Genomic DNA, 55,972 nt, shown 5'->3' with positions numbered 1-55,972 from the left:
CCTTCCTCATTGGTCCAGATCACGACTTCGACCGGATGCTCGGTATCGATCGCGTGATCGTTGAGCGTGCGGATCACTTCGAGTCCGCCGAGTACGCCATAGATGCCGTCGAAGCGGCCGCCTGTCGGCTGCGAGTCCGCATGCGAGCCGGTCATCACGGGAAGCGCATCAGGATTGCGTCCCGCGCGGCGCATGAACACGTTGCCCATCTGATCCACGTTGACCGTGCAGCCCGCCTCCTTCGCCCAGCTCACGATGAGGTCGCGCCCTTCCTTGTCGAGATCGGTTAGCGCGAGACGGCAGACGCCACCTTTGGGCGTGGCGCCGATCTTCGCCATCGTCATCAGGCTGTCCCACAGCCGCTGACCGTTCACCTTGATCGATGTATCGAGTCCAGTCAATCCGATTGCATCCGTTACCGCGTCCATCGGCTCGCTCCTTCAATCGTATGTGAGTGACATGTGGTGCATCCGCGTAGCGTTCTGGGGCGCTCATGCACGCTTCCCCATATTTACGCACGTACCCGGTGCACGTTTTTTCTTTCTAAGGGATGATCCTGATGCTGTACTTCGCTGCGTCGCGAATCCTGTCCGACTGGACAGGTTGTAGCCGATTAAAATAAGCAAATCAATGTCTTTCGTGTGCTGCAATACAGAGCGAGAAGCGTGCCATTGCGATGCAGCATGGCGCTTCAGGACAGCACCATTCGCGATTAAGCAAACGATTTAGCGAGTGGCCGGAGCAAGGCAAACCAAGCGCGACGCGGCATTCAAGGCGCGCCAAGGCTAACGATGAAACACGACGAAGCGGCAACGGGCAATCCGGAAACCGACAATGCGCAAGCACCTTTGCGGCGGCGCAAGGCACATATCCGCGAGATGAACGAAGCGCAGCTTTTAGCGTGCGCCGAAGCGGTTTTTGCGGAACGCGGACTGGAGGGCGCAAGCACCGCGATGATCGCCGAGCGTGCGGGCTTGCCCAAAGCCAACTTGCATTACTACTTCCCTACTAAGCTGGCGCTGTATCGGCGAGTGCTCGAAGATCTGTTCGAAGACTGGCATCGCGCGGCGGATACGTTCGAATGCAGCGACGACCCGGTCGAAGCGATCGGCGGCTATGTGCGCGCGAAGATGGATCTGTCGAGGCGTCGGCCGTTAGGGTCGAAGGTGTGGGCGAGCGAGATCATCCACGGCGCGGAACACATGCAGGATATTCTCAAGGAACGCGTCAAGCCGTGGCTCGATTCGCGCGTGAAGGTGATCGAAAGCTGGATCGTGCGCGGACTGTTGGCGCCGACCGACCCCGAGACGCTGATGTTCATGATCTGGGCGACGACGCAGCATTACGCCGATTTTGATGCGCAAATCATCGCGCTCAAGGGCAAGCGCGCGCTGACGCAAAAAGCCTTCGATGCCGCCACGGAAGATGTCGTGCGGCTGGTCATTCGTGCTTGCGGCGCGGTGTCGCCATCCGATACCGCGCCCAAATAAAAATCGCCCGCCGCTTTGCAGCGGCAGGCGATTCTTTTTAAGCGATGTTTGCTCAGTGGCCGAAGTAAACCGAGTTCACCGGATTAGCCGGGCCACTCGGAGCAGCACGCAGCCCCGACGCCGACGAACCTGCGGTCGAAGGGCCGTAACCGGTCGCTGCGTTGCCTTGTTCAGCGCTCACCCGAGCTTCCGCAGCCTGAATGTTTTGCGGGTAGTTCGTGCGATCGCCCGACGGATCGTAACCAGCCTTTTCCAGTTGAACCAGTTCGGCGCGAACTTCGGCGCGCGTCACGGGGGCATTGTTCTGCGCGAAAGCGAAAGTCGGGGCGGCCAAGGCCGCAGCGATAACGAGAGCCGGAACAAATGACTTGATCATGATGAACCTCCAGTAGTTTTGTCTTGAATGCGCAAGAACCGGAAAGCTTTTATTAAGTTTCTGATTCGTTTTGCCTGAAGACAAGTCTAGGCGCCGGGTCTCTTGGGGAAAACCCCGAATTGCGCGAAACATTATTGTTTGCTTTACAATAATCGCGGCGTCGACAAGGGAGGTGTCTAAGCGGCTGTGACATGCTCCAACGCGGTCGTCAGCAGCTTTTCCAGCAAAGGCTGCACTTCAGCCGCGCGCGTTTCGTCATACGCGAAGGGCAGCGCTTCCTGCATGTACGTGATCTGTGTGAGTTCGAGCTGCATCGCGTGAACGCCTGCGGAAGGCTGCCCATAGCGGCGCGTAATATACCCGCCCTTAAAACGGCCGTTCGCTGTCGATGTATAACGCCCGTCCTTGCTCACGATATCCGCGAGTGCTTCCGCCACTCCCGCGACGGCAGTCGCGCCATCGGCGGTGCCGAAGTTGAAATCCGGCAGACGTCCATCGAAAAAGCGCGGGACCACCGAGCGAATCGAATGCGCTTCCCATAGCAGCACGCGACCGTGCTTCGAGCGCAAGTCTGCAAGCTCCTGCGTGAGGGCATCGTGATAAGGCTGCCAGAAAGCCGCGCGGCGCGAATCGATCTGCGCGTCGTCAGGTTCGCGGCCCGTCAGATACAGCGGCTCCTTTTCGAACGTATCGACGGGACACAGGCCTGTCGTATCGCGGCCCGGGTAAAGGTTCGCGTCATCGGGCGGACGGTTCAGATCGATCACATAACGCGCGTATTCGGGCAGCAGGATCGATGCGCCCATGCCCTTCGCGAACGCGTACAGCCGCTCCAGATGCCAGTCGCAATCGTCGACGCGCAGCGCCACCGGCGTCATGTCGGCGGCGATCGAATCGGGAATGCGCGTGCCTCGATGCGGGATCGATATCAGCAGCGGCGCGGTGCCGCGTTCAAGCGTGTAGATCGGCGATTCGTTCATTGTCGTGGTTTCTCAGGTTCTTGCCGTCACGTTATCGCAGAAGATCGTCGAGCGCTGCGCGGTAGTGCGCGAACGCTTCCTCCTCGTCCGCGTGTTGGCGTGCATCGACTACTTTACGCCCTGCCACATACACATCGCGAACCGGCGTCTCGCCATGCTCACCGAACACGACGCTCGACAGCCACGTATCGCGATCATGCCCCGCGATGCCCGCGTGATCCGCATCGAGTACGATCCAGTCCGCGCGCATGCCTGCCGCGAGCGCTCCGACTGCGCGGCCGCTTGCGCGTGCGCCGCCATCGAGCGATGCATCGAAGAGACGCTCGGCCGGACGGCTTTGCGTCGCCGATGCGAGCACGTTGCGCTCGCGCCGCGCAAGACGCTGGCCGTATTCGAGAAGCCGCAGCTCCGAGCGCCAGTCCACACCGATATGGCTGTCAGAGCCGAGACCGATGCGGCCGCCCGCATCGAGATACTCGCGCGCCGGAAAGATGCCGTCGCCGAGATTGGCTTCGGTGGTGAGACACAGGCCCGCCGTCGCGCCGCTCGCCGCGAGGCGCGCGCATTCGATTGCGTCGACGTGCGTCGCGTGCACGAGGCACCAGCGATCGTCGACGGAGAAGCGATTGAGCAGCCATTGCACTGGACGCTGACCATTCGCGGCAAGACAGGCATCGACTTCGGCGGTTTGCTCCGCGATATGGATGTGCACGGGCGCGCGGTCGAACAGCGCGTCGAGACCTTCGAGCAGCCTCGACAGCGATTCACCCGATACCGCGCGCAACGAATGCGGCGCGACGCCATAGCGCCTTAGACCGCTTTCAGGCCGCGCGCGACGCAGCGTTTCCAGCATGTCGAGCAGCTGCTCGGGCGTGTTGAGGAAGCGCCGTTGATCGTCGCGTGGCGCGCCCTGGTCGAAGCCGCTGTATTGATACAGCACCGGCAGCATCGTCATGCCGATGCCCGCGCGTTCCGCCGCATCGACCACGCATTGCGCGAGCTCCGCGCGATTCGCGTAGGGCGTGCCGTCACTCGTGTGATGCACGTAGTGGAACTCGCACACCGATGTGTAGCCGGCCTTGAGCATTTCGATGTAGAGCCAGCGTGCGATCGCTGCGAGCGACTCGGGACCGATCTTCGCGGCAAAACGATACATCAGGTCGCGCCAGCTCCAGAATGTATCGGTGGCGCTCGCACGATATTCGGTGAGGCCCGCCATCGCGCGCTGGAACGCATGCGAATGCAGGTTCGGCATCCCCGCGATCACGGGTCCGGCCGCGCGCGGCGTATTCGGCGGCATCGCGCTATCGGGCGTGACGGCGAGCAGCGTGCCTTCATCGTTCCATTCAAGCAGTACGTCGCGCTGCCAGCCATCGGGAAGTCGCGCGTGGTCGGCGAAGAGTGAAGTCATCGGGGATGGTCCGTTGTTGCGATGCCGATTTGCAGCCATGACGTGTGCTCTTTAGTGCATGACACGACACATGGCGCATTTACGCGTAGCGTATCGTCAGCATGCAGAGTGATGCGTTTGCCGACCGTCGTGACATCGAGTGGGCCTTGCACGCAGAAGATGAGCGTGATGCTGTCAGCGCACGTTAGTTCAGCCGAACCGCGATGCACCTGCACCGATGCCGTCGCGCGATCACGCCGCACCATTACGTTGAAGTCGCGCGTCGGGCCGTTGTCGAGCGTTGCATCGATCGCCGTTTCGCCTGCAAACGACGCCATCGCGAGCGGCCGATCCAGCGCATGCACGCGGCCGTTCGCTTCGCGCAGATGCATCCCGGCACCTTCGAGCAGAACCAGCGTGCGATCGATACCGGGAAACGTGGAGAACGCCCCGGATGCATCGACGTTCGCGATGCTCAAGCGCCATGTGAACGCATCGAGCGCAGCGCCGGTCGGTTCGGCATCGATCTCGCGTGTGACGCCGCCGCCGTTCTTCCAGGGTTTCGGCACTAGCGACGCGCCTCGGATCAGCTTCATCAGAAGTGCCCGGTAAACTGATAGCGGTCGCCCGGATGCCAGAGATTCGCCACCGACGCCACCGCATCGCGCGACCACGTGCGCCGATGCAGCAACAGGCAAGGCTCATGCTCCTTCATCGCAAGCGAACGGCGCGTTTCGTCGGAGGGAATCGCCGCTTCGATGCGGTACTCGACTCGCTGCAGCGGCGCTGCGACCATCAGGTATTGATTCGGCGTAGTCGTCGTGAAGTCCTGCCGCGCATATTCGGGCGCGAGTGCAGGATTCACATGACGCTCCTCGATCTGAACAGGCTGCTCGTTCTCGAAGTGAAGCAACCGCGAATGAAACACAAGGCTGCCCACCGCAAGCTGCATTTCATCGGCGAGAGTTTCATCGACGATCGCAGCGCCAAGATGCAGCACTTCGGCGCGATACGTATGCCCGCGTGCGCCGATTTCATCGGAAATACTGCGGATTTCGACGAGCGTCGACGCATATTTCGGCTGCGCGACGAACGTTCCCGCGCCCTGCACGCGCGTGAGAATCTGCTCGGCGGTCAGCTCGCGCAGTGCGCGGTTGACCGTCATGCGCGCAACCTTGAACTCGCGCGCCAATTCGTTTTCGGAGGGCACCTGATCGCCCTCCTTCCACTCGCCGATGTGGATGCGCGTCAGGATGTAATCCTTGATCTCCTGATAAGCGGGCGTGCTCATGCAGGCTGTTCCGACGCGAAACTGAACGGGCTGTGCTTCGCGACCTCGCCTTCCTGCACGAGCGTGGCGATGGCGGCAATATCGGGCGCGAAGTAGTGATCGATGTCGTAGTGCGCGACCTTCGCACGCAGCGTCTTCATCACTTCGATGAGCAACGGGCTCGTCTGGTGCGGCGCGCGCAAGTCCACGCCCTGCGCCGCCGCGAGCAGTTCGATCGCGAGGATGTTCGCGGTGTTGCTCGCGATGTCGCCGAGCTTGCGGGCCGCGAACGTCGCCATCGAAACGTGGTCTTCCTGGTTCGCGGAAGTCGGCAGCGAATCGACCGACGCCGGATGCGCGAGCGTCTTGTTCTCCGATGCCAGCGCGGCCGCCGTGACGTGCGCGATCATGAAGCCGGAGTTCACGCCGCCGTCGCGCACGAGGAACGCGGGCAAGCCGGAGAGCGTCGTGTCGATCAGCAACGCGATACGGCGTTCGGCCAGCGCGCCGATTTCAGCGGCGGCGAGCGCGAGATTGTCGGCGGCGAACGCGACAGGTTCAGCGTGGAAGTTGCCGCCCGAGAGGACTTCACCGGTATCGGGGAAAATCAGCGGATTGTCGGAGACCGCGTTCGATTCGATCAGCAGGACGTCGGCCGCGTGGCGCATCTGGTCGAGGCACGCGCCCATCACTTGCGGCTGGCAGCGCAGGCTGTACGGGTCCTGCACCTTGTCGCAATCGGCATGCGAAAGGTTGATGCCCGAGCCTTGCAGCAGCGTGCGATACGCAGCGGCCGCTTCGATCTGTCCGCGATGGCCGCGCAAATCGTGGATGCGCGCATCGAACGGCACGACCGAGCCCTCGGCCGCATCGACCGACAGCGAGCCCGACACGAGGCCGGTGCGGAACAGGTCTTCGATCGCGAACATGTTGTAGAGCGCGAGCGCCGTCGAGGCTTGCGTGCCGTTGAGCAACGCAAGACCTTCCTTCGCTTGCAGGCTCAGCGGCTTGAGGCCGGCGACGCTAAGGCCATCCAGCGCGCTCGCGCGCTCGCCGCGAATCATGACATCGCCGATGCCGAGTAGCACCGTCGACATATGCGCGAGCGGCGCCAGATCGCCCGATGCGCCGACCGAGCCCTTCACCGGAATCACAGGCAGGACGTCGGCATTGAAAAGCGTGATGAGAGCATCCATCACTTCGCGGCGGATGCCCGAATGGCCGCGGCCGAGGCTCGACAGCTTCAGCGCGATCAGCAATCGAACGACCGGTCGCGACATCGGCTCACCAACGCCCACCGCATGCGACAGCACGAGATTACGTTGCAGCAGTTCGAGCTGATCGGCGGGAATGTGCGTGCTCGCGAGCCGCCCGAAGCCGGTGTTGATGCCGTACGCCGGCTCGCCCTTGGCGGCGATATCGGCGACAGCTTTCGCGCTCGCGTCGATCGCGGCGAAGCTCGCCGGATCGAGTTCGAGCGAATCGGAACCGCGTGCGATACGGCGCAGTTGCGGCAACGTGAGAAATCCGGGCGTCAGCTTGATCATGGCTCATCCTGTCTATACAAGTTAGAGCCAAGTCTAAACGCGCCTTATCTTATAAACAAGGGGGAGCTAGGGATTTCACTGATGCCGAATGTCGGTTGTCTATACAGATTGGCGCTGTCAAAAGCGATGCTGCAGGCCGGCCGTCACGCCCGCCTGTGTGTCGGCGGCGCCCGTCAAATCGCGGGAAAGGCTCACGTTCTGGTCATTTCGTGCAAATGCGTACCCGCCGGACAAGTAAAGCGTCGTGCGCTTCGAAAGCGAATAGTTCGCGCGCAGTGATAGCAGCGTCGGGTCGCCATCGTTCGCGCCCTTGATGTCCTGGTGATAGACCGCCGCGTAAAGCGTGAAGTCCGGCGCGAAATCATACGAGCCGCCGAACCAGTACATGTCGCTGCGCAGCGTTTCGGCCAGCGTGTTGAACGTGCGCCGATAGTTGCGATAGCCCGCCATCACTTTCGCCGCGCCGAAATCGTAGCTCGCGCCCGCATGGATGCCCTGGATGTAATTCGTCGTATCGGCGGGCGTGACGCTGTCGTTCGCGCCGTTCTGCCGGTCGAACGTCGCGACGACCGCGAACGGACCGCTCGCGTAGCCGAGGCCGAAATCGTATTTCGAGCTCGTCTTCATGCTGTCCGGCACGTTGCCAAAGCCGTACATCGCGCCGATTTTGAAGCCGCTGAATTCGCCGTCGTAGCGCACCGCGTTGGCCGAGCGCGAAAAGAGTCCATCCTTGCGTCCGCCGGTGGCCGTCGAACCCGTGGCCCACGAATAGTTCGGCGCGTAGGCCATCGGATCGAACGGCAGCATGTAATCGTAGGTCGTCGTGAAAGTGCGGCCGAGAATCACCTGACCATATGTCTTGTGCTTGAGGCCAACCGTCGCGCGTCGGTCGAACAGCGCGTTCGGTCCGTCGTCCAGTTGCCCGTTCGCGACGTTGATGCCGCTTTCCAGCTGGAAGATAGCCTTCAGTCCACCGCCCAACTCCTCGACGCCCCGCATGCCGAAGCGCGATGTGTTCTTGCCGCCCGAGACGAGGCGTGCCGCGCCGCCATCGGCGCTCGCGTGATTCACGTACTCGACACCCGCATCGACGATGCCGTAAAGCGTCACGCTCGACTGCGCCTGCGCCGCGCCGCTAAAGCCGCCAGTCGCGATCGCCGCGATGGATGCCATCGAAATACTGTTGCGTTTCATGCGTCTTCCTCCGTTGTGATTTTAGTTTTCGATGCGCGAGCGCATGCCCGCGCGACGCACATGCGTCGCGCGGGACTTCGCTTCGTATCAGTGGAAAGAGTTAGCTGGCTTGCGCGAACGCCCAGCAATCGTTGGCCGGAAACTCGACCCAGTGATTGCCCGGATCGCGTGGCGTGTGACCGAATGCGCGAAAACGCAGGTCGCCGCAATGGAACAGATACTCCCAGCGATCGCCGAGATACATCGACGTGACGAGGCTTGCCTGAACGCGGTTCGCGCCGGGACCGTCCGCCACCCGCACGCGTTCGAGGCGAATCACGGCCTGCGCATCCTGGCCCGGCTGCAGCGCTTCCTTCGCGCGTGCTTCGAGCTGAAAGCCGTCGCCCTTGAGCATGACGCGTTCACCGTCGATCGACGTCACCTTCGCGTCGATGCGATTGTTGCTGCCCATGAACTCCGCCGTATAGAGCGAGCGCGGCGAGCCGTAGAGCTCCGCAGGCGTGCCTTCCTGTTCGATACGGCCATTGCGCAACAGCAGGATGCGGTCCGACATCGCCATCGCTTCGGTCTGGTCGTGCGTCACGCAAAGCGCCGACAAACCCAATGACACGATCAGTTCACGCAGCCACGCGCGCGCTTCTTCGCGCAGCTTGGCATCGAGATTGGAGAGCGGCTCATCGAGCAGGATCACCGGCGGGTTATAGACGAGCGCCCGCGCAATCGCCACGCGCTGCTGCTGCCCGCCCGACAATTGATACGGAAAGCGCGCCGCGAGATGACCAAGGCCGAGCTGATCGAGCGCGCTCTGCACGCGGCGCTTCTGTTCCGCCGACGACACCTTGCGCAGCTTCAAACCATACCCGACGTTTTCCGCCACGGTGCGATGCGGCCACAGCGCATACGACTGGAACACGAGCCCGAGCGAGCGCTGCTCGACGGGGCAATCGATGTGCTTCGCGCCATCGAAAAAGACTTGCTTGTCGAGGCTGATGCGGCCATCGGACGGCTGTTCGAGGCCGGCCACCGCGCGCAGCAGCGTCGTCTTGCCGCTGCCCGACGCGCCGAGCAGACACACCACCTCACCCGCTTTCAGTTCGAACGACACGCCCTTCAGAATCGGATTGGTGCCGTAGCTCAGGAACAGATTATCGACTGTGAGCTTATCCATGAAGTTTCACTCCGAAGCGCAATGCCACGGCGAGACCCACGCCGACCATCGCGATGTTGATGACAGAAAGCGCCGCGACCTGATCGACCGCGCCCGTCGCCCACAGCGAGACGAGCAACGCGCCGATCACTTCGGTGCCGGGGGAAAGCAGGTAGACCGCCGTCGAATACTCGCGCTCGAAGATCATGAAGATCAGGAGCCACGCAGCGAGCAGGCCGAAGCGCACGAGCGGCAGCGTTACGTCGAGGCTCACGCGGCCGCGCGTGCCGCCGACGCTGCGTCCTGCTTCCTCGAGCTCGGGTCCGACTTGCAGCAACGCGCTTTGAATCAAACGCATGCCGTAGGCGAGCCACACGACCGTGTACGCGACCCAGATGCTCCACATCGAGTTCTTGAGTTCCTTGATGCCGGGCACGAAGAGGAAGATCCACAGGAACGCGAGACCGGCGAGCACGCCCGGCACCGCGCGCGGCAGCAGCACGAGATAGTCGAGGAGACGCGTGCCCCAGTCGTTGCGACGGTGCCCCGCGAATGCCACGAGCGTGTAGAAGCCGACCGCGAGCGCCCCGCCAACTACGCCGATGCCGAGCGTGTTGTAGATGGCGCGCACGATGTTGCTCTGCTCGAAGAGATCGACGAAGTTCGAGACCGTCAGCACTTCGGAGAGCGCGACGCCCTCGCCCCAGTTCGTCACGAACGCGCGCAGCACGATGCCCGAAAGCGGCACGAACACGGTGCAGAAGAGCCACACCGCGACGATCGCGACCGCAACCCAGCGCCACGCGCCGAGCGGCAGCACCGTCTGACGGCCCGCCTTGCCCTTCACTGTGACGAACTTGTTTGCGCTCTTCAGCAAATGACGTTGCAACAAGACGAGCGGGAACGTGATCGCGATGATGCACACGGCAACCGCCGCCATCAGGTGATACGAAGGCACGCCGAGCTTGTTCGTCAGCTTGTACAGATACGTCGCGAGCACGAGGTGGCCTTCGGGATCGCCGAGCACGAGCGGCAGGCCGAACACTTCGAAGCCGAGGAAGAATACGAGCACGCCGGCGAAGAGCAGCGCGGGCATCGTCATCGGCAGGCTGACGTCGAGTGCGACGCGAAACGGCCGCGCCCCCGCGACGCGCGCCGCTTCCTCGACATCCGAGCCGAGATTGCGCAACGCCGCCGACGAATACAAATACACGTGCGGCACGTGCGTCAACCCGACGATGATCGTGATCGCGAAGATCGAATAGATCGACCACGGTGCGCTTTCAGCGCCGAACAGTTGCTTGAACCACACCGAATAGAACCCGACCGGACCCGCCGCGACGACGTAGCCGAACGCGAGCACCATCGGCGAAACGAAGATCGGCGTGAGCAGCATCGGTTCGAGCCAGCGGCGGCCCGGCAAGTCGGTGCGCACCATCAGGAACGCGAGAATGCCGCCGAGCGGGATCGAGATGAAGAGCATGCCGCCCGCGATGATGAACGAATTCATCACCGCCGACCAGAAGTCCGGATCTTCGAAAATAAACTTGAAGCCCGCGATGCCGAAGGTCTTGTTGGCATCGAAGAACGGCGCGTTCAAGAGGCTCTGAAAGACGATGAACGAAAGCGGCAGCAGCACCGCCACCGTCAACACCGCGATCACGATCCAGCGGAACGTGGCGCCCAGGCCGCGCCAGCCGCCTTCGGGCAGCTTCGGCACCTTGCCTTCGCCGTTGGTCGAGAGGACCGCGGCCGGCTCGTTTGTGCTTGTGGTAAGCATGAGTGTCCCCCTGCGTCTAGGCGACGCATCGAATGAGTTGCGGGAGTGCCCGCGGCTTGGCGCGGGCTAGAGGAGCTTTAAGGGCTTAGCGTTTGATCGCTTGCTGCCATTGCTTGAGAAATTCGAGGCGCTTCGACTGGTCGAGATAGACGAGCAAGCCGGTGCCGATCGGGATCGGCTTGAGCGAATCGCCGAGCTGCTTGGTGAGGCCCGCCATCGACGTTTCGCCTTCGACATCCGCGCGGATCGAGAAGAGATCAGCCTGGTTGGCAAGCAGCGTCTGGCCGCGCTTCGACAGCAGATAGTCCACCCACAGCTTCGCCGCATTCGGGTTCTTCGCCTTCTTCGAGATCGTCACGAGGCGGCTCACCACCAGCGTGTAATCCTTCGGATACACATAACCGATCGACGGGTCCTTCTTCGCCTTGGCGAACGCATACGAACCGAGAATGTTGTAGCCGATCAGGTTTTCGCCCGACGAGATGCGCTCCATCATCGCGCCCGTGCTCGATTGCAGCTTGGGGTTCGTCGCGCCCATTGCATTGACGAGTTGCCACGTCACTTGCGGATTCACGCGTGCATCCTGCGTCAGATAGTTGAAGCCGACGCCCGACTTTTCGATATCGTAGGTCGTGACCTTGCCCTTGAACTTCGCGGCTTGCGTCTGCAGCAGCTTGATGAAATCGGCGCGCGTTTGCGGCACGTCGCCCGCGGGCAGGAGGCGCTTGTTGTAGACGATCGCGAGCGGCTCGTAGGTCGTGCCGTACGCCTGCTTCTGATACTGCGACCATTGCGGCAGGTTCGCGGATTCCGGCGACTCGTAGTTCGCCATCAGGCCGTCGTTGACGAGCTTGACTTGCAGGTCCATCGCCGAGGACCACAGCACGTCGGCGCTCGTGCTGCTCGCCGCGTTCTCGCTGATGTAGCGGTTGTAAAGCTCGGTGCTGTTCATGTCGTTGTATTCGACCTTCACGCCATACAGCGACTCGAAGTCCTTGATGAGCGAGCGAACCTGTGCGGTATCCGTCACCGAATAGATCAGCACCTTGCCTTCTTTCTTCGCACCGTCGATGACCGACTGATACGCTCCGGGATAACCCGCAGGCACTTGCGCGCTGGCGGCCCCCGCAGCGGCGAAAGCAACGGCCGCGGCCACGATACGCAACGAGTGGTTCAATTTCTTCATGTCTTCCTCCAGAATCCGCTCTGTAGTTGTTCGATTGAGTGGACGCATGGTAAGTCGCAGGCACTTTCAGGCCGCTTTCATTTCATGTTCAAATTCCATCCGAAACCCCGTTCTTTCCTCATGGATTTCCCTTAGGTCAATCAGGTCATTTAGGTCAATGTCATGCGCGTGCTGCTAGTCGAAGACAATCCCACTCTCTCCAAATCGCTGACGGACGCGCTCACGCAAGCGCGCTTCGCGGTCGATTGCATGCATGACGGCGAAGCCGCCGATCACATCCTGCGCACGCAGGACTACGCGCTCGTGATCCTCGATCTCGGCCTGCCGAAGCTCGACGGCCTCGAGGTCCTGCGGCGTTTGCGTCAGCGTCGCAATCCGGTGCCGGTGCTTATTCTCACCGCGCATGGATCGGTCGAGGATCGCGTGAAAGGTCTCGACCTCGGCGCCGACGACTATCTCGCGAAGCCGTTCGAACTGACCGAGCTCGAAGCGCGCGCCCGCGCGCTGATCCGCCGCAGCCACGGCCATGAGCACACGCGCGTGGAGTGCGGACCGCTCGCTTACGACAGCGTCGATCGCGGCTTTCGGCTCGATGACGAACCGCTTGCGCTGACACCGCGCGAACGCGCCGTGCTCGAAGTGCTGATCCTGCGCAACGGCCGCGCGATCAACAAGGAGACACTGTCGGAGAAGATCTTCGGCATCGACGAATCGGTGAACGCTGATGCGATAGAAATCTACGTGCATCGGTTGAGGAAGAAGCTGGAGAAAAGCGCCGTCGCTATCGTCACGCTGCGTGGCCTCGGCTATCTGCTCGAAGTGAAAGCCTAGATGCCGACGCCCAACCTGCGGCGACAGGTCTCGCTGTGGCTCCTGCTGCCGCTCGTCGCGCTGCTCGCGCTCGATGCTTGGCTCACCTATCACCGCGCGATGAGCGCCGCGCACGTCGCGTTCGATCGCTCGCTCTCGTTCTCGCTCAAGTCGATCCGCGAAGGCACGCGTTTGCAGAACGGGCAGATCGAAGTTGACCTGCCGTATCTCGCGCTGGAGATGTTCGAATCTGACGTGGGCGGGAAGATCTATTACCTGATCCGAGAGGACGGCGGGCGGGCCGTCACGGGCTATGGCGATTTGCCGTTGCCGCCCAAGCGCGACACGCCCGAGCCTTACCAGACGCGCTTTTATGACGCGACCTATCGCGGCCAGGAGTTGCGCATGGCCGCGCTAAGGCTGCCGGTGCACGACGTGCCGACGGCGCAAACGCGCGTCGCGTGGATCATGATCGGCGAAACGATCGAGCCGCGCCAGGCGCTCGCGCGCGAAATACTGATCGGCTCGCTCACGCAGGAGGCGATGCTGATCGTGCTGGCACTCGCGATCGTGTGGCTCGGCGTCGGACGGGGCTTGAGGCCGCTGAACCGCTTGTCGGCGACCGTCGCGGCCCGCGCCGACGATGACCCAGCGCCGCTCGACGAAGCCGGCCTGCCGCGCGAAGTGAAGCCGCTCGTCGAGTCGATCAATCAGTACATCGCGCGCTTGCGAAGAATGCAGGAATCGCGGCGGCGCTTTTTCACCGATGCCGCGCATCAGTTGAAGACGCCGCTTGCCGTGATTCAGGCGGAGTCGGAACTCGCGTTGCGCGAAACGAAGGACGAGCGCACGAGCCTGCATCTGAAGCGTTTGAACGGCGCGGTGCGGCAGGCGGGCAAAGGCGTGCAGCAGTTGCTGTCGCTTTCCCGGCTCGATGCCGATAGCGGCCATCGGGTGAAGCTCGCCACGTTGCCGCTCGACAAGGTTGCGCGCAGCGTGACGCTCGACTGGTCGCCGGTCGCGCGGGCTCGCAATATCGATCTAGGCTTCGAGCAGGAAGGGTCGGTCAAGGTGGTCGGACAGCGCGACCTGCTGGGCGAACTGTGCGGCAATCTGATCGACAACGCGATCCGCTACGCGGGCGACGGGTCCGTCATAACGGTTCGCGTCGCAAAGACTTCCGAAGGCGCCCTGCTGCAGGTGATCGACGACGGTCCCGGCATCGCGCCGCAGGAACGCGATGCGGTGTTCGAGCGCTTCTATCGAAGCTCGGCGACGCAGAACGTCGAGGGCAGCGGACTCGGGCTTGCGATCGTGCGCGAGATCGCACGGGTGCATCATGCGCGCGTCACGCTCGACGATGCGCCCGGCGGTGGGTGTATCGTCAGCGTGGTGTTCGGGCCGTAGCGAAATCCACGAACGCCTGATTTGCCCGCGAGATGTATTGCTCGTCGAGCCAGCAAAGGTCGAAGCGGAAAAATTCAGCCGGTTCGAACGACAGCGGCACGAGCCGCTCGTCCTCTTCGACCATCGACCTCAAGAGCGTCGCTGCGCCGAGACCGTCCGCGACGGCTTGGTAGACCATCGGTACGGAATTGCTCTGCAAGACCGCGCGATACTTGACGCCCGCCTTCTGACAGCGATTGTCGAGCACGTTTCTTTGCAGGAAGCTGCCTTCGAACAGGACCATCGGCAAGCCGTCAAGGTCTGTGTCTTCAACGTGACGCTTGCGGGCCAGCGCATGCGAAGCAGCGACACAGAGCACCACCTCCTCCTCTCCGACGATCTTGCGCGCCCAGCCCTTCTCCACCCGCCGCGCTTCGATGATCGCGAGATCCACCTTGCCGTTCTCGAGCAAGGTCTTGATCTCGCCCGCGCTGCCTTCGATCGCCGTGACGTCGATGCCGGGATAACGTGCGTGAAATGCCTTCATCAGCGATGGAAAGTACCGCAGGCCGTACATCGGCGGCATGCCGACGCGCACGCTTCCCGCGCGTAGTTCGCGCGCGTCGGCCAGTTCCGTGCGTGCTGATTCGAGCTCCTGGAACATGCGCTTTGCGCGACGCATCAGGAGCGCGCCCTCGGGCGTCAGCGTGACAGGCCGGTTCCTGCTGCGTGCGAATAACGTCACGCCGAGTTCGGTTTCGAGTTTCTTGATGGCGACGCTCAGAGCCGGCTGTGCGACGTGCAGTTCATCGGCGGCGTGGGTAATGTTGCCTAAACGCGCGACCGCTTCGCAATAGCGCAATACGCGAATGTCCATATTCAGAAGCGATGCCGGAGATTCATCAAAAGTATTTTCCTCGTGGTTGCGCGTTCAATAGAATGCCTGAACCGATGAGCGGCGCTGCGTTAGCGAACTTGCGCCAGCCGAACAGTATGCAACCAAACGGGATGCTATGGAACTCGCTTTTGTCGGCCTGGGAAGGATGGGAAAGCCCATGGCCTTGAATCTGCTAAAGAGCGGCAAACGATTGACGGTGTCCTCAGCGGATACGAAAAGCTACGCCGAGTTCGAAAGCCATGGCGTGCGCACGACCACCCAGCCTCACGAATTGGCAAGCGCTGACGTCGTGTTCCTATCGTTGCCGAATGGCGAAGCAGTGAGCGATGTGTTGGTCGGTGAGGCCGGTATTGCGAACCTTATGAAGCCCGGACAGACCATCGTAGACACGAGCACAATCGGCTATGGCGTGACGCTGGAACTTGCCCACAAGCTGAGAGAACGCGGCATCCACTTTATCGACGCCCCTGTTTCAGGCATGGAAGCGCGCGCAATCGACGGAACGCTCGCCGTCATGTGCGGTGGCGATGCAACGGCTCTTGACTCAGTGAAGCCCTTTCTCGAAACGTTCGCGAGCACCATCGAGCACATGGGCGAAGTCGGTAGCGGACAGCTCGCCAAGCTGGTCAACCAGTTGCTATTCGACATGAACTGCGCGGCACTCGCCGAAATCCTTCCGATGGCCGCGAAGCTTGGCCTCGATCCCGAAAAGACCGGACGTATCGTCAATTCGGGCACGGGTCGAAGCTATGCCTCCGAGTTCTTCATTCCTCGCATCCTGCAAGATCATTTCTCCGATGGCTATCCGATGCGTCACGCGTACAAGGATCTCGTCAGCGCAGCCGAACTCGGCGCGCGCGCGGGCATTCCGATGCCGGTGCTTGCAGCGGCCACTGCAACGTTCCAGATGGCCTTGCTAAAGGGTTTCGGCGACGACGACAAAGGCGGCATGATCAAAGTATTCGAGGATCTCAACGGCGCGAGCTTTAGACGTGATGCAACGGAGACGCAATGAACTCGAAGGCACTAATCGAAGCATGGCGCGCTGGACGACAACTCGACCAGCCACCGACACGCTTAACGACGCTTGAAGAAGGATACGACGCGCAGGATGCGTTCATTGCACTGACAGGCGAAAAGCGCGTTGGCTGGAAGCTGGGCGTCGGCAGCCCTGCTGCGATGCGTGCCGCTGATGCGCATCGGCCTTTGATCGGCCAGTTGCTGGCGTCGCGTTGTTATGCCTTAAGCGAGACGGTGATTCTGCCGCAACTGCGTCCGGTGACGATCGAGTTTGAAATCGTATTCGTTCTGGGCGTCGATGTCGCGCCAGATGCTCAGATCGTCGATCCGATGAGCATAGTGAGCGCGACGCACGTCGGCTTCGAATTTGTGCTGTCGAGATTCAAAGATCGTAGGGCCGTCGGCCAGCCCGCTTTTGCGAGCGACAATGTCGGCTTCGAAGCGTTCGTGTTGGGTCCGCAAATCGATCCGCATTCGATCGCGGATATCGTTGCGAGTGTGGTCGTCAAAGCCGACGGCGCACCGCCCGCTCATGGACTCTACGGCGACGAAGCATCGGACCCGGTCGCTGCGCTCGCGCACCTTCTCGCTCACGCGCGCGAACGTGGCGTCACGTTGCGTCGCGGCGACTGGGTATCGACCGGCGCCGCGGCGAAACCTATAGACGCCGCATCGGCCGAGTTCGATGTTTCAGCGCATTATGTCGCTCAGACGTTCTCCGTGCATGTTGCTTCCAAGGAATCGCAATGAACATCGACACGACCAGCCTCATCCCCGCGACCCTCATCCCCGGCGATGGCATCGGCCCTGAAATCACCGCTGCGACCGTCAAGGCGCTCGAAGCACTCGGCGCACCGTTCGAATGGGACGTGCAGCAAGCGGGCATGACCGCGCTCGAACAAAGCGGCGACCCTTTGCCGGAAGCGACATTGGCAAGCATCCGCCGCACTAAGTTGGCGCTCAAAGGACCGCTGACCACACCGAGCGGCGGCGGCTTTCGTTCCGTCAACGTCAGACTGCGCGAAGCGTTCAAGCTGTATGCCAACGTACGCCCGGCGCTGACGATCGTTCCGGGACGCTACGAAGACATCGATATCGTGCTCGTGCGCGAGAACATCGAAGGCCTGTACGTGGCGCACGAGCACTACATCCCGATCGGCGACGATCCGCATGCGGTCGCCATCTCGACGGGTATGAATACACGCGAAGGTTGCCGACGCATCGCCAGGTTCGCGTTCGAATACGCGGTGAAGCATGGCCGCAGGAAGATCACGGTCGTGCACAAGGCCAACATCTTGAAGGCGCTCACAGGCCTCTTCCTCGATACGGCCCGCGACGTCGCGCGCGAATACGAGGGACGCGTGGCGATGGACGATCGCATCGTCGATGCCTGCGCGATGCAGCTCGTCCTCAACCCGTGGCAGTTCGACATGCTGCTCTGTACCAACCTCTTCGGCGACATTCTTTCGGACGAACTGGCGGGACTCGTCGGCGGGCTCGGTCTTGCGCCGGGATCGAACATTGGTGAGGAAGCGGCGATCTTCGAAGCCGTGCATGGATCCGCGCCGGACATCGCGGGAAAAGGCGTGGCGAACCCTGTATCGCAACTGCTGGCGGCGGGTCTGATGCTGGAACACGTCGGCCGCGACGATCTCGCGGCGCGCCTCAAGACCGCCATCGCGCAGACGCTCAACGAAGACGCCGTGCGAACCCGCGACCTCGGCGGCGATGCCTCTACCGAGCGATTCGCCGATGCGTTGATCGAACGCCTGAGCTAAAGACATTCCTCCTATCGGACCAGCCATCATGAAAAAAGAAGACCCCTCCCCGCCTAAGCAAGACGGCATCAAGGCAGGCTTGACGAGCTACGGAGACGAAGGATTCTCGTTGTTCCTGCGCAAAGCCTTCATCAAGGGCGCGGGCTATACCGACGACGCGCTCGATCGTCCGGTGATCGGCATCGCGAACACGGGCAGCGCGTACAACCCGTGTCACGGCAACGCGCCCGCGCTGATCGAAGCGCTCAAGCGCGGAATCATGCTGGCAGGCGGCCTGCCGATGGACTTCCCCACGATCTCCGTGCACGAGAGCTTCTCGCAGCCGACGAGCATGTACCTTCGCAATCTGATGTCGATCGATACGGAGGAGATGATCCGCGCGCAGCCGATGGATGCCGTGGTGCTCATCGGCGGCTGCGACAAGACGGTGCCGGCCCAGTTGATGGGCGCCGCATCGGCTGGCATTCCCGCGATCCAGTTGATCACCGGATCGATGCTGACGGGGTCGCACCGTGGTGAGCGCGTCGGCGCATGCACCGACTGCCGTCGCTACTGGGCGCGCTTTCGCGCGACGGAGATCGACGCGGCCGAAGTCGCGGATGTGAACAACCAGCTCGTCGCGAGCGTCGGGACATGCTCGGTCATGGGCACGGCCAGTACGATGGCGTGCATTGCCGAAGCGATGGGCATGACCGTGCCGGGCGGCGCATCGCCGCCAGCGGTCACGGCTGACCGCATGCGCGTTGCCGAGCGGACCGGCACGCAAGCGGTGCAGATGGCGCGCGACAAGCTGACCATCGATAAGGTGCTGAGCGCGAAGTCGTTCGAAAACGCATTGCGGGTGTTGCTCGCGATCGGCGGATCGACCAACGGGATCGTGCATCTCGCGGCTATCGCGGGAAGGCTCGGCTTCGACATCGATCTCGACGCGCTCGACCGCATGGGACGCGAAACGCCCGTGCTGCTCGACCTCAAGCCATCGGGCCAGCATTACATGGAGGACTTTCATCATGCGGGCGGCATGGCTACGCTGCTGCAGGAACTGCGTCCGCTGCTTCATCTCGACGCGATGACCGTCACCGGGCGCACGTTAGGCGAAGAACTCGACAACGCTCCGCCGCGCTTCGAACAGGACGTCGTTCGTACCGCGGCTGATCCGATCTATCCGCAAGGCGGCATCGCGGTACTGCGCGGAAATCTCGCACCGGGCGGCGCGATCATCAAGCAATCCGCCGCCGATGCCAAGCTGATGGAACACGAAGGACGCGCAGTCGTGTTCGAGAACGCCGCCGATCTTGCAACGAGGATCGATTCCGAGGACCTCGATGTCGAAGCAAGCGATGTGCTCGTGCTGAAGAACATCGGTCCCAAGGGCGCGCCAGGCATGCCGGAAGCAGGCTATATCCCGATTCCGAAGAAGCTCGCGCGGTCGGGCGTCAAGGACATGGTCCGCATCTCCGATGGCAGGATGAGCGGCACGGCGTTCGGGACGATCGTGTTGCACGTCACGCCCGAATCGGCGATCGGCGGGCCGCTTGCTTATGTGCAGAACGGCGACAGGATCCGCTTGAGCGTAGCGCGCCGCGAGATCACGCTGCTCGTGTCCGATGCCGAAATAGAACGGCGCGCTACGCTCGCGCCGGTCACGGTGCCCAGTGCCCCGCGCGGCTATCGGAAGCTGTTTCTGGAAACGGTCACGCAGGCAGACAAAGGCGTGGACTTCGAATTTCTGCGCAGCGAAGAGACGCGTGGCAGCGTCCCTCGCAAGTAAGCGATCAGCGCGGCGCGAGCGTCTTTTCCATGCGGAAATTCGTCAGACGTTCGCCGCGCACGCTGACTTCCTGCTGCGCGATCGCCTGAAAACCACGCCGCTCGAAGAACGGCCGCGCCGTGATGCTCGCCTCCGCATGAAGCCGCGCGATGCCACGCTCGTGCGCGCTCGCCTCGACTTGCACGAGCAGCGCGCTCGCGACACCCGCGCCCTGGTGTGACGGATGCACGAACATCAGGTCGAGATGTCCGTCGCTTTCGAGATCGGCGAAACCGACGAGCGACGCGCCGATCATCGCAACCCACGTCGGGCGACTTGAGCGCTTCACGGACCACACATCGCGCTCCACCTGCGCCCACGCATCGATCTGCGCCGGGGCGTAGTGGCGCGCAGCAACCTCGCACACGGACCGCACGAAAACATCGATCACATCATCGAGATCCGATGGCCGATACGGCCGCACGTACACCACGATTTATCGCGCGATCGACACCGTGGCGATGCCGAGAATCGTCATCACCACAGACGCCGTCACGTGAATCGCGATCTCCCCGGCGGCCCAGCCGAAGCGCCCTTCCTGGAGATGCGCGACGACTTCCGCCGAGAACGTCGAGAACGTCGAAAGGCCGCCCATCAGCCCGGTAATCACGAAAAGCCGCCACTCGATGGAGATATCCGGAAAGCGCGCGAACCACGCGACCGCCACGCCGATCACGTAGCCCGCGACCACATTCGATAGCAGCGTGCCGAGCGGCAGGTTGGGAAAGAGCGCATTGAAGCGCAGCCCGAACACCCAGCGAAGCAGGGAGCCGAGCGCGCCGCCGATACCGACGGCGATGATCGACAGGTACATGTATGGCGTTGAAGTGAAATGGAAAGGCTACGCGTCGCGAGCGAGGCGTTCGATGAGTCGTTCACGGCTCGGCTCGACGATATCGAGCGCAATATGCTTGATGTGCGCTTTCCACGTACCGTCGCGCCGTTTTTCCCACCAGCCTGCTTCGTGGCCATCGATGAAGAGCGAGCCGCGCATCGCAAGGTAGGGATCGGCGGGGTCCAGCGTGCAATCGTCGTTGTGTTCCAGCTTTACCCTGTGCATCGCATTGTCTCTTTCATCGAGCCGCTGCATACCCTCAATGATAGACGAATGCACGTGTTTTCACCGCATCAGCGCAGCATGAACGACATCGCCGACAGGCTGTTGAGCATTCGAACCGCTTCCTCCACTGACGAGGTGTCGAAGGCGAGCGTGACGCCGTCGAGACGTTCGAGCGACGGCCATTGGCAAAAGAGATCGGCCAGCGCAGTGGTTTGCACGCGCAATTCGCAATGCCTTGACTTCGGCTTGACGGCTTCCCGACGCAGCATGCCAGATGCACTTTCGACGACCTCGCGCGCCGCGCCGCGAATCATCTCGCAGGCGCTCGCGGGCGTTTGCGTGACGCCGCTCGAATAGCCGTGCGCCGTCTTCACCGTGACGAAGCGCGCCTCGGGAAACGCGGGCCGCGTCTCTTCGACGAACACGTCGTCGCCCGTCAAAAGCGCCACGCGTGAGCCGCGTTCGATCGCCAGCGCGCCATACAGTCCCGCCTCGCCGACCTCCACGCCATCGAGCGACACGCGCGCGAACGCGAAGCTGTTGATCGTATGCGCGAGGATGCCGCGGCTTTGCGCCCGCGCGTGATAGCCGATCATGAACACGAGTTCGGGCTCGTCCTCCAGGCCCGTCATCATGCCGAGCGTGCGCGGCTTGCCCAGCACCATTTGCGCTCGTTGATCGATCAGATCGGGCATGAGGTTGCGAAAGCCGCCGTGCGAATCGTTGACCCACACTTGCGTCGCGCCGCCCGCAAACGCGCCTTCGATCGCCGCGTTTGCTTCCAGCGTCATCCAGCGGCGCGCGTGTTCATATTCGCCGTTGCCCGCGCGCGTCTGCTCCGGATGGAACACGCCGGCCACGCCTTCGATATCCGCTGAAATCAGTACTTTCATGACGTCGTGATGTCCTTGATCGAGAGCCTGCGATGACCGTCGCGGCCCGTCACCGATACCGCGCTGAAGAGCGCATCGACGATCGCCTGTTCGACGCTGTCTGCCGCGGCCTGGAAGAGCGGATCGAGACGCGAATCGGAGACGAGCGCGGGCACTTCGATGAAATCGTCGAGATGCGGGACCGTGTAGGCCGTCGTGAACGCAAGCGAGAGGTCGCCGCTGCCGTGCCCGTAGACCGAGCCCGTACGCGCGAGTCCGGCTGTGGCGCGCATCGAAAGGCGGCGCAACTGGCGCGCGTCGAGCGGCGCATCGGTCGCGATGATCATGATGATCGAGCCTTTCTCGGCTTTGTGCCCCTCCGCTGCGGATAAGGTTCGGCCCAACGCGACGCCGCCCAGCGTAAGCATCGACAAGCGCCCGAAGTTGGCGAGCACGAGCGCGCCCGTCGTGAACGAGCGGCCCGCGACATCGCTCACACGCGACGCGGACCCGATGCCGCCCTTCAACTCGAAGCATGACATGCCACGCCCCGCGCCGACCGAACCGCGTTCGAACTCCTCGCCGCACGCTTGCAACGCGCGCACGAAATGCGCCTCCTGAACCGCAAGCGCCTGAATGTCGTTCAGATAGCCGTCGTTGCATTCGAAGACGAGCGGATTGACCGTCGGCCATTCGCGCCCGATCGATGAATTCGCTTCTATCGCATGACGAATCTGCGCATTCGCGACGGTGCCGACACCGAACGTATTCGTCAGCGCAATGGGCGTTTCCAGAACGCCGAGTTCATCGACCTGCACGAGCCCGATGCTCTTGCCGAAGCCATTGATCACGCTCGCCGCAGCCGGCACCTTGCTTCGATAGACATCGCCCTGATGCGGACGAATCACCGTGACGCCGGTCTGCACCGCGCGTTGATCGAGCGTGCAATGTCCGACCGTCACGCCTGCCACATCGGCGATCGTGCCGAGCGGCCCCGCTTTCAACGAACCGATGTAGGGCGCCTCGATCATGGCCGGTCGAGCTTAGGATCGAGCGCATCGCGCAAGCCATCGCCGAGCAGATTGAACGCGAGCACCGTGAAGAAAATCGCGAGGCTCGGGAACACCGCGATATGCGGCGCCATCGCCATGTCCGCGCGGGCTTCGTTGAGCATCGCGCCCCACTCGGGCGTCGGCGGCTGCGCGCCGAGTCCGAGGAACGAGAGGCTCGCCGCCGTGATGATCGACGTGCCGATGCGCATCGTGAAGTACACGACCACCGACGAAATCGTGCCCGGCAGAATGTGCCGCACGATGATCGTCCAGTCCGATGCGCCTATGCTGCGCGCCGCCTCGATGTAAGTCAGGTGCTTGAGCGACAGCGTATTGCCGCGCACGAGTCGCGCGAACGCGGGGATGCTGAAGATCGCGACCGCGCACACGACGTTGACCATGCCATTGCCGAGAATCGCGACCACGCCGATCGCGAGCAAGATGCCGGGGAACGCGAACAGCACGTCGGCGACGCGCATCACGATGCGGTCCCACCAGCCTTCGTAGTACCCGGCGAGCAAGCCGAAGAACGTGCCGATCACCGCGCCGATCACGACCGACAGCAGCCCCGCCGAGAGCGATATCCGACTGCCCGCGAGGATGCGGCTCAAAATGTCGCGGCCGAGCGAATCGACGCCGAACCAGTGCGCCGCCGACGGCCCCGCGTTGAGCGCGTCGTAGTCGAAGTAGTTCTCGGGATCGTACGGCACGATGTACGGCGCAATGATCGCGACCACGATCAGCAGCAGCACGAACACGCCCGCCGCGAGCGCCACCGGCTGCTTCTTGAACTTGCGCCAGAACTCGGTCCACGGCGTGCGGATTTCGTGGCCCGTGGCGGCGGCCTTGGCCGTATCGGCTGTCACGCTCATGCGGACCTCATTTGAAACGGATGGTCGGGTTGATCACGGCGTACAGCACGTCGACGATCAGATTGATCACGATGAATTCCAGCGAGAACAGCAGCACTTCGGCCTGGATTACCGGATAGTCGCGCATCTCGACGGCATCGACGAGCAGGCGCCCGAGGCCCGGCCAGTTGAACACCTTCTCCACGACGATCGAGCCGCCGAGCAGGAAGCCGAACTGCAGGCCCATCATCGTGACGACGGGAATCATCGCGTTGCGCAGGCAGTGCTTGATCACCACGATCGGCTCGCGCACGCCCTTTGCGCGCGCGGTGCGTACGAAGTCCTCGTTCATCACTTCGACGAACGACGCCCGCGTAAAGCGCGCCATCACCGCGGCAACCGCCGCACCGAGCGTGATCGAAGGCAGGATGTAGCTTTGCCATGTGCCGTCGCCGACGATCGGCAGCCAGCCGAGCTTCACCGAAAAGATTTCCATCAGCAGCATGCCGAGCGCGAACGCCGGAAAAGAGATGCCCGACACGGCCAGCGTCATGCCGAGCCGGTCCGGCCACTTGTTGCGCCACACCGCCGAGACGATGCCGATCGTCATGCCGAACAGCACGGCCCACACCATGCTCGCGATCGTGAGCCACAGCGTCGGCATGAAGCGTTCCGCGATCTCGGTGCTGACGGGCCGCTTGCTGCGCGTCGAAGTGCCGAAATCGAACTGCACGACCTTCCTGAAGAAGTTGAAGAACTGCTGCGGCAGCGGCTTGTCGAGCCCGAGATCGGCGCGCACGAGTGCGACCGTCGCTTCGTCGGCTTCGGCGCCAGCAGCGAGCCGCGCGGGATCGCCCGGCAGCATGTGCACGAACAGGAACACCAGCACCGCGACGATCAGCAGTGTCGGCAACAGTCCGAGCAGGCGTTTGGCTAGAAAAGTCAGCATGGGAAACACCGGATTGGCCGGGCGCCGCTTATTTTTAAGCAGCGCCCGGCTCGGCCCTTACTTGATCGCGATTTCGTCGAAGTTGAATGAGCCGTCGGGCATCACGTAGGTGCCCGAGAGCCGCTTGCTGCGCGCGTACACGACCTTCTCCGTGACGAGGAAGACCCACGGCGCATCGGCCCAGATGCGCTTTTGCGCGTCAGCGTAGAGCGCGGCTTTCTCGGTGCGATCGGTGGTGGCGAGCGCCTTCGAGAGATCGGCATCGACCGTATCGTTCTTGTAGTACGCCGTGTTCGAGAGCTTCGGCGGGAACGAGGCGCTTGCGAGCAGCGGCGAGATCGCCCAGTCGGCTTCACCCGTCGACGACGACCAGCCGATGTAGTACATGCGCACCGGCGCGGTCGCCGGATCGGGCGCGCTCTCGACCTTGGCGACACGCTGCCCCGCTTCGAGCGCCTGCACGGACGCCTTCACGCCGACCTGCGCCAACTGCTGCTGCACGAACTGGATGATCTTCTGCGCAGTCGAGTGGTTATAGCCCGACCACAGTTCGGTTTCGAAGCCGTTCGGATAGCCCGCTTCCTTCAAGAGCTCACGCGCCTTCGCCGGATCGTACTTCCAGGGGCCGGTCTTGACCGCATAATCCACGCCTTGCGGCACGACGCCTTCAGCCGGCATCGCGTAACCGGCGAACGCCACCTTCACGAGCGCTTCCTTGTTGATCGCGTAGTTCATCGCCTCGCGGACCTTCGGGTTGTCGAAGGGCTTCTGCATCATGTTCATGCTGATGTAGCGCTGGATGATCGAAGGCGCCGCGATCAAATCCACCTTCGGGTTCGCCTTCAGCACGGCCGCCTGCTCGAACGGCACCTGGAACGCGAAGTCGGCTTCGCCCGTCTGCATGAGCGCCGCGCGCGTGTTGTTGTCAACCACCGGTTTCCAGTCGATCATGTCGATCTTCGGATACCCCTTCTTCCAGTAGCCCGCGAACTTCTTCACCTTCAGGTCGTCGGTCTGCTTCCATTCGACGAATTCGAACGGGCCCGTCCCCACCGGATGCAGCGAAATGTCCTTGCCGTATTTCTTCAGCGCCTCGGGCGAGATCATCACGGCCGACGGATGCGCCAGCACGTTGATGAACGCGGAGAACGGAATCTTCAGCGTGATCTTCACCGTTTGAGGATCGATCACTTCGGTCTTCTCGATCTTGTTGAAGAGGTTGTAGCGCTTCAGCTTGTTCGCCGGATCGGTCACGCGATCGAACACCGCCTTCACGGACTCCGCGTTGAAATCGGTGCCGTCATGGAACTTCACGCCACTCTTCAGCTTGATCGTGTAGACCTTCGCGTCGGGGCTCGCTTCGTAGCTCGTCGCGAGGACGTTGACGATCTTCATGTCCTTGTCGAAGCCGAACAGGCCCTGGTAGAACGACTTCGACACCGCTTGCGAGAGCGTGTCGTTCGCGTCGTACGGATCGAGCGTCGTGAAGGTCGAGGCGACGGCCATCACGGCGGTCGTCTCGGCGTGAGCGGGCATCGCGGTGAGCGTCGTGAAGACGCACGCGCCCGCGGCGATCAGCGCGCGCACGCGCAAGAGCTTGAACTTCGAGGACGGCATCGTTGGACTCCTTGTTTGACGTTTTGGTTAGCCAGACTTCTACAGAGCGCTTCTCTTCAATAAGCCCCGCCGACATGATGCTCGGCGACATAATGATCCGGCGCCACCGCCACCAGTTTCGCGACGACCGGCTCGTCGCCGAGCATGCGAATGGGGCTCGGAATTTCATCGGCGGCGAGGATGCGCTTCGCGTGCCGCCGCGCGGGATCGGCGATCGGCACCGCGCTCATCAGCTTTCGCGTGTACGGATGACGCGGCGCCTCGAACACGGCCCGACGCGGACCGATCTCGACGATCTGCCCGAGATACATCACCGCGACGCGATGACTCACGCGCTCCACCACCGCCATGTCGTGCGAGATGAAGAGATACGCGACGCCCAGCTCGCGCTGCAAGTCGAGCATCAGGTTGACGATCTGCGCCTGCACGGAGACATCGAGCGCGGAGACGGATTCATCGGCGATCACGACTTTCGGGTTCAGCGCGAGCGCGCGCGCGATCGCGATGCGCTGACGCTGTCCGCCAGAAAACTCATGCGGATAGCGTTGCGCGGCTTCGGCGGGCAAGCCGACTTTCTCCAGCAGCCACTCGACGCGCGCTTCGGCCTCCTTCCCCTTCGCGACGTTATGCACGAGCAGCGGTTCCATGATCGAGAAGCCGACCGTCAGGCGCGGATTGAGCGACGCGAACGGGTCCTGGAAAATGAACTGGATGTTGCGCCGCAACGCCTGCAGCGCGGGCCCCGACAGCTTGCTGATATCGCGCCCGTTGAATTCGATCGACCCGCTCTGGCTTTCCACGAGCTTGAGCAGCGATCGCCCGGTCGTCGATTTGCCGCAGCCCGATTCGCCGACGAGCGCCAGCGTCTCGCCGGGACGCAGATCGAAACTCACGCGCTCGACCGCATGCACCGCGCCGGTCACGCGGCCGAAGATGCCGCTCTTCACCGGAAAGCGCGTGACGAGATCGCGCACGCGCAGGATCGGCGTGCTCGCGGCATCGACGGCGGGCTGCGGCTGCGCCTCGACCGCCGCCGAGGGACGCAGCGCGCTGGCATCGTCGGGGGCGACGTCGGCGGCTTCCACTTCGACGATCGGAAACTTCGCCGGACGGTCGGTGCCGTGCATCGCGCCCAGCTTCGGCACGGCGGCGAGCAGCGCCTTCGTGTACGGATGCTTCGGCGCGGCGAACAGCGTGTCGGACGCGCCCTCCTCGACCTTCTCGCCGCGATACATCACGAGCACGCGATCCGCCACCTCGGCGACCACGCCCATGTCGTGCGTGATGAAGATCACGCCCATGTTCATCTCGTCCTGCAGGGCGCGAATCAGTTGCAGGATCTGCGCCTGGATCGTCACGTCGAGCGCGGTGGTCGGTTCGTCGGCGATCAGGAGAGCGGGCTTGCACGACAGCGCCATCGCGATCATCACGCGCTGGCGCATGCCGCCCGACAACTGATGCGGATAGCGCGCAAACACGCGTTTCGACTCGGGAATGCGCACGAGGTCGAGCAGATGCAGCGCTTCAGTGCGCGCCTCCGAATGGCTCTTGTGCTGATGCAGCGCGATCGCCTCGGCAATCTGGTCGCCGACGGTGAACACCGGGTTCAGCGATGTCATCGGCTCCTGAAAGATCATCGCGATGTCGGCGCCGCGGATCGTGCGCATCGTCGAGTTCGTGGCGCTTGCGAGGTCGAGCACCTTGTCGTTGCGCCGCCTGAACGCGATGCTGCCCCCCGCGATCCGGCCGCCGCCATGCTCGACAAGCCGCATGAGAGCCAGCGAAGTCACCGATTTCCCCGATCCCGATTCGCCGACGATCGCCAGCGTCTCGCCGCGATCGACCGTGAACGACAGTTGCTTCACCGCTTCGACGAGTTTCACGCCCGCGCGAAACGTCACCGACAGACCGTTCACTTCGATCACGCGCGACGGCGGCAACGACTGGCTGGATGGCATCGATTCGGCCCCTGTATCAGCGGTAAATGGCGGTGACAGGCGTCTCGCCCACGCGCGCGAAGCCGCGATACATGCCTTCCGTGTTGAACGGCAGCGTGACGTTGCCCTTTGCATCGACAGCGATGAGGCCGCCGCGTCCGTCGATACGCGGCAGCCGCTCCATCACCACTTCACGCGCAGCCTCTTCCAGCGACGCGCCGCGATACTCCATGCGCGCCGAGACATCGTAGGCCGCCAGCATCCGCATGAACATCTCGCCGGTGCCGGTCGTCGAGACGGCGCAGGTCGCGTCATTCGCGTAGCAGCCCGCGCCGATCAGCGGCGCATCGCCGACGCGGCCCGGCTGCTTGTTCGTCATGCCGCCCGTGGAGGTTGCCGCCGCGACGTGGCCGCGCGCATCGCAAGCGACCGCGCCAACGGTGCCGAACTTCCTGTCCGGATCGATTGGAGCATCGAGCGAAGCCGCATCATGATCAAGCATCGTGCCCTGCGAGCCGCGCGCCTTGAGCCATTGGTGATGACGCGCATCGGTATGAAAGTACGACGGATCGACCAATTCGAGGCCCTGCGCGGCCGCGAACGCCTCCGCGCCCGCAGCGGTGAACAGTACGTGCTCGCTTGCTTCGAGCACGCGGCGCGCGGCCAGCACCGGGTTCTTCACGCGCGTCACGCAGCAAATGGCGCCCGCTTCGAGCGTCGCGCCGTCCATCATCGACGCGTCGAGTTCGTGCGTGCCCGCCGACGTGAACACCGCGCCGTGGCCCGCGTTGAAGAGCGGACAGTCTTCGAGCAGGCGCACGGCCTCGGTGACGGCGTCGAGCGCGCTGCCGCCGTCCGCGAGAATGCGCTGGCCCGCGTCCAGAATGCCTTGGAGCGCCGCATGATATTGCGCCTCGGCGTCGGTGGTGAGCGCGGAACGCAGGATCGTGCCTGCGCCGCCGTGGATCGCGATGACGGGTGTCGGATTCATGTTTTGCTGTCTTCTGTTTTTGCCGCGGCGCGCGTGGCCGCGGGGGAAATCTGCATCGATGCCGGCTTCACGAGCCACGGCAGCACGAATTCAGTGAGGCCCGACGCCGCTTCGACCGAACGCTTCGCCCGATGCGCGACCGCATCGCAGAGCGCCTCGATCACGGCGAGCACGGCGGTATCGCAATTCGCGGCGAGGCGGCGCTCGGTGCGGATCGTCAGCACGAGGTCGGCGACCTGCGCGAGCGGCGACGCGGCGCTGTCGGTGAGTGCGACCACGCGCACGCCGTGGCCCGCGGCGAGGCGCGCGAGTTCGATGGTGTCGTCGACGTAGCGCGGGAAGGCGATCGCGACCAGCAAGTCGCCGCGCGAGGCGTTGAAGAGCCGCCGCGCCGCATGCGACGGCCCGCCCATCAGCGCAAGCGACTGCACGTTCGCGCAATACGGCGTCAGACCGTGCTCCATCAAGCCGGCGAGGAACGCGCTCGCGCCGTAGCCGAGCACGAACACGCGCCGCGCGTCGAGAATCGCGTCGACGAGCGCGATGGCCACGCCGCCGTCGATCGCGCTGCGCGTCATGTTCAGGTTCGATGCGGCCTGCTCCAGCGATGCATCGAACACCTGCGAGCCGCTCGCGGGCGATTCGAGCGCCGTGCGCAGGCGTTCGACCGGCGCGATGGTCGCTTCGAAGCCGCGCACGAGCGCCTCACGAAACGCCGGATAGCCGTCGAAGCCGAGCGCGCGCGCGAAGCGGTTCGCCGTCGCGACCGACGCCCCGACGGCGCGCGCCAGTTCGTCAATACGCATCGTCGCCGAGCGGAACAGGTTCGCCAGCACGAACGCGCCCATGCGCCGGTGAATTGGCGAGAGCGTGGGCATGGCGGCGGCGATGCGCGTGGAGATCAGCGCATCGGCGGACGACGGCGGCAGAACGGGCGAGCGGGCCATAAAAGGCTACATAAGGCGACGACACCTTACGAAAAGCTGCGATGAAACTATATTTACCCAAAAACGCCGCCGAAAAAAATTCATTTTCATCGGATGCGGGTTTTCGATGATGCGCGGGGCGGTCCCGCCGGCATCAGCGCTTCATGCAAGTTCATGCACAATACGCCTCGCCCTCAAACCTTCACGGCACGAATGAACCTCGAAGCCCTGTCCGATCAGTTGCAGCAGCACCTCCCTACGCACCCTTCCGCGCAGCTCGCCGTCGGCTTTCTGACGCTCGTCGCCGTTGCGCTTTTCGCGCAGTGGGTCGTCGCGCGGATCGTGCTGTATTTCGCGCATCGCCTGCTCGTGCTCTCCGGCTATAACGCGTGGGACGAGGCGCTTTTAAAGCATCGCGCCTATCACCGGCTCTGGTACGCGGTGCCGTTCGCGACGGTCGCGCTCGGCATCGGCGAGGTGCCGCATATCGGGCAGGCGGCGGGCGTCGTCGAGCGGCTGGCCCACGCGGGCGCGTGGATCTGCGTGTTCTTCGCGGCGGGCAGCGCGCTCTCGGCGTGGCAGGACGTCTATGCCGCAAGCAAGGAAGCGCAGACGCGCTCGATCAAGGGCTATATCCAGATCGGAAAGCTCGCGCTCGGGCTGATCTGCGGCGTGCTCGTGCTGTCGATCCTGATCGACCGCTCGCCGCTCTGGATGCTCTCCGGCCTCGGCGCGCTCTCGGCGGTCGTGCTGCTCGTGTTCAAGGACACGCTGCTGTCGCTCGTCGCGAGCACGCAGCTCACGTCGAACGACATGCTGCGCATCGGCGACTGGATCGAGATGCCGCAATCGAACGCCGACGGCTTTGTGAAGGACATCGCGCTGCATACGGTCAAGGTGCAGAACTGGGACAACACGGTCACCACCGTGCCCACCTACAAGCTCTTTTCCGAGAGCTACCGCAACTATCGGCACATGTTCGAGTCGGGCGGACGGCGCATCAAGCGGACCTTGCGTATCGATGCGACGTGCGTGCGCTTTCTCACCGACGAGGAAACCGTGCGGCTCAAGCGCTTTCGCTTTCTGTACGACTATCTCGAAGAAAAGCAACTCGAAGTCGATCAGGCGAACAAGAACCTCGGCGAACTCGCGAGCGAGCCGGCGAACCGGCGGCGGCTGACCAACATCGGCACGTTTCGCGCTTATGGACTCGCGTATTTGCAGCGCCATCCCGAGATCCGCCAGGACATGGCGATGATGGTGCGCATGATGGAACCCGAGTCGCAAGGCATTCCCGTCGAGGTCTATTGCTTCACCGCGACGACCGCGTGGACGCAGTACGAACGCATCCAGGGCGATGTCTTCGATCACCTGCTGTCGATCCTGCCGGAGATGGGATTGCGCTTGTACCAGGCGCCGTCGGGCGCGGACATGACGGGGCTTTCTGGACGGCTGCGCGGCGAAATGCCCGTGCTTTGAGCCAGGAACCCAGCGCAGGAACAGGCAATAATCCGCGATTATTGTGTATTCACGCGAGCTTTTCCGATGCTTAGGATGTGACCATCGCCAAAGCCTTTGCGCTTTTCGTTTTAGAAACGCAAGACGGCGGCCCGCCTACACATCGTCAAAGGAACTCCCGTGCTCGATCGCATCCATGCAATGCGCGTCTTTACGCGTGTCGTCGATACGAACAGCTTTTCGCGCGCTGCCGAATCGCTCGGCATGCCGCGCGCGACCGTCTCCACCGTCATCCAGCAACTGGAGGCGCTCGTCGGCGTGCAACTGCTCGCGCGCACGACGCGCCGGCTCAACCTCACCGTCGATGGCGCCGCCTATTACGAGCGCAGCGCGCAAATCCTCGCCGATATCGACGACCTCGAATCCGGCTTCCGCGCGGGCGAGGACCGCCTGCGCGGACGGCTGCGCGTCGAGATGCCCGATACCGTCGCCACGTCGCTCGTCGTGCCCGCGCTGCCGGATTTTCATGCGCGCTATCCGCATATCGCCTTGTCGATCGGTATCGGCAACCGGACGGTCGATCTCGTGGGCGAAGGCGTCGATTGCAGCGTGCAACTGGGCGAGCTACCCGACTCCGGCCTCATCGCGCGGCGGCTCGGCAGCTTCGAGCACGTAACGTGCGCGAGTCCCGCGTACCTGGAGCACCACGGCACGCCCGAGACGCTCGACGATCTCGCGCGCCACGTCGCCGTGAATTGCGTCTCGGAGAGGAGCGGGCGGCCGGTCGATTTCGACTTCGAGGTGGACGGCGAGGCCGTTGGCGTGAAGATGCCCGGTTTCGTGCAGGTCGCCGACGAACACGCCTACCTTGCATGCGGACTCGAAGGCCTCGGGCTGATCCAGCCCCCGCGCATTGCGGCGCTGCCGTACCTGCGTTCGGGGCAATTGCGCGAGGTGCTGCCGCAGTGGAAGTCGATGCCGATGAAGGTATCGGTGGCGTTCCTGAAGAGCCGGCAGGCGACGCCGCGCGTGAGCGCATTCGTCGACTGGCTCGCGGATCTGTTCGAGCGTTCGCAGCAAATGGACGACGCGATGACGCGGCTCTTTCGCACGGCGGGACGGCGTCCGCTGGCGGTTTCGAAGGGACGCGGGCCGCGCGGGGAGAACGAGCATCCCGAAACCGCTGACGAAAGCTGAAAGCTGAAAGCCGCTAGCGCACCGGATTCGCCGCCCGCGACCCGACGACGGTATTCCACTTGCGCACCTGCCAGTGCGCGACGAGTCCGTTGATCACGTACGGGTCGTTGCGCGCGAAATCCTCGGCAGCTTGCGGGGTATCGATGTGAAAGAGAAGCATCGCGCGATCGACCGGCTCGTCGAGCGCGCCGGCCAGCACGAGCTCCTCGCGCTCGACGGCTTCCCACGCCAGCGTGAGATGCGCGTCGCGGAACTGCGCGCGGCGTTCGAGGTAATCGGGGACGAGGTCGTACATGAGCAGATAGTGCATGGCGGTCTCCGGTTGGCGTGCGCAAGTGCCGATTATCGCGGCGGCGAGCACTGACAGGCAAGGAAGCGGCCGGGGCCAGAGCACTGTAACCAATACACACAGTTCCGTGGTCCAGGCTCACACTGTGAGATGATGCCGGTTCATCCGCGGCATTACAGGCCGTGCCGATCGACGAAGCTCTCGCTTCCGCCCCGTCCGCGCTTTCCATGCGCCGGCACAAGGACCCTCCGTGAAATCAATCGGCTTTGCGCTGATCGTCGGCTTGCTGCGTGGCTTCGCCCTTCTTCCCTATGGTTTGGTCGCACGTTTCGGCAGCATGCTTGGCGCCTGCCTCTTTGCGATTCCGAGCCGCCGCAAGCGCATCGCGCTCGTCAATCTGAGGCTGTGTTTCCCCGGCCGGTCCGACGCCGATTACGAGATGCTCGGCCGCGCCAATTTTCGTCATGTGGTGCGCAGCTACGTGGAACGCGGCGTGCAGTGGTTCGGTTCGGCACGATCGATCGAAAAGCTGGTGGAGCTAGAAAGCCACATCGACCTCGACGATCCCCACGCGCCGCCCACCATCTTCATGGGCTTTCACTTCGTCGCGATCGAGATGGGCTGCATGCTGTATTCGACGAAGCAGCCGATTACCTCGCTCTACACGCCGATGAAGGACACGCGCCTCTGCGCACTCGCGACGACGCAGCGCGGCCGCTTCGGCGCCGACATGGTAAAACGCGGCGACAGCGCGCGCGCGGTGCTCAGGCTCTTGCGCGCCGGCAAATCGGTGATGCTCGCCGCCGACATGGATCACGGCATCGAGAATTCGGTGTTCGTGCCATTTTTTGGCGTCGAAGCGTGCACGCTGACGTCGGTGTCGCGGCTCGCGCGGCTCGGCGGCGCGCGCGTCGTGCCGTTCGTGACGGAAGTGTTGCCGGACTATCGCGGCTACAAGATGACGATTTTCGAACCGCTCGCCGATTTCCCCTCGGACGACGATGCCGTCGACGCCCGCCGCATGAACGCGTTCCTGGAAACGCAAGTGCTGCGCTTCCCGGACCAGTACTACTGGGTGCATCGGCGCTTCAAGCATCGGCCGGAGGGGCTGGCCGCGGTCTATTGAGCGTTAGGGTCAGGGCTTGCGAAACTCGTTTTCGACCCACGACTCGGCGCTCGCCTTGGTCAGCTTGAACGCCGCCGACACGCGCACCTGCGCGAGCTGCGCGCCGAAGGCGTCGAACGCCTTGAGATCGGCGTAAGGATCGTCTTCATCCGGGACGATATCGAGCGTCACCGTCACGTCTTCCCCGCGCACCGTCACCGCGACGTTCTTGTGCAGCATCGCGTGGCGCTGCTGCTCGTGGCGGCGCAGCACTTCCGAGGCCGTCTTCACCAGCGTGCGGAACGCGTTGGCATCGAGCGGCTTGGGATTCTTCTTGTCGCGGCCCATCGTCCACGGGCCGACGAGCGCGGGCTCTGCCTCGCCGTCCTTGATCATCTCGACGGCCCAGCCGTCGTCGTCTTCGTTCTTGATCACGCGCGCCGTCCAGCCGTCGTCGCGCCACAGGCGGTCTTCGTGGATGGCGTCGTCGGTCTGGTCGGGTGCGGTGTCTGTCATGTCGGGGGCATTTGCGAGATAGGTGCGGCGGATTTTACCCTGCGCGTCTCAATACCCGCGTCATTCGGGCGATCGTTGGCCGATCGGATGAGGCGTCAGGCACGATCCGTGCCTCTGGCGTCATACCCAAACCACGGCTGCCGTGCTAATTTGCACATGCCGGGACACGCCCGGCCGCAGTCACCCTCAGTTAAGGAGCAAGCGCATGTTCGCATTCATCGGGACTTTGATCGTCGGACTGGTCGTGGGTCTTATCGCGCGCGCGGTCAAGCCGGGCGACGACAGAATGGGATGGATCCTCACCATCGTGCTGGGGATCGCCGGATCGCTGATCGCGGGCTACGTCGGCCGCGCGCTCGGCTGGTATCAGCCGGGACAACCGGCGGGCTGGATCGCTTCGGTGATCGGCGCGATCATTCTGCTCGTGTTGTGGGGCCTTTTCACGAAACGCCGCGCGTAAGCGGTTCCTGAATCGAAACAAAGCCTCGTCGGGAATGTCCTGACGAGGCTTTTTTTTGCACATCAAACGCGGATTTCTTGTCCGCTCCGCACGACGCGCTTTCGCAAATCTCCGCCGAGCCAGTAAGCCAGTTCCGCCGGCCGGCCGATCCGCCATGCGACGAAATCCGCCGCCTTGCCTGCTTCGAGCGAACCGTGCGTGTTGTGCATCCCGAGCGCCCGCGCCGCGTGGATCGTGACGCCGGCGAGCGTCTCCTCCGGCGTCATGCGAAAGAGCGTGCAGCCCATGTTCAGCATCAGCCGCACCGACAGCGCCGGCGACGTCCCCGGGTTCAAATCGCTCGCGAGCGCGATCGGCACGCCATGACGGCGCAGCGCGTGGATCGGCGGCAATTGCGTTTCGCGCAGCACGTAGAACGCTCCCGGTAACAACACGGCGACGGTGCCCGCCTGCGCCATCGCGATGGCGTCGTCTTCGGTCATGTATTCGAGATGATCGGCCGACAACGCCCCGAAGCGCGCCGCCAGCGACGACCCATGCAGCGACGACAACTGCTCCGCGTGCAGCTTCACCGGCAGGCCGAGTTCGCGCGCCGTCGCGAACACGCGCTCGACTTGCGCCGGCGAAAACGCGAGATGCTCGCAAAAGGCATCGACGGCATCGACCAGGCCTTCCTTTGCCAGCGCCGGCAGCATGTCCGAGCAGACAGTCGCAATGTAATCGTCGGCGCGGTTCGCGTATTCGGGCGGCAACGCGTGCGCGGCGAGACACGTGGCGCGCACCGTCAGCGGGAGCTCTTGCGCCAGCCGCCGCGCGACCGCCAGCATCTTGCGCTCGTTGACGAGATCGAGACCGTAGCCCGACTTCACTTCGATCGTCGTCACGCCTTCGCGCAGGAAACCTAGCGCGCGCAGGCGAGCGCTTTCGAAAAGCGCGTCCTCGCTCGCCTCGCGCGTCGCGCGCACCGTGCTCGCGATGCCGCCGCCCTGCGCTGCGATCTCCGCGTAGCTCACGCCCTGCAGACGCTGCTCGAATTCGCCGCTGCGATCGCCGCCGAACACCAGATGCGTGTGGCAATCGACGAAACCGGGCGTGACCCACGCGCCCTCCAGGTCGACCAGTTCATGCGCGGCGTGTGCGGGCACCGAGCCGCGCGGACCGATCCACTCGATCCGCCCGCCATCCGTCAGGATCGCCGCGTCCTCGATGATCGAATAGGCGCCGCCTTGCATCGTCGCGGCGTGGCAGTGTTGCCAGAGTCGTTTCATCGCGGTCTACTTCTTCGGAACCGCGCCTTCGATCATCGGCAGGTCGAGCCCCTTTTCGCGCGCGCATTCCACGGCGATGTCGTAGCCCGCGTCCGCGTGGCGCATGACGCCCGTCGCCGGATCGTTGTGGAGCACCCGGGCGATGCGCGCGGCGGCTTCATCGGTGCCGTCGCAGACGATCACGACGCCCGCGTGCTGCGAAAAGCCCATGCCGACGCCGCCGCCATGATGGATCGACACCCACGTCGCACCGCTCGCGGTGTTCAGGAGCGCGTTGAGGAGCGGCCAGTCGGAGACGGCGTCCGAGCCGTCCTGCATCGATTCCGTCTCGCGATTCGGACTCGCCACGGAGCCGGAATCGAGGTGATCGCGCCCGATCACGACCGGCGCCGACAATTCGCCGCTCCGAACCATCTCGTTGAACGCGAGGCCGAGCTTCGCGCGCTGGCCGAGCCCGACCCAGCAGATGCGCGCCGGCAAGCCCTGGAAGCTGATGCGCTCGCGCGCCATGTCGAGCCAGCGGTGCAGGTGATCGTCGTCGGGGATCAGTTCCTTGACCTTCGCGTCGGTCTTGTAGATGTCTTGCGGATCGCCCGAGAGCGCCGCCCAGCGGAACGGCCCGACGCCGCGGCAAAAGAGCGGCCGGATATACGCCGGCACGAAGCCGGGGAAGTCGAACGCGTTTTCGACGCCCTCTTCCTTCGCCATCTGACGAATGTTATTGCCGTAGTCGAAGGTCGGGACGCCCTGCTGCTGGAACGCGAGCATCGCGCGGACGTGCTCCGCCATCGATTGTTTCGCCGCCTTCACCGTGCCCGCTGCGTCGCTTTGCGCCCGGTCGCGGTATTGCGCCCAGGTCCAGCCAATCGGCAGATAGCCGTTCAGCGGATCGTGCGCGCTCGTCTGGTCGGTGACCATGTCGGGGCGCACGCCGCGGCGCACGAGTTCCGGCAGGACGTCGGCGGCGTTGGCGCACAACGCGATCGACATCGCGCGGCCTTCCGACGTGTAGCGCTCGATGCGCGCGAGGGCGTCGTCGAGATCGGTGGCCTGCTCGTCGACGTAGCGCGTCTTCAGGCGGAAATCGATGCGGCTCTGCTGGCATTCGATATTGAGCGAACAGGCGCCGGCGAGCGTCGCCGCGAGCGGCTGCGCGCCGCCCATGCCGCCGAGGCCAGCGGTCAGCACCCAGCGGCCTTTCAGGTCGCCGCCGTAGTGCTGGCGTCCGGCTTCGACGAAGGTCTCGTAGGTGCCTTGCACGATCCCCTGGCTGCCGATGTAGATCCAGCTTCCGGCCGTCATCTGGCCGTACATCGCGAGGCCGCGGGCATCGAGTTCGTTGAAGTGCTCCCAGCTCGCCCAGTGCGGCACGAGATTCGAGTTCGCGATCAGTACGCGGGGCGCGTTTTCGTGCGTCTTGAACACGCCGACCGGCTTGCCCGATTGCACGAGCAGCGTTTCATCGGCTTCGAGGCGTTTGAGCGTCTCGACAATCTTGTCGTAGCAGGCCCAGTCGCGCGCCGCCCGGCCGATGCCGCCGTACACCACCAGTTCCTTCGGATTCTCGGCGACTTCGGGGTCGAGATTGTTCATCAGCATGCGCAGCGGCGCTTCGGTCAGCCAGCTTTTGGCGTTGAGCGTGGTGCCGCGCGGCGCGCGGATTTCGACATCGCGAAAACGAGAGGATTGGTCCACACGAACTCCTGCGTCTTATGGGTGGGTAGGCCGGCTGGGATCAGACGGCTCTGTTAAAACGCATGGTCTTGTATATACAACTTTGGGTGAATTAGGGATTACCCGTTGTTATAGATGCGAGCTGGCCGTCAGCTTGTGTAGACAAGCTTGCGGGCGTTTTGGGTTTCGGGGTGGTCGAGGTTAGCAGGCGAACTTCGAGAGATTTTCGATTGCTTAGTAGGCTCCATGTGGGCCATTCTGGGCGACAAATAAACAGATGACTGATAAAAGCCCTCATGCGAGCTATTAGTGCTCATTGAAGCCCTCACAAGGGCCATTATCTATAGTAACGGCAGCCCCGTATCCCGCTTCACCTCCCGCAACGACAGCATCGACTCCACCGCAGTCACCCCCGGCAGCGCGCGCAGCACGTCACGCATGAACAAGCCGTATTCATCGAGATCACGCGCCGCGACTTGCAGCAGATAATCCGCGCTGCCCGAGATGTTGTGACACGACACGATCCGCGCGATCGCCTGAATCTCGCGCTCGAAACGATCCGACAGCGCCCGGTCGTGGATGCTGAAACGCACCTGCGCGAACGCGATCACGCCGATGTCGAGCGCTCTCCGCGACAGCACCGCCCGATATCCGCCGATGAACCCATCGCTTTCGAGCCGCTTGAGGCGCCGCGCACAAGGGGTCTCGCTCAAGCCCACGCGTTCCGCCAGTTTCGCGATGGGAATGCGGCCGTCCTGCTGAACCGCGGCCAGAATGGCGCGGTCGATTTTGTCGAGATCGTTCATGGCGATTTCCTTCGTCGAAGCATACAGAATAGCGTTTTCCGCTAAATCCATCATCCAAAGTAGGCCAAAAAGCCAGAAAACGCTCCTCGATCAGCGGCATCATGTAGGCATTCTCAAAACGAACAACAAAGGGCAGAGGTCATCATGGTTTCGCTCCATTTACTCGCGGTGATCGTCGGCGCGCTCGCCGTCGTGTATGCGTTGCCCGGTCCGGACATGGCGCTCGTTCTGCAGACCAGCGCGACGCGCGGCATGAAGCATGGATTCGCGACCGCCGGCGGGCTCGCCATCGCGCGCGCGACGCACGTGACGCTGTCGGCGCTCGGCGTCGCCGCCTTGCTTCGCAGCGCGCCCTGGCTCTACGACGGCATTCGTATCGCGGGCGCGCTCTATCTCGCCTATGTGGCGTATCAGATCTTCCGCTCGCCGGCATTCGGCCTCGACGATGCCGCGCGCCCCAACGCGTCGTCCACGCTGCGCGCGGCCGTGACGAAAGGCGTGCTGAGCAGCATCCTCAATCCGAAGGCGCTGCTCTTCTGCTCCGTGCTGCTGCCGCAATTCGTGCATCAGGAAGCGGGCGCGGTGTGGTCGCAGGTGGTGGAGTTGGGCGTGGTGCTGGTCGCGATCGGCGTCGCGTTCGATGTGACGCTCGCACTCGGCACCGTCAGAATCTCGGGATGGTTGCGCCGTCATCCGCGCGCGCAGGTGGTGCAGCGCTGGACTTTCTCGGGCGCGCTGCTGGCGTTCGCCGTGCGCTTGTCGATCGACTGAGCGGCCTCGCCGCGCGCTCAGTCGTATCGAATAATTTTTCGGATTTTTCTTCGGTTAAGGTTGGCGCACTCCTACCCCATATTCGCCGCGCCATGAGCACACTCGAAGCCCTTCACGCGATCGTCAACGACGAAGCCGCGCCGCAGATCATCCGCGATCACGTCGTCGATTCGCTGCAGTTCGCGCTGCGCAACTACCCGGACTATTTCACGACGAAAGAAGTGCAGTGGCTCGCCCAGTGGGACGACACGCGCATCCCGATCGCGGCCGCCAAAGTGCTGGGAGCGATCAAAACAGCGTAGAAGCCACTCAGTGCGTGCCCATCTTCGCGCGCCACTCGTAGCCGTAAGTCAGCGCCTGATCCGGCTCCGACAAGCATTCGATGATGTTCACCACTTCCGGGTCCTTCACGAAGCTGGCGGCGGAACTCGCGGCCAGAATCGCCGCGCTTTCCTGCGGCTTCGCGATCAGATAACCCTGCACATAATCCACGCCGATTTCCTGCAGCGCACGCAGCGTCTCGGCATCCTCGACCCATTCGGCGACGCTGCGCATGCCCAGATTGCGTGCCAGCGCGACGATCGCCTCGACGATCGCGATATCCGCCGGATGCGCGCACATCGTGCGGACGAATTCGCCGTCGATCTTCAGCGCATCGGCCGATAGCGCCTTCAGGTATTTAAACGACGTGTAGCCCGCGCCGAAGTCGTCGAGCGCGATCTTGCCGCCCATGTCGTGGACACGCGAGATGAAGCGCTGCGTGTTCTCCAGATCGTGCAGCGCCACGCTCTCGGTGATTTCGAGACAGAGGTAGTGCACGATCGAAGGATGCTGCGCGAAGAGCGCGAAGATGTCCTCCATGAACTGCTCGTCGTTGAGCGACCCGCCCGACAGATTCACGCAAATGAACTGTGTGTTCGGCAGCGATTCCTGGTTTTTCTCGATCCACGCGAGGAGCGTCGTCATTACCCAGCGGTCGATCGCGGCGATATTGCCCGACTCCTCCGCCGCGACGATGACCTTGCCCGCGGGCAAAGTCGTGCCGTCTGGTGCGCGCATGCGCAGCAGCACCTCGAAATTCAGCGACTCGGTCGGCGCCGAGAGCGACATGATCGGCTGCATCACGAGGAAAAGCCCCGGCGGCAGGCGATTGCGGCCGAGCGTCTCGACGAGCTTCAATTCCTCCGCGCGCTCCTCGAACGCGGCGGCGCCCTTGCGGTACGTGACGAGGTGCGTGTGCGCGACCTTCTTCGCCTCGCGACAGGCGCGGTCGGCATGCGAGAGCGCATCCTGGACGCGCACGCCGCGCGAACACTCGACGAGCCCGATCGACGCCTTCACCTGGAACGCGCGATTGCCGACCTGATACGGCGCGTCGCTCAAAATCGAGATGAGCTCGTGGCATTGCGCGATGGCGTCGTCGATCGACGTATCGCTCATCACGCACACGAATTCGTCGCCGCCAATGCGGCCGACCGGATAGTCGCGCTTGAAGTGCGCGCGGGTGCGGGATGCGACCTGCTTCAGCACTTCGTCGCCGGAGCGGTGACCGAACAGGTCGTTGACGAGCTTGAAGCGGTCGAGGTCGATATACGCGAGCGCCCACGGCAGCGTTTCCTCGCTCTCCGCCGCGATCGCCTTTTCCACGCCGCGGCGGTTGAGCGAACCCGTCAGCGGGTCGTGCTCGGCGAGAAAGCGCAGGCGTTCGATCGCTTTCGAACGCTCGGTGACATCCTGCAACGATCCTTCGATCCACCCGTTCGATTCGATCGCCTTCAGCAAATAGCGCCGCTCGCCTGTGCCGCGCGCGGCGGCGCCGCCCATTTCGAGTTCGCCATCGCTGCCCTTCGATGCCAGCGCCTGCAGCGAACCCCACGCGCCCGCCTCGAAGTAGTCGTTCCAGTGACGCAGTTTGTACTCTGCCTTGTGCAGGTCGAGCATCGCGCGCAGGGCGGGATTGGCGCGCACGAAATGACCCTCGGAATCTAGCGTGAAGAGGCCGATCGGGGTGACTTCATAGGTATTGCGCAGTTCGGTCTGCGCCTGCCGGCGGTGCTCGCGCTCGGCGCGCATCTGCTCGGCGATCGCGAAGGCCGCCATCATGCTCGACGAAAGCGCCGCCATCACCGTGTTGACGCCGCCGAACAGCAGTTTCAGGCCGAAGGCGGCGCCCAAGACTTCGGAAAACGTCGCGAACAGGACGATTCCGAGCGACGCGACATACCAGAGCACGGTGCGCGAGCGCGCCATCCAGACGAGGCGCGCGAGCAAGAAGATCAGCACGGCCATGCCGAAGCCGCCGAGGCCCCACAGCGCCGGAATGAAATACCCGTACGGCAGCACTATGGCGAGCGCGAGCAGCAACAGTCCCACGTACTGACCGGCGCGCAGCAGCCAGTGATAGCCGACCACGCGCAGTTCGCGGCGGAACAGCTGGCTGAAGAGCGCGCCCGTCAACAGGTAGTAGGCGGCGAACGTGATCTGGCGCAAAAGCGGCATCCAGTCGGGCGGGATTTCGCGGTCGAGCCATTGCGTGTCCCAGCCCATCGCGTTCGCGCAGAGCCGCAGGTTGCCGACGAGCCACACCGCGAAGATCACATAGGTCCATTCGCGGTTGATCATCGCCGTCACGAAGACGAAGACGGCGAGCGTGAGCAGTCCGCCGCCGATCAGGCCCGAGCTTTCCTGGAAGTCGAGCGCCGAGTTGCGCAGATGCACCGAGTCCCAGCCGAGCGCCGTGACCTGCGCGGGGCCGGAGAACGTGCCGCGGCACACGAGCGGCACGTTTTCGGTGATATACCCGAGAAAGACGGAAAAGCCGGCCTTGATCGCGCGCATCTCGCCTGAGGCGCCCTGCCGGTCGGCGTGGCCGAGGGGCTGCATCGTCGACGCATTCCAGCAGGACAGCGTGAGCGCATGACGCGATGGAAATTCGACGAGCGTCGGATGCGCCTTGCCGGTGGCGGGCGCGGTGAAACTGAACCAGATGGGAGATTCGGAGAGTTGCGTGCTGAAGCGCGTCGTGGACGGCGCATTGTGCAGTTTTGCGAGCGCACCGGCGGGGCCGAGCGTCGTGCCGCGTTCGTCGAAGACGTGCATCGGCAGCGTGATCGAGCCAGTGGATTCGTATTGCCGCGGCAGCAGAAAAAGGGTTGCGATGGTCCCGATGACGATGACGAACGGGATGACGTAGACGGAAAAAAGGTAAAGCGCGCGATCGAGCCACGACCCCGTGTGCCGGTATCTGGAAAGGGAAAATAACGTAGCCGACGCCATACTGGAGAATCCCCGTTTTGCGCGACTCATGTCGCGCTGGTGATGGCGGGGGCGCCAAACCACGCCCGCCATCGCCATTGTGTTGTTACCCGGGCCCCCGGACTGCCCGGTTAAATCTAGTTACCTGCCATAAGCCACCTGCGAGGCCTCCGGGCATCGTACCGTTTCACGCTCGAAAGATAAATCTGCGGTACTCAAATCGATATCCGGATGATGCGTCTGAAACACAAAACGGAATAACGGATGACCCGCTTCTTCCCAACGTTGCCGCGCGACACCCACTTCACCCGCCAAAACGCGATGCGGCAATCCGCCGACGTGCGCCATCGGAATGAATTCCTTCTCGCCAAACACATCTTCGAACAGCATGGTTTCGTATTCCCGATCGAGCGGCGAACGGGCCGTAATCACCATCCAGTCGATGTGCTGTTGTTCGCAATATAAAAAGAGGCTCTTGAACAACATCATTTTAACCACTCGCCCCACCGAGCCGCCCGCCACCCCGAGGCGAGTCGCTTCGGCAAGCCTCACACCGTTCAGATGGTCCGGCAGCCGCACCGAATGCTCCACGCCGAGCGGTGCGAATTCGTTCGTCTGAATCCGCATCGTGCCGAGCGGCGCGCCGTCCAGTTTCGACTCCGCGAGCAGAATTGCCGTGCCCGGTTCGCGATCGCAAGCATCAACCGTCATTTTTTCGGCGAAGTCAGGCAGATGTCTCCCGTACGCGGCGCGACGGATGTTCACGGCTTTCTGCAGATCACGCTCGCTCGAGACGATACGAATAGTAAACGGCATCCGTTCGGGTTTCTGAAGAGCGCGGATTGAAGAAAGCTCGCGGCGTGCGGCATTTGCGTGACGGTCGAATTCGGCTGCTTCAGTTGTCAGGTTGAGACGATCCATATGTAACCCCATTTTGTTGGCTATTAGAAAAAGTGCCGCGCCCGATCAAGAAAAAGACGCTCGTGCGCGGCGGAAACGAGCGTCTCATGAGTTGTAATAACGGCGTGAGCGCTGGCAGATATTTCTAAACAAAATTCAGGGTGGGACCATCAAGAAATTACCGAAACTGCCGATAGACGACACGCTTTTCCCCAGCGTTGAGCATTTCGCCCAATTACGCGCGTATTAGGTGCATGAATTCCATAAATCGAGTAAGCAGGCGTAATGAATTGGAAAGCGCATTACATACAGCGCTAAGTCATCAAAACGGAAATTGATTGAAAAATCGAGGCGCAAACGGTTGCGCGCGTCAATTTAAGTAAATTACCGCACGCTCAAAGGTTTGACATGCGGCGTGGATGATGGCGATTCAGTGAGAATCGATGGCAGCAATTCGCTTGCGTCAATAAAAAACGGCTCCGTGAAAGGAGCCGTTGGCGGGATCGGGATACCGGAGGGGTCAGTCTTCGTCGTCGAGCCAGGGGATGTCGACGTCGGTGATGAACGCGACCATCGCGAGCGGGCGCCCTTCCTGGCGTCCGATCTTGCCGTCCGCGCGCTGCCATTCGCAGCGGAACATCGTGGCAGGCGTGTCGGCGAGCAGCGTGATCGTGCGCAATTCGTCGGGATCGGCGTCTTCAACCGGGCCGTCGAGCGACACCAGCAACTGCTGCGGCCACATGCCGTCGGCGGGATCGTAGATCTTGTCGCCGTCGTGGATCACGACGAACGCTTCCACGCCGATCGTCGACGATGCCTCGACGATCATCTTGCCGAGCGCGCGCAACACGGCGGTCGCGCGGCCCGAGTTGGCCTGGCGGATGGCCAGATCGCCGCGCGTAAGCGCCTGCTCGAGTTTCGGATTGGTTTTTTGTTGCGCCATCGAATCGCCTCTTTGTCTTGGATTCACCGTTCGACGGGCCCCGCCCGCCTTGGTTGCCAGGCGCGATCCTACCATCGCTGTCTCAATTTACTTTTCATACGGTTTTTCAAACGTTGTTTCAAAGATAGGATGCGCGCTGGCTCGCGGCAATTTTTTCTAAGGCCCGCCATGGCAAACCATGGATCGCGCACTTTTCTGGCTTGAGCCGCTCAAGTCCTCGCGTGACCGACCGATAAGCTGTCTATCGAACCTCTTCGGACCACGCCGCGGCCCCGCCGTCAGCTCACCATGTGCGAATTTCCATCGACAAGGCGCCGCCCGCTGCCGGCCGCGCTCGTGAATCGCGAGCCTGTCCGCTGATGCTGCGCACGCGGCATACCTTCGACGGCATCGCACTCGCTTCGCATCTGCAGCCGATCTACAGCCTGCCGCACCAGCGCGAAGTGGGCTACGAGGCGTTGCTGCGCGGCGAAGCGGACGGCGAGTCATCGTCCAGACCGCTGATCTCGCCGTTCGAGCTGTTCGCAAAGGCGATCGTCGAGGGATCGGTGGCGCGGCTCGATCGCATGAGCCACGCCGCGCATCTCGCCAACGCGGCCTCGCGCCTGCCAGACGCCACCTGGCTCTTTCTCAACATCAACCCGGCGACGTTCACCGCGCCCGGCTACGCCGCAGAGCTCGCCGTGCTCGCGCGCGAGCGGGGCCTGGCGCCCGAGCGCATCGTGATCGAAGTGCTGGAATCGGGCGGCAGCCAGCTCGACCGCATCGCGCACGCGACGCGCGCGTATCGCGCGGAGGGCTTTCTCGTCGCCGTCGACGATTTCGGCGCCGGCCATTCGAATATCGACCGGTTGCTGACGCTCAAGCCCGACATCGTCAAGCTCGACCGCAGCCTCGTACGCACGCAGGGCGCGCATCTGCGTGACGCGCTGCTGCCGAAACTCGTCGGTTTGCTGCACGAATCGGGGATGTTCGTCGTGGCGGAAGGCATCGAGACCGAGGCCGACCTGTTTCTCGCGGCGCGCTCGAACGTCGATTTCGTGCAGGGGTTCCTGTTCGGCCAGCCCGCGCCGGAACTGCCGCCGCGATCGGAGGCGATGCCGCTCTTCGAACGCACCTTCGATACGCTCGCCGACGTGCGCCGCTCCGAGCGCCTCGCGAGCGACTTGCTGCTAATGCCGTACCGCTCGCGGCTGACTGAAGCCTCTGCGCGCATCGCACAAGGCGCGAGCACAGCAAGCGCGTGCGCCGCGCTGCTCGCGCTGCCGTGCACGGTGAGCAGCTTTTTCCTCGATGCGCGCGGCCGCGAGTTCACGCCGGCGCTGCCCGGCGCGGCCGCGAAGGCGCCGAGCGAGCGCTTCTCGCCGATCGTCGATCCGTCATCCGGACGCTGGGACAACCGCGACTATTTCGTCGAGGCGCTCGCCACACCCGAGCGCGTGTTTGTAAGCGCGCCGTATCTCTCGGTGACGGGGACGTCGCTCTGCGTGACGCTGACCGTCGCCGTGCGGCGCGGCGCGAAAGTGATCGTCGTCGGCTCGGACGTCGACTGGAGGCTGCTGTCGGGCCCCGCCGCCGATATTCTCTAGCCGGCGAGCGCCTTCGAAAGCGCCTCGCCGCCCGCGCGCAGCGCTGCGACGTTGCCGGGTTCGAAGGTCCAGTGGCCGGCGGCATCGACGATGGAAAGCTGGGCGCCCGGCCAGTGTTCCGCGAGTTCGAGCGCCTGGTCGGCCGGACAGACCATGTCGAAGCGACCATGCACGATGTGACACGGCAAGTGGGAAATAACGCCGACGCGCGGCAAAAGCGGCTCGGGCGGCAATTCGTTCGTCATGTAGTGGCGCTCCAGAAGCGCCATCGAGATGGCCGGTGCGTTGGATTCGCCGGTTTCCTTTTTGCCCTCTTCCGGCGGCGGCGCGTTCTCCTTTTGGGGCTTGTTCACCACCGACAGCGTCGTCTCATACGCCGTCCAGGCGCGCGCGAGCCGCGTGCCGGCTTCGTCGAAACGGGCGAGCGGCGCCTCGGCGAGCGTCAGGATCTCCGGCGCATTGCGCGGCCGCTTGCCGGAAGCGGTTTCGATCGCGTCGAGAAAATTCCGATGCGCGTCCGGAAACACGCGCCGCACGGCCCACAAAAACCAGTCGATGTCCTCGCGTCGCGCGAGAAACACGCCGCGCAGGAGAAATCCGAGACAGCGCTCCGGATGCGCGACGCCGTACGCCAGCCCGAGCGTCGTGCCCCACGAGCCGCCAAAAATCGCCCATTTCTCGATGCCGAGCAGCACCCGCAGTTTCTCCATGTCGCCGACGAGCGCATCGATGACGTTTGCTTCGAGCTTGCCGAACGGCGTCGACTTGCCGCAGCCGCGCTGGTCGAAAAACACGATGCGCCACTTCGACGCATCCAGCACCTCCGCCCACTTCAGGTTCATCGCGCCGCCCGGGCCGCCATGCACGACGAGCATCGCTGGCATGTCGCGCGGACCTTGCGCGCGCCAGTAGATCGTGTGGCCGTCGCCTACGTCGAGCATGCCTTCGTCGAAATCGATTGCTGCTGCTTCCGCCATGTATTTCTCCCGTTGATCGAGGCCTAAGCTTAAAGGACGGCCCAGACACGCGGCCCCCGACAGGCTATCCTTCGGGTTTCCGCGTAAACCCGCCTCCATTTCCTGCAAAGCGTTTCGATGCCCCGAACCCTCGTCAAGTGGCTGTTCGCCACGTATCTTCTCGGCAGCGGCATCGTCTGGTCGATCCTGATTCTGCCTCTGTTTCCGTTCGTCGGCCGTCGCGGCCGCTACTGGCTCGCGCGGCAATGGTGCCGCGCGGTGGTCGTGATGATGCGCGTCATCGTCGGCGTGACGTGTTCCGTCGAAGGGCTGGAGCACCTGCCCGACGGCCCGTTCATCATGCTGTGCCGCCATGAATCGACGTGGGAGACGCTCACGTTCATGGCGCTCTTTCCGCGCCGCGTCAGCTTCGTGTTCAAGCGCGAACTCAAAAAGATTCCGTTTTTCGGCTGGGTGCTGGTCGGACTCGACATGGTCAGTCTCGATCGGGGGTCGCTGCGTCAGGCGCATCAGGCCGTGACGCGGGAATGCGCGGAAAAGCTCGCGCTCGGCGATGCAGTCGTGATCTTTCCGGAAGGCACGCGCGTCGCGCACGACGCGCCGCTCAAGCTGGCTTCCGGCGGCGTGCGGCTCGCGTGCGCGACGCAGGTGCCGGTAGTGCCCGTGGTGCACGATGCGGGCAAGGTATGGCCGGCGAAGAAATGGCCGGACCGGCCGGGACACATCCGCGTGATCGTCACGCCGACGCTGCCGCCCGACTGCACCATCCCGCAGGAGTTGAACAGGCTTGCGCAGGTGCAGATGGATCGCGCGCTGGCGGAGTTGCGCTGAAACGCCGTTTCAGTAAAGCGGGCGCACCGTGGCCGCGCACAGGCGGTTCACGGCGGAGATCAGCGTTTCCATCTCGACGGGTTTCTGCAAATAGCCGTCGTAGTTGACGAAGGCCGGCGGGTTTGGGTGGCCCGAAATCATCAGGAAGGGAATTCTTGCCAGCGCGGTGTCGTTTTTCATCGTCTGGCAAAGCAGCGCGCCGCCGAGGCCCGGCATCATCCAGTCAGACACCACGATATCCACGCGATGCTCGGCCAGCAACGCCAGCGCGGCGTGGCCGTCGTACGCGCAAAGCACAGTGCAATCCGCATCCTGCATGCAGATCGCCCAGGCTTCGATGGTGGCGGGATCGTCGTCGACGAGCAGTACGGTCTTCATTTTCCTTTCAGTGACAGCAGAGCCTGCGGCAGGCGCTCTCGATGTGACCACGCGCAACAAGATTTGGTTGCACCAGTATCGCGCGAAAACGTTACGTCTGCTGAAATCATCGTAGCATTGGGCGGGCCTGACCCGATCAGCATCGACGGTTACTTCGTGCTGATGCGCGCGCGCCCCGCCTCGCGGATCGCATCGGTCAGGCTGTCCTCGACCGGCGTGCGCGCGGCGTCGTTGCGGCGTATCAGGCCGATCGGCTCGTCGGTGCCGGCGAACGGCATCGCGAGCTGCACGAGCAGGCCGAGCGCGATGTCGTGCTGGACCGCGCCCGCCGGCACGAACCACACGGCGTCGTTGTGCAGCGCGAGCGCGCGCCCAAGCGACACCGAGAGCGTCTCGACGAACGCGCTCAGCGCATGCGCGCCGAACGCCGTCAGCACGCTTTCCGCCGATTGCCGGATCAGGGTCCCGAACGGCGGCACGACTACGGAGAAGCGCGCGAGCATCAACGGCGTCAGCGGCGCCTCGAACGACAGCGGATGATCGCGCCGCACGACCACCGCCAGCGGCTCGCGATAAATCTGCTCGAACGAGAGCCCGAGCATGCCCTCCGGGTCCGACACCCGCCCGACCACGAAATCGACCTCACCCGCTTTCAGCCGGGAGAGCAACTGCGCGTTCGAATCCGTCCACACGCTCACCGACACCGCCGGCCACTGCGCCCTGAAATCCGCGAGCGCGGGCGGCAGGAGCGCAGTCGCGACGGTCGGAAGCACGCCGATTGCTACCGACCCCGGCACGTCGCCGCTTTCGCGCAGCAGCACGTCGACGCCTTCGCGCAGCGCCGCGACGCACGAACTCGCGTGCGGCGCGAAAAGCCGCCCTTCGCGGGTCGGAACGGCGCCGCGCCGCCCACGGTCGAAGAGCCGGACGCCTAGAATGGATTCGAGTTCCCCGATCGTCTTCGATACAGCGGGCTGGGTGATCGAAAGGCTGTCGGCGGCTCGCTGCACGCTGCCGAGCTGCGTGACCGCCAGGAAGCATTGCAGATGCCGGAACTTGACGCGTGTATTCGTGAAGTCGTTATCCATGACGAATCGTTATGGCTGAGTGCATAAAACATCATTTTCCATAACTTCGATGCTTCGTTAAAGTAGTCATCAGAAATATCCCATTTCAACTTCAAAGAACAGGAGACAGTCGAATGACTTCGCCCATCCTCACACCGCGCGATTGGGAATCGCATCCGCCCTATAGCTATCCTGGTTACAGCTCGTCCGTGCTGCGCAGCCCGTCGCGTCCGCTGATTCCGCTGAAGGAAAACCTGCGCGACCGCCGCGTGCCGGTGTACGGCGCCGACGACCTCGGCAAGCTCGACCACGACCTCACGAAGAACGCCGCAAAGAACGGCGCGCCGCTCGGCGAGCGCATCATCGTGACGGGCCGCGTCCTCGACGAAGGCGGGCGCCCCGTGCGCAATACGCTCGTCGAAATCTGGCAGGCGAACGCCGCCGGCCGCTATGTGCATAAGAACGACCAGCACGATGCGCCGCTCGACCCGAACTTCCTCGGCGCGGGCCGCTGCGTCACCGACAACGAAGGCCGCTATCGTTTCCTGACGATCAAGCCGGGCGCGTATCCGTGGGGCAACCATCCGAACGCCTGGCGTCCGAACCACATCCACTTTTCGCTCTTCGGCGATTATTTTGGTTCGCGTCTCGTCACGCAGATGTATTTCCCCGGCGACCCCCTGCTCAAGCTCGACCCGATTTTCCAGGGTACGCCGGAGCATGCGCGCGAACGCATGATCTCGCGCTTTTCCATCGATACGACGGAAGAAAACTACGCGCTCGGCTACGAATTCGACATCGTGCTGCGCGGCCCCGACCAAACCCCGACGGAGGCTTGAACCATGACCACGCTGAAACAAACCCCGTCGCAAACGGTCGGACCGTACTTCGCTTACGGCCTGTGTCCCGAGCAGTACAACTTCGATCTGAAGAGCCTCTTCACGCCCTCGGCGGCCGATCGTGAAGCAGCGGGCGAACACATTTCGATCGTCGGCAACGTCCACGACGGCGAAGGCAAGGTAATCGGCGACGCCGTCCTCGAAATGGCGCAGGCCGATTCGACGGGGCACTATGTAGAAAGCGTCGCTGAAGCGAAGAAGTCGGGCTTTCGCGGCTTCGCGCGAGTCGGCACGGGCACGGACCCGAAGCTGCGTTTTGTCGTGGATACGATCAAGCCGGGCAAGACCGGCGACGACGCGGCGCCGCACATCGACGTGATCCTGCTGATGCGCGGCATGCTGCTGCACGCGTACACGCGGATCTACTTCGAGGACGAAGCCGAGGCGAACGCGAAGGATGCGGTGCTCGCGAGCGTCCCCGAAGACCGCCGCGCGACGCTGGTCGCCAAGCGCGAGCCAGATACGTCGAGCACGATCTATCGTTTCGATATTTATCTGCAAGGCCCGAAAGAGACCGTTTTCTTCGATCTCTAAGCTCGGCCGCGGCAAAGCGAAGGGATGCGTCCGGCACGATGGTTTATAGTGTCGGACGCACAAATATCAACGCTTTCCGCCATGTCCGACGCATCGTCCCCCTCCCCGCTTTATCTCAAACTCATTGGTGAAACCGCGCAGATCGGCTGGTCCGAACTGGAGCGCTTCTTCGCGCGCGGCGTCCTGCTGAGGGTGGCGCGCGATCTGGATCTCGTGAGCGTGGCGGAAGCCGTCGCCAGCGACGATACGAAGCGGGTCGCCGAATGGCTGTCGTCGGGATTGATCGAGCGCGTCCAGGCCGGGACCGCCGCCGATTTCGCCGCGCGCGATCCGGAGTTGTGGGCCGTCGTGGTGTCGCCGTGGGTTTGTGTGCAGGAGCGCTCAGGCGCGCCGAACTGACGGCGCGTCCAGCGCTAAACCCAGCGCTAAATGACGCTGTCCCGCCGTGACGACTGGATCATCACGAGCGTGTCGCCCGCTTCGATCGCGACGTGCGGGTCTTCGTAAAATTCCATCACCTTCCCCGCCCGCGCGAGTCCGACGATGATCGCGCCCTTCACCTCGTTCGTCATGCGCCCGACTTCCTCGGGCAGCGCCGCGCGCTCCAGCAGCGTCACGCGTCCGCGCGCCGATAGCATGTCGGAGACGAACGGCACGACATACTCGCTCTCGACCGCATCGGCGAGCAGCAACCCGCCGATCTTCGTCGACGAGACGATCACGTCCGCGCCCGCCTGACGCAACTGCCGCTGGAAAACGTGCTCCTGAATCCGCACGACGAGCTTCACGTTCGGTGCGAAACTGCGCACCGAGAGCGTGACGAGAATCGCGGTCGGATCGTCAGAGACGGCGACGATCACCGCGTGCGCCTTGCTCACCTGCGCCTCGCGCAAAATGTCCTCGCGCGACGGATCGCCGAGCAGCCCCGTCACGCCGGCGGAGGTCGCCGCTTCAAGCGCATCCGGATTCGTATCGATCACGACGATGCGGTGCGCGTCCGTGCCGCTTTCGAGCAGCTCGCGCACGGCGATCGATCCGCTCAATCCGTAACCGCACACGAGAATGTGCTGACGCAGGTTTCGTTGCAGGCGCTTCATGCGATATTCCTCGACGATACGGTGGATCACCAGTTGATACGCGGTGCCCAGAAAGATGAACCAGATGATGACGCGGATCGGCATGATCAGGAGCGCATCCATGAGACGCGCGCGCGGCGTGACCGGCACGATATCGCCGTAGCCGACGGTCGCGACCGTCACCATCGTGAAATAGACGACGTCGATGAGCGACATCGATTCGTTCGGCGCCTTCGATGCGTCGCGCAGCCCGTCGCGGTCGATGTAAAGGATTGTGAACGCGAGCAGGCACAATGCGAGCACGAGGTACACGCGGCGCAACAAGAGGCGCTGAGGCGAGATGGCCGGGCGGCTGAAAAGCGTGCGCGCGCGCACCCGCTGCCACGGCATGCGGGCGTCACGCGGCACGCGCATGCGCGGTTTCGTCGACGGGCGCGGTGAGGACAAGTTCAGTATCTCGAAGAGTTCGGAATCGGTTGATTCTACCGGTTGCCTAGCGCGCTGCGTTCAACTTGCGCCAGAGCGTCGTCTTGCTGATGCCGAGCGCGGCGCAGGTCTTGTCGCGATCACCGTCGAAGGCTTCGAGCGCCGCGCGGATCTCGTCGGCCTGGGTTTTCTGTGCGCGCTGTTTCAGCGTGAGATCAGCGGCGTTCGTCGTCAGTTCGGGCGCGATGGCGCGCAGGAGCGATGGCGTCACGGCCGCGTCCGAGGCGTCTTCCAGTTCCACCGCGATCCGCTCGATCACGTTCTGCAATTCGCGCACGTTGCCCGGCCAGGAATACGCGGCGAGCATCGACAGCACGGGTTCCAGCAGTGCGTGCGCCGCTTTTGCTTCGCTCATGCGCCGCGCGAGTTTGAGCAAATGCGCGGCGAGCATCGGAATGTCGGATGTGCGCTCGCGCAACGGCGGCAACACGAGGTTGAGAATATTGAGACGGTAGTAGAGGTCGGAGCGGAATTCGCCCGCCTCGATGCGCTCCGTCAGCGCGCGATGCGTCGCCGCGACGACGCGCACGTCGACCTGCAGCGGCTCCGTCGATCCGAGCCGGACGACTTCGCGCTCCTGAAGCACGCGCAGGAGGCGGCTTTGCAGCGACAGCGGCATCTCGCCGATTTCATCGAGAAAGAGCGTGCCGCGATGCGCGGTCTCGATCAGCCCCGCCTTGCCACCGCGCCGCGCGCCGGTGAACGCGCCTTCCTCGTAGCCGAAGAGTTCGCTTTCCAGCAACGTGTCCGGAAACGCGCCGCAGTTGAGCGCGACGAACGCGAACTCGCGCCGCGCGCTCGCGTTGTGGATACCCTGCGCCGCCAGTTCCTTGCCCGTGCCGCTTTCGCCGCGGATCAGCACGGTCGCGTCCGAACGCGCGTAGCGCAGCATGCGGCGCCGGACCTGGTCGATCGCGTCGCAATCCCCGAGCATATCGCCGACGACGTAGCGCGCCACCAGTTGCGGCGCGCGCTGCCGCGAGCGCACCGAGCGGTCCATGCGCTGCAGCGCGACCGATTCCTGGAACGTGACGATCGCGCCCGCCGCGCGGCCTTCGCCCAGCGCGCTGCGGTGGATCACGTAGCTCGCGCCGCGCACGGTTTCCAGCGTTTCGCCCGCCTCCTTCGGCACCGCCGCCGCGACTTCCGGCGCGATCTCGGCGAGACTCCGCCCCACCGCTTCCGATGGCGCCGCCCGCAGCATCTCGGCCATCTTCCCCGAGAGCGCCTCGATGCGGCCATCGGCGTTGAGCGCGATCACGCCATCGCGCAGGTTTTGCAGCACCTGGTCAAGCCGGCGTCGACGCATCGTGGCGGCGAGCGTCGCGCGGGCGACTTCGAGCGCGGTATCGAACGCGGCCTGCACCGAAGCGCGCGAATACAGGAACACCGACTTCAGCCCCGCCTTCTCCGCGAGCTCCGTCACGAGGCCCGGCCCGACGATCGCCTCGACGCCACGGTCGCGCAAATCGAGCACGCACGCCTCGGCGTCCTGCGCCGCCAGATACGACGACGTCTCGACGCTCACGCCGAACGCCGCGAAAAAGCGCCTGAGTTCGGACGGCGTCTCGCCGTGCGTGACGAGCGCGACCGCCTGCGCCTCGCGGCGCGCGCGCGCGAGCGCGTGCATCACGTCGAAGCCGGTCGGCGTGACGAGTACGACCGGCAAGCCGGTGCGCGCCTTCAGATAGCTGCCGTTCGATCCGGCCGCGACGATCACATCCGGCCGATCGACGCCCGCGCTCTCGATTTCCTGCAACGCGTCCTCGAAACCGCGCGCGACGATGCGCAGGTCGGCGAGTGGATCGTAGTCGGCGGCGATGTCGCGGTAGAGATCGCGCAGCTTGCTGATGCCGATTGCCCAGATGCGCGGGCGGGCGTTTTCTAGGGGAGTCATATTTTCAGGTCGAGGCGGATAGCTGAATGTTAGCTTCATTTTCCCGATGTGAAACCATCGATTTCATTTCTGAAATAAAACGGCAAGGCGCCCGGACAGGAATCCCTTTGCAATCAATGCCATAGCGGAGTGGCCTGTAACTTGCCTATTAGGCACCGTTCCCTGGAGAAACCCGATGAAATCAGAACAACCCTCAAGCGCCGGCGCCCGGTTCCGCGCGGCCGTCGCCAACGAAGCGCCGCTGCAAGTGGTCGGCGCGATTACGGCTTATGCCGCGAAGATGGCCGAAGCGGTCGGTTTCAAGGCGCTCTATCTGTCAGGCGGCGGCGTCGCGGCGAACTCGCTCGGCGTGCCCGACCTCGGCATCAGCACGATGGACGACGTCCTCATCGACGCGCGCCGCATCACCGATGCAACGCAACTGCCGCTCCTCGTCGATATCGATACCGGCTGGGGCGGCGCGTTCAACATCGCGCGCACGGTCAAGTCGTTCATCAAGGCGGGCGTGGCGGCGGTGCATCTCGAAGACCAGGTCGGGCAGAAGCGCTGCGGGCATCGGCCGGGCAAGGAAGTTGTGCCGATCGACGAGATGGTGGATCGCGTGAAGGCCGCCGTCGATGCCCGCACCGACGAGCAGTTCGTCATCATGGCGCGCACCGATGCGGCCGCAGCCGAAGGCATCGACGCCGCGATCGAGCGCGCGGTGGCCTACGTGGAAGCGGGCGCGGACATGATTTTTCCCGAGGCGATGAAGACGCTCGACGACTACCGGCGCTTCAAGGCGGCCGTGCGCGTGCCGATCCTCGCGAACCTGACGGAGTTCGGCTCGACGCCGTTCTTCACCGTCGATGACCTTAAAGCCGCCGACGTCGATATCGCCTTGTACTGCTGCGGCGCGTATCGCGCGATGAACGCGGCGGCGCTGAATTTCTACGAAACGGTCAGGCGCGACGGCACGCAAAAGGCCGCCGTCGAAACGATGCAGACGCGCGAGGATCTGTATCGATACCTCGGCTATCACGCCTACGAAGACAAACTCGACCAGCTTTTTGCCGCAAAAAAGTAACAGCAACCATTTTGCATGGGACAGGAGACGATTCATGAGCGAAGCAGATAACGCCACCGCGCAAACTGGCGCATTCAAGCCGAAGAAATCCGTCGCGCTGTCGGGGGTGACGGCGGGAAACACCGCGCTGTGCACTGTCGGCAAGACGGGTAACGACTTGCACTATCGCGGGTACGACATTCTCGACGTCGCGAGTACGTGCGAGTTCGAGGA

At 63.5% G+C, this 55,972-nt stretch carries 55 protein-coding genes and 2 pseudogenes (1 of these 57 cut by a window edge); 21 read left to right on the top strand and 36 right to left on the bottom strand.

The window, feature by feature from the left end:
* Window positions 1-428 carry the start of a Zn-dependent hydrolase gene (locus AWB67_RS16305; RefSeq protein WP_087657292.1) on the bottom strand. Its footprint begins 853 nt before the window's first position, so only the first 428 of its 1,281 coding nucleotides appear in the window; its start codon is at window positions 426-428; its stop codon lies beyond the left edge, outside the window.
* Between the two features lie 363 nt (window positions 429-791).
* Between AWB67_RS16305 and AWB67_RS16300 the strand changes: the two genes are divergently transcribed.
* Complete coding sequence (locus tag AWB67_RS16300) at window positions 792-1,490, top strand: TetR/AcrR family transcriptional regulator (protein ID WP_087657291.1); 699 nt, start codon at window positions 792-794, stop codon at window positions 1,488-1,490.
* Window positions 1,491-1,542: 52 nt separating this feature from the next.
* Here AWB67_RS16300 and AWB67_RS16295 read toward each other — a convergent pair whose 3' ends face one another.
* The 10 genes from AWB67_RS16295 to AWB67_RS16250 all read right to left on the bottom strand — a co-directional run bounded on the left by AWB67_RS16295 (window position 1,543) and on the right by AWB67_RS16250 (window position 12,360).
* The gene (locus tag AWB67_RS16295) at window positions 1,543-1,866 is read right to left on the bottom strand and encodes a DUF4148 domain-containing protein (RefSeq protein WP_087657290.1); all 324 of its coding nucleotides are present in this window, start codon (window positions 1,864-1,866) and stop codon (window positions 1,543-1,545) included.
* Window positions 1,867-2,042: 176 nt separating this feature from the next.
* Window positions 2,043-2,846, bottom strand: coding sequence for an N-formylglutamate deformylase (gene hutG / locus AWB67_RS16290; RefSeq protein ID WP_087657289.1), 804 nt, complete (start codon window positions 2,844-2,846; stop codon window positions 2,043-2,045).
* Window positions 2,847-2,877: 31 nt separating this feature from the next.
* Complete coding sequence (locus AWB67_RS16285; protein ID WP_087657288.1) at window positions 2,878-4,257, bottom strand: formimidoylglutamate deiminase; 1,380 nt, start codon at window positions 4,255-4,257, stop codon at window positions 2,878-2,880.
* Window positions 4,254-4,832, bottom strand: coding sequence for a HutD/Ves family protein (locus AWB67_RS16280; RefSeq protein ID WP_087657287.1), 579 nt, complete (start codon window positions 4,830-4,832; stop codon window positions 4,254-4,256). Before AWB67_RS16280 ends, AWB67_RS16285 begins: the two co-directional genes overlap by 4 nt.
* Window positions 4,832-5,527 carry a histidine utilization transcriptional repressor HutC gene (gene hutC, locus AWB67_RS16275; protein ID WP_087657286.1) on the bottom strand — a complete coding sequence of 232 codons (696 nt, stop codon included), beginning with the start codon at window positions 5,525-5,527 and terminating at the stop codon, window positions 4,832-4,834. Before hutC ends, AWB67_RS16280 begins: the two co-directional genes overlap by 1 nt.
* The gene (hutH, locus tag AWB67_RS16270) at window positions 5,524-7,053 is read right to left on the bottom strand and encodes a histidine ammonia-lyase (protein WP_087657285.1); all 1,530 of its coding nucleotides are present in this window, start codon (window positions 7,051-7,053) and stop codon (window positions 5,524-5,526) included. The genes hutC and hutH overlap by 4 nt, the downstream gene beginning before the upstream one ends.
* Window positions 7,054-7,170: 117 nt before the next feature.
* Complete coding sequence (locus AWB67_RS16265) at window positions 7,171-8,247, bottom strand: porin (protein ID WP_087657284.1); 1,077 nt, start codon at window positions 8,245-8,247, stop codon at window positions 7,171-7,173.
* Window positions 8,248-8,347: 100 nt separating this feature from the next.
* Entirely contained in the window at window positions 8,348-9,415 is a 1,068-nt protein-coding gene (locus AWB67_RS16260; RefSeq protein ID WP_087657283.1) for an ABC transporter ATP-binding protein, read from the bottom strand.
* On the bottom strand, window positions 9,408-11,174 hold the full coding sequence (locus AWB67_RS16255; protein ID WP_087657282.1) for an ABC transporter permease: 1,767 nt from the start codon (window positions 11,172-11,174) through the stop codon (window positions 9,408-9,410). Before AWB67_RS16255 ends, AWB67_RS16260 begins: the two co-directional genes overlap by 8 nt.
* Window positions 11,175-11,259: 85 nt before the next feature.
* Entirely contained in the window at window positions 11,260-12,360 is a 1,101-nt protein-coding gene (locus AWB67_RS16250) for an ABC transporter substrate-binding protein (RefSeq protein WP_374729823.1), read from the bottom strand.
* A 162-nt stretch (window positions 12,361-12,522) separates the two neighbouring features.
* Here AWB67_RS16250 and AWB67_RS16245 point away from each other — a divergent pair, with 162 nt between their 5' ends.
* Entirely contained in the window at window positions 12,523-13,191 is a 669-nt protein-coding gene (locus tag AWB67_RS16245; RefSeq protein ID WP_087657281.1) for a response regulator, read from the top strand.
* Window positions 13,192-14,577 (top strand): sensor histidine kinase, encoded by a 1,386-nt coding sequence (locus AWB67_RS16240; protein ID WP_087657280.1) that lies wholly within the window; start codon window positions 13,192-13,194, stop codon window positions 14,575-14,577.
* Here the strand turns inward: AWB67_RS16240 and AWB67_RS16235 are convergent.
* Entirely contained in the window at window positions 14,555-15,433 is an 879-nt protein-coding gene (locus AWB67_RS16235; RefSeq protein WP_087657279.1) for a LysR family transcriptional regulator, read from the bottom strand. The two genes, AWB67_RS16240 and AWB67_RS16235, sit on opposite strands and share 23 nt — an antisense overlap.
* Window positions 15,434-15,566: 133 nt before the next feature.
* Between AWB67_RS16235 and AWB67_RS43165 the strand changes: the two are divergent.
* The 5 genes and pseudogenes from AWB67_RS43165 to AWB67_RS16215 form a co-directional block, all read left to right on the top strand.
* Window positions 15,567-16,037: pseudogene (locus AWB67_RS43165) on the top strand (NAD(P)-dependent oxidoreductase); the annotation flags it as partial.
* Between the two features lie 6 nt (window positions 16,038-16,043).
* Complete coding sequence (locus tag AWB67_RS43160; protein WP_327366004.1) at window positions 16,044-16,469, top strand: NAD-binding protein; 426 nt, start codon at window positions 16,044-16,046, stop codon at window positions 16,467-16,469.
* The gene (locus AWB67_RS16225) at window positions 16,466-17,224 is read left to right on the top strand and encodes a hypothetical protein (RefSeq protein WP_087657277.1); all 759 of its coding nucleotides are present in this window, start codon (window positions 16,466-16,468) and stop codon (window positions 17,222-17,224) included. Before AWB67_RS43160 ends, AWB67_RS16225 begins: the two co-directional genes overlap by 4 nt.
* Entirely contained in the window at window positions 17,221-18,252 is a 1,032-nt protein-coding gene (locus AWB67_RS16220; protein WP_087657276.1) for an isocitrate/isopropylmalate dehydrogenase family protein, read from the top strand. The genes AWB67_RS16225 and AWB67_RS16220 overlap by 4 nt, the downstream gene beginning before the upstream one ends.
* Before the next feature lie 28 nt (window positions 18,253-18,280).
* Window positions 18,281-20,023 (top strand): IlvD/Edd family dehydratase, encoded by a 1,743-nt coding sequence (locus tag AWB67_RS16215; RefSeq protein ID WP_087657275.1) that lies wholly within the window; start codon window positions 18,281-18,283, stop codon window positions 20,021-20,023.
* A gap of 4 nt (window positions 20,024-20,027) precedes the next feature.
* Here the strand turns inward: AWB67_RS16215 and AWB67_RS16210 are convergent, their stop codons facing one another.
* The 11 genes from AWB67_RS16210 to AWB67_RS16160 all read right to left on the bottom strand — a co-directional run bounded on the left by AWB67_RS16210 (window position 20,028) and on the right by AWB67_RS16160 (window position 30,338).
* On the bottom strand, window positions 20,028-20,495 hold the full coding sequence (locus AWB67_RS16210; protein WP_087657274.1) for a GNAT family N-acetyltransferase: 468 nt from the start codon (window positions 20,493-20,495) through the stop codon (window positions 20,028-20,030).
* Window positions 20,496-20,498: 3 nt separating this feature from the next.
* Window positions 20,499-20,876 carry a fluoride efflux transporter CrcB gene (crcB, locus tag AWB67_RS16205; RefSeq protein ID WP_087657273.1) on the bottom strand — a complete coding sequence of 126 codons (378 nt, stop codon included), beginning with the start codon at window positions 20,874-20,876 and terminating at the stop codon, window positions 20,499-20,501.
* A gap of 27 nt (window positions 20,877-20,903) precedes the next feature.
* Entirely contained in the window at window positions 20,904-21,122 is a 219-nt protein-coding gene (locus AWB67_RS16200) for a hypothetical protein (RefSeq protein WP_235025188.1), read from the bottom strand.
* 68 nt (window positions 21,123-21,190) lie between these two features.
* On the bottom strand, window positions 21,191-22,015 hold the full coding sequence (locus AWB67_RS16195) for a M55 family metallopeptidase (protein ID WP_087657271.1): 825 nt from the start codon (window positions 22,013-22,015) through the stop codon (window positions 21,191-21,193).
* Window positions 22,012-23,025 carry a DmpA family aminopeptidase gene (locus AWB67_RS16190; protein ID WP_087657270.1) on the bottom strand — a complete coding sequence of 338 codons (1,014 nt, stop codon included), beginning with the start codon at window positions 23,023-23,025 and terminating at the stop codon, window positions 22,012-22,014. Before AWB67_RS16190 ends, AWB67_RS16195 begins: the two co-directional genes overlap by 4 nt.
* Entirely contained in the window at window positions 23,022-23,918 is an 897-nt protein-coding gene (gene gsiD / locus AWB67_RS16185; protein WP_087657269.1) for a glutathione ABC transporter permease GsiD, read from the bottom strand. The genes AWB67_RS16190 and gsiD overlap by 4 nt, the downstream gene beginning before the upstream one ends.
* 7 nt (window positions 23,919-23,925) lie before the next feature.
* Entirely contained in the window at window positions 23,926-24,846 is a 921-nt protein-coding gene (gsiC, locus tag AWB67_RS16180; RefSeq protein ID WP_087657268.1) for a glutathione ABC transporter permease GsiC, read from the bottom strand.
* Window positions 24,847-24,903: 57 nt separating this feature from the next.
* Window positions 24,904-26,463, bottom strand: a complete 1,560-nt coding sequence (gsiB, locus tag AWB67_RS16175) for a glutathione ABC transporter substrate-binding protein GsiB (protein WP_087657267.1) — start codon at window positions 26,461-26,463, stop codon at window positions 24,904-24,906.
* Between the two features lie 56 nt (window positions 26,464-26,519).
* A complete protein-coding gene (locus tag AWB67_RS16170; RefSeq protein ID WP_087657266.1) occupies window positions 26,520-28,421 on the bottom strand; it encodes a dipeptide ABC transporter ATP-binding protein in 1,902 nt (633 codons plus the stop codon).
* A 16-nt stretch (window positions 28,422-28,437) separates the two neighbouring features.
* A complete protein-coding gene (locus tag AWB67_RS16165; protein ID WP_087657265.1) occupies window positions 28,438-29,391 on the bottom strand; it encodes an isoaspartyl peptidase/L-asparaginase family protein in 954 nt (317 codons plus the stop codon).
* Complete coding sequence (locus AWB67_RS16160) at window positions 29,388-30,338, bottom strand: MurR/RpiR family transcriptional regulator (RefSeq protein WP_087657264.1); 951 nt, start codon at window positions 30,336-30,338, stop codon at window positions 29,388-29,390. The genes AWB67_RS16165 and AWB67_RS16160 overlap by 4 nt, the downstream gene beginning before the upstream one ends.
* Before the next feature lie 192 nt (window positions 30,339-30,530).
* On the opposite strand from AWB67_RS16160, the gene AWB67_RS16155 reads away from it, so the two are divergent.
* Together AWB67_RS16155 and AWB67_RS16150 are read left to right on the top strand one after the other, a co-directional pair.
* Window positions 30,531-31,796 carry a mechanosensitive ion channel family protein gene (locus tag AWB67_RS16155; RefSeq protein ID WP_087657263.1) on the top strand — a complete coding sequence of 422 codons (1,266 nt, stop codon included), beginning with the start codon at window positions 30,531-30,533 and terminating at the stop codon, window positions 31,794-31,796.
* Between the two features lie 159 nt (window positions 31,797-31,955).
* The gene (locus AWB67_RS16150; RefSeq protein WP_087657262.1) at window positions 31,956-32,972 is read left to right on the top strand and encodes a LysR family transcriptional regulator; all 1,017 of its coding nucleotides are present in this window, start codon (window positions 31,956-31,958) and stop codon (window positions 32,970-32,972) included.
* 13 nt (window positions 32,973-32,985) lie between these two features.
* On the opposite strand, the gene AWB67_RS16145 is transcribed toward AWB67_RS16150, so the two are convergent.
* Complete coding sequence (locus AWB67_RS16145) at window positions 32,986-33,282, bottom strand: YciI-like protein (RefSeq protein ID WP_087657261.1); 297 nt, start codon at window positions 33,280-33,282, stop codon at window positions 32,986-32,988.
* Between the two features lie 229 nt (window positions 33,283-33,511).
* Here AWB67_RS16145 and AWB67_RS16140 point away from each other — a divergent pair, with 229 nt between their 5' ends.
* On the top strand, window positions 33,512-34,387 hold the full coding sequence (locus AWB67_RS16140) for a lipid A biosynthesis lauroyl acyltransferase (RefSeq protein ID WP_087657260.1): 876 nt from the start codon (window positions 33,512-33,514) through the stop codon (window positions 34,385-34,387).
* A gap of 9 nt (window positions 34,388-34,396) precedes the next feature.
* Here AWB67_RS16140 and AWB67_RS16135 read toward each other — a convergent pair whose 3' ends face one another.
* Window positions 34,397-34,882: a hypothetical protein gene (locus AWB67_RS16135; RefSeq protein WP_087657259.1), complete on the bottom strand. Its 486-nt coding sequence runs from the start codon at window positions 34,880-34,882 to the stop codon at window positions 34,397-34,399.
* Between the two features lie 205 nt (window positions 34,883-35,087).
* On the opposite strand from AWB67_RS16135, the gene AWB67_RS16130 reads away from it, so the two are divergent.
* Window positions 35,088-35,342 (top strand): GlsB/YeaQ/YmgE family stress response membrane protein, encoded by a 255-nt coding sequence (locus AWB67_RS16130; RefSeq protein ID WP_087657258.1) that lies wholly within the window; start codon window positions 35,088-35,090, stop codon window positions 35,340-35,342.
* 62 nt (window positions 35,343-35,404) lie between these two features.
* On the opposite strand, the gene hutI is transcribed toward AWB67_RS16130, so the two are convergent.
* The 3 genes from hutI to AWB67_RS16115 all read right to left on the bottom strand — a co-directional run bounded on the left by hutI (window position 35,405) and on the right by AWB67_RS16115 (window position 39,090).
* The gene (hutI, locus tag AWB67_RS16125; protein WP_087657257.1) at window positions 35,405-36,610 is read right to left on the bottom strand and encodes an imidazolonepropionase; all 1,206 of its coding nucleotides are present in this window, start codon (window positions 36,608-36,610) and stop codon (window positions 35,405-35,407) included.
* Window positions 36,611-36,616: 6 nt separating this feature from the next.
* Window positions 36,617-38,305: a urocanate hydratase gene (gene hutU, locus AWB67_RS16120; protein WP_087657256.1), complete on the bottom strand. Its 1,689-nt coding sequence runs from the start codon at window positions 38,303-38,305 to the stop codon at window positions 36,617-36,619.
* Window positions 38,306-38,625: 320 nt separating this feature from the next.
* Complete coding sequence (locus AWB67_RS16115) at window positions 38,626-39,090, bottom strand: Lrp/AsnC family transcriptional regulator (RefSeq protein ID WP_087657350.1); 465 nt, start codon at window positions 39,088-39,090, stop codon at window positions 38,626-38,628.
* 144 nt (window positions 39,091-39,234) lie between these two features.
* Between AWB67_RS16115 and AWB67_RS16110 the strand changes: the two genes are divergently transcribed.
* Complete coding sequence (locus AWB67_RS16110) at window positions 39,235-39,861, top strand: LysE family translocator (RefSeq protein WP_087657255.1); 627 nt, start codon at window positions 39,235-39,237, stop codon at window positions 39,859-39,861.
* A gap of 92 nt (window positions 39,862-39,953) precedes the next feature.
* Window positions 39,954-40,163 carry a hypothetical protein gene (locus AWB67_RS16105; protein WP_087657254.1) on the top strand — a complete coding sequence of 70 codons (210 nt, stop codon included), beginning with the start codon at window positions 39,954-39,956 and terminating at the stop codon, window positions 40,161-40,163.
* A 7-nt stretch (window positions 40,164-40,170) separates the two neighbouring features.
* On the opposite strand, the gene AWB67_RS16100 is transcribed toward AWB67_RS16105, so the two are convergent.
* From AWB67_RS16100 to AWB67_RS16090, 3 genes are all read right to left on the bottom strand, one after another.
* Window positions 40,171-43,167 (bottom strand): putative bifunctional diguanylate cyclase/phosphodiesterase, encoded by a 2,997-nt coding sequence (locus tag AWB67_RS16100; protein ID WP_235025187.1) that lies wholly within the window; start codon window positions 43,165-43,167, stop codon window positions 40,171-40,173.
* Between the two features lie 90 nt (window positions 43,168-43,257).
* Window positions 43,258-44,037, bottom strand: a complete 780-nt coding sequence (locus tag AWB67_RS16095; protein WP_087657252.1) for an N-acyl amino acid synthase FeeM domain-containing protein — start codon at window positions 44,035-44,037, stop codon at window positions 43,258-43,260.
* Window positions 44,038-44,536: 499 nt separating this feature from the next.
* The gene (locus AWB67_RS16090; RefSeq protein WP_087657251.1) at window positions 44,537-44,959 is read right to left on the bottom strand and encodes a hypothetical protein; all 423 of its coding nucleotides are present in this window, start codon (window positions 44,957-44,959) and stop codon (window positions 44,537-44,539) included.
* 290 nt (window positions 44,960-45,249) lie between these two features.
* Here AWB67_RS16090 and AWB67_RS16085 point away from each other — a divergent pair, with 290 nt between their 5' ends.
* Window positions 45,250-46,548, top strand: coding sequence for an EAL domain-containing protein (locus tag AWB67_RS16085; RefSeq protein ID WP_235025186.1), 1,299 nt, complete (start codon window positions 45,250-45,252; stop codon window positions 46,546-46,548).
* Here the strand turns inward: AWB67_RS16085 and pip are convergent.
* Window positions 46,545-47,525 carry a prolyl aminopeptidase gene (gene pip, locus AWB67_RS16080; RefSeq protein ID WP_087657249.1) on the bottom strand — a complete coding sequence of 327 codons (981 nt, stop codon included), beginning with the start codon at window positions 47,523-47,525 and terminating at the stop codon, window positions 46,545-46,547. The genes AWB67_RS16085 and pip overlap by 4 nt on opposite strands.
* A 117-nt stretch (window positions 47,526-47,642) precedes the next feature.
* On the opposite strand from pip, the gene AWB67_RS16075 reads away from it, so the two are divergent.
* On the top strand, window positions 47,643-48,356 hold the full coding sequence (locus tag AWB67_RS16075) for a lysophospholipid acyltransferase family protein (RefSeq protein WP_087657248.1): 714 nt from the start codon (window positions 47,643-47,645) through the stop codon (window positions 48,354-48,356).
* Window positions 48,357-48,365: 9 nt separating this feature from the next.
* Here the strand turns inward: AWB67_RS16075 and AWB67_RS16070 are convergent, their stop codons facing one another.
* Together AWB67_RS16070 and pcaQ are read right to left on the bottom strand one after the other, a co-directional pair.
* A complete protein-coding gene (locus AWB67_RS16070) occupies window positions 48,366-48,734 on the bottom strand; it encodes a response regulator (RefSeq protein WP_087657247.1) in 369 nt (122 codons plus the stop codon).
* 149 nt (window positions 48,735-48,883) lie between these two features.
* Window positions 48,884-49,822 (bottom strand): pca operon transcription factor PcaQ, encoded by a 939-nt coding sequence (gene pcaQ / locus AWB67_RS16065; protein ID WP_087657246.1) that lies wholly within the window; start codon window positions 49,820-49,822, stop codon window positions 48,884-48,886.
* Window positions 49,823-49,935: 113 nt separating this feature from the next.
* Between pcaQ and pcaH the strand changes: the two genes are divergently transcribed.
* The 3 genes from pcaH to AWB67_RS16050 all read left to right on the top strand — a co-directional run bounded on the left by pcaH (window position 49,936) and on the right by AWB67_RS16050 (window position 51,633).
* The gene (gene pcaH / locus AWB67_RS16060) at window positions 49,936-50,640 is read left to right on the top strand and encodes a protocatechuate 3,4-dioxygenase subunit beta (protein WP_087657245.1); all 705 of its coding nucleotides are present in this window, start codon (window positions 49,936-49,938) and stop codon (window positions 50,638-50,640) included.
* Window positions 50,641-50,643: 3 nt separating this feature from the next.
* Window positions 50,644-51,234 (top strand): protocatechuate 3,4-dioxygenase subunit alpha, encoded by a 591-nt coding sequence (gene pcaG, locus AWB67_RS16055; RefSeq protein ID WP_087657244.1) that lies wholly within the window; start codon window positions 50,644-50,646, stop codon window positions 51,232-51,234.
* 81 nt (window positions 51,235-51,315) lie between these two features.
* Entirely contained in the window at window positions 51,316-51,633 is a 318-nt protein-coding gene (locus AWB67_RS16050) for a DUF2288 domain-containing protein (protein ID WP_087657243.1), read from the top strand.
* A 26-nt stretch (window positions 51,634-51,659) separates the two neighbouring features.
* On the opposite strand, the gene AWB67_RS16045 is transcribed toward AWB67_RS16050, so the two are convergent.
* Together AWB67_RS16045 and prpR are read right to left on the bottom strand one after the other, a co-directional pair.
* On the bottom strand, window positions 51,660-52,724 hold the full coding sequence (locus AWB67_RS16045) for a potassium channel family protein (RefSeq protein WP_087657242.1): 1,065 nt from the start codon (window positions 52,722-52,724) through the stop codon (window positions 51,660-51,662).
* A 79-nt stretch (window positions 52,725-52,803) separates the two neighbouring features.
* Window positions 52,804-54,732: a propionate catabolism operon regulatory protein PrpR gene (prpR, locus tag AWB67_RS16040; RefSeq protein ID WP_374729822.1), complete on the bottom strand. Its 1,929-nt coding sequence runs from the start codon at window positions 54,730-54,732 to the stop codon at window positions 52,804-52,806.
* Window positions 54,733-54,868: 136 nt separating this feature from the next.
* Between prpR and prpB the strand changes: the two genes are divergently transcribed.
* Window positions 54,869-55,759 carry a methylisocitrate lyase gene (prpB, locus tag AWB67_RS16035; protein WP_087657240.1) on the top strand — a complete coding sequence of 297 codons (891 nt, stop codon included), beginning with the start codon at window positions 54,869-54,871 and terminating at the stop codon, window positions 55,757-55,759.
* 34 nt (window positions 55,760-55,793) lie between these two features.
* Window positions 55,794-55,972, top strand: a pseudogene (locus tag AWB67_RS16030) (2-methylcitrate synthase); the annotation flags it as partial.

Origin of the sequence: Caballeronia terrestris (genome assembly GCF_001544515.1) — a bacterium.
In the GTDB taxonomy this organism is placed as follows: Bacteria; Pseudomonadota; Gammaproteobacteria; order Burkholderiales; family Burkholderiaceae; genus Caballeronia; species Caballeronia terrestris.
This window is presented reverse-complemented; position numbering and strand designations above follow the sequence as displayed.

Bases quoted from the DNA above. Each gene is read 5' to 3' on its own strand.
- AWB67_RS16135 (WP_087657259.1), bottom strand. From the start codon at position 34,882: ATGACAGACACCGCACCCGACCAGACCGACGACGCCATCCACGAAGAC.
- AWB67_RS16250 (WP_374729823.1), bottom strand. From the start codon at position 12,360: ATGAAGAAATTGAACCACTCGTTGCGTATCGTGGCCGCGGCCGTTGCT.
- AWB67_RS16285 (WP_087657288.1), bottom strand. From the start codon at position 4,257: ATGACTTCACTCTTCGCCGACCACGCGCGACTTCCCGATGGCTGGCAG.
- AWB67_RS43160 (WP_327366004.1), top strand. From the start codon at position 16,044: ATGGGCGAAGTCGGTAGCGGACAGCTCGCCAAGCTGGTCAACCAGTTG.
- pcaG (WP_087657244.1), top strand. From the start codon at position 50,644: ATGACCACGCTGAAACAAACCCCGTCGCAAACGGTCGGACCGTACTTC.
- AWB67_RS16245 (WP_087657281.1), top strand. From the start codon at position 12,523: ATGCGCGTGCTGCTAGTCGAAGACAATCCCACTCTCTCCAAATCGCTG.
- AWB67_RS16300 (WP_087657291.1), top strand. From the start codon at position 792: ATGAAACACGACGAAGCGGCAACGGGCAATCCGGAAACCGACAATGCG.
- pip (WP_087657249.1), bottom strand. From the start codon at position 47,525: ATGGCGGAAGCAGCAGCAATCGATTTCGACGAAGGCATGCTCGACGTA.
- AWB67_RS16190 (WP_087657270.1), bottom strand. From the start codon at position 23,025: ATGATCGAGGCGCCCTACATCGGTTCGTTGAAAGCGGGGCCGCTCGGC.
- AWB67_RS16130 (WP_087657258.1), top strand. From the start codon at position 35,088: ATGTTCGCATTCATCGGGACTTTGATCGTCGGACTGGTCGTGGGTCTT.
- hutI (WP_087657257.1), bottom strand. From the start codon at position 36,610: ATGAAACGACTCTGGCAACACTGCCACGCCGCGACGATGCAAGGCGGC.
- hutH (WP_087657285.1), bottom strand. From the start codon at position 7,053: ATGATCAAGCTGACGCCCGGATTTCTCACGTTGCCGCAACTGCGCCGT.
- AWB67_RS16200 (WP_235025188.1), bottom strand. From the start codon at position 21,122: ATGCACAGGGTAAAGCTGGAACACAACGACGATTGCACGCTGGACCCC.
- gsiC (WP_087657268.1), bottom strand. From the start codon at position 24,846: ATGCTGACTTTTCTAGCCAAACGCCTGCTCGGACTGTTGCCGACACTG.
- AWB67_RS16075 (WP_087657248.1), top strand. From the start codon at position 47,643: ATGCCCCGAACCCTCGTCAAGTGGCTGTTCGCCACGTATCTTCTCGGC.
- AWB67_RS16050 (WP_087657243.1), top strand. From the start codon at position 51,316: ATGTCCGACGCATCGTCCCCCTCCCCGCTTTATCTCAAACTCATTGGT.
- AWB67_RS16160 (WP_087657264.1), bottom strand. From the start codon at position 30,338: ATGGCCCGCTCGCCCGTTCTGCCGCCGTCGTCCGCCGATGCGCTGATC.
- AWB67_RS16090 (WP_087657251.1), bottom strand. From the start codon at position 44,959: ATGGCGCAACAAAAAACCAATCCGAAACTCGAGCAGGCGCTTACGCGC.
- AWB67_RS16115 (WP_087657350.1), bottom strand. From the start codon at position 39,090: ATGAACGATCTCGACAAAATCGACCGCGCCATTCTGGCCGCGGTTCAG.
- AWB67_RS16225 (WP_087657277.1), top strand. From the start codon at position 16,466: ATGAACTCGAAGGCACTAATCGAAGCATGGCGCGCTGGACGACAACTC.
- gsiB (WP_087657267.1), bottom strand. From the start codon at position 26,463: ATGCCGTCCTCGAAGTTCAAGCTCTTGCGCGTGCGCGCGCTGATCGCC.
- AWB67_RS16145 (WP_087657261.1), bottom strand. From the start codon at position 33,282: ATGCACTATCTGCTCATGTACGACCTCGTCCCCGATTACCTCGAACGC.
- prpB (WP_087657240.1), top strand. From the start codon at position 54,869: ATGAAATCAGAACAACCCTCAAGCGCCGGCGCCCGGTTCCGCGCGGCC.
- pcaH (WP_087657245.1), top strand. From the start codon at position 49,936: ATGACTTCGCCCATCCTCACACCGCGCGATTGGGAATCGCATCCGCCC.
- crcB (WP_087657273.1), bottom strand. From the start codon at position 20,876: ATGTACCTGTCGATCATCGCCGTCGGTATCGGCGGCGCGCTCGGCTCC.
- pcaQ (WP_087657246.1), bottom strand. From the start codon at position 49,822: ATGGATAACGACTTCACGAATACACGCGTCAAGTTCCGGCATCTGCAA.
- AWB67_RS16045 (WP_087657242.1), bottom strand. From the start codon at position 52,724: ATGCGCGTGCCGCGTGACGCCCGCATGCCGTGGCAGCGGGTGCGCGCG.
- AWB67_RS16110 (WP_087657255.1), top strand. From the start codon at position 39,235: ATGGTTTCGCTCCATTTACTCGCGGTGATCGTCGGCGCGCTCGCCGTC.
- AWB67_RS16255 (WP_087657282.1), bottom strand. From the start codon at position 11,174: ATGCTTACCACAAGCACAAACGAGCCGGCCGCGGTCCTCTCGACCAAC.
- AWB67_RS16095 (WP_087657252.1), bottom strand. From the start codon at position 44,037: ATGGATCGTCTCAACCTGACAACTGAAGCAGCCGAATTCGACCGTCAC.
- AWB67_RS16070 (WP_087657247.1), bottom strand. From the start codon at position 48,734: ATGAAGACCGTACTGCTCGTCGACGACGATCCCGCCACCATCGAAGCC.
- AWB67_RS16235 (WP_087657279.1), bottom strand. From the start codon at position 15,433: ATGGACATTCGCGTATTGCGCTATTGCGAAGCGGTCGCGCGTTTAGGC.
- hutG (WP_087657289.1), bottom strand. From the start codon at position 2,846: ATGAACGAATCGCCGATCTACACGCTTGAACGCGGCACCGCGCCGCTG.
- AWB67_RS16220 (WP_087657276.1), top strand. From the start codon at position 17,221: ATGAACATCGACACGACCAGCCTCATCCCCGCGACCCTCATCCCCGGC.
- AWB67_RS16240 (WP_087657280.1), top strand. From the start codon at position 13,192: ATGCCGACGCCCAACCTGCGGCGACAGGTCTCGCTGTGGCTCCTGCTG.
- gsiD (WP_087657269.1), bottom strand. From the start codon at position 23,918: ATGAGCGTGACAGCCGATACGGCCAAGGCCGCCGCCACGGGCCACGAA.
- AWB67_RS16215 (WP_087657275.1), top strand. From the start codon at position 18,281: ATGAAAAAAGAAGACCCCTCCCCGCCTAAGCAAGACGGCATCAAGGCA.
- AWB67_RS16295 (WP_087657290.1), bottom strand. From the start codon at position 1,866: ATGATCAAGTCATTTGTTCCGGCTCTCGTTATCGCTGCGGCCTTGGCC.
- AWB67_RS16280 (WP_087657287.1), bottom strand. From the start codon at position 4,832: ATGAAGCTGATCCGAGGCGCGTCGCTAGTGCCGAAACCCTGGAAGAAC.
- hutC (WP_087657286.1), bottom strand. From the start codon at position 5,527: ATGAGCACGCCCGCTTATCAGGAGATCAAGGATTACATCCTGACGCGC.
- AWB67_RS16260 (WP_087657283.1), bottom strand. From the start codon at position 9,415: ATGGATAAGCTCACAGTCGATAATCTGTTCCTGAGCTACGGCACCAAT.
- AWB67_RS16165 (WP_087657265.1), bottom strand. From the start codon at position 29,391: ATGAATCCGACACCCGTCATCGCGATCCACGGCGGCGCAGGCACGATC.
- AWB67_RS16105 (WP_087657254.1), top strand. From the start codon at position 39,954: ATGAGCACACTCGAAGCCCTTCACGCGATCGTCAACGACGAAGCCGCG.
- AWB67_RS16195 (WP_087657271.1), bottom strand. From the start codon at position 22,015: ATGAAAGTACTGATTTCAGCGGATATCGAAGGCGTGGCCGGCGTGTTC.
- AWB67_RS16155 (WP_087657263.1), top strand. From the start codon at position 30,531: ATGAACCTCGAAGCCCTGTCCGATCAGTTGCAGCAGCACCTCCCTACG.
- AWB67_RS16100 (WP_235025187.1), bottom strand. From the start codon at position 43,167: ATGAGTCGCGCAAAACGGGGATTCTCCAGTATGGCGTCGGCTACGTTA.
- AWB67_RS16265 (WP_087657284.1), bottom strand. From the start codon at position 8,247: ATGAAACGCAACAGTATTTCGATGGCATCCATCGCGGCGATCGCGACT.
- AWB67_RS16170 (WP_087657266.1), bottom strand. From the start codon at position 28,421: ATGCCATCCAGCCAGTCGTTGCCGCCGTCGCGCGTGATCGAAGTGAAC.
- prpR (WP_374729822.1), bottom strand. From the start codon at position 54,732: ATGAAGCTAACATTCAGCTATCCGCCTCGACCTGAAAATATGACTCCC.